Consider the following 56326-nt stretch of genomic DNA (forward strand, 5'->3'; position numbering starts at 1 on the left):
GCGATCCGGCAGCGGGTGAACCCGGAGGCGGTGCCGGTGGACTCGTTCGGCGCCGCCCCGTCCGACCCCGGCTACGTCGCCAGCGCGCCGGACGGCGCCCCGGCGCGGCCGGACCCGGCCACGGCGGCCGCGGCCTTCACCGAAGCCGGTTACGTGCGCGGCGACGACGGTCGCTGGGCGCTCGGCGGACGCCCGCTGAACGTCGTCGTCGGGGCCGGGGCGGAACGCACCGAGGACGTCGAGATCGCCCAGGTCGTGGCCGAGCAGCTGCGCGCCGGCGGGATCGGCGCCACCGTGATCGCGCCGGCCGCGCCGGACCTGCTGACCAGCCCGAGCGTCGCCCCCACGGCGCCGACCTCGAGCGCCACCCCGGAACCCGGTTCCGGACCGGCTCCGGCCGACGGCGGCGACCCACCGGAGGCCCCGGCGACGACCCCGCCACCGGCCACGCCCACCCCCACCCCGGCTCCGGGGTCGTCGCCCACCTCGTCGGCCACGCCGTCGACGTCGCCGTCCAGCACGCCCGGCGGTGACGGGCCGGTCGCGGTGGACGTGCTCGTCACGTCCCGCCCGGTGGTCGGCGCGATCGGCCCGAGGCTGGTCTCGGACTACGGCTGCCCGCCGTCCGACCTGCCCGACGACCTGCCCGGCAGCTCCTGCTTCCGGGCGCTGCAGCCGGTGCTCGAGCAGCTGCTCACCGGACCTGCCGACCCGGGCACGATCGCGGAGGCGGAGCGGGTGCTGTGGACCCAGCTGCCGGCGCTGCCGCTCTACCAGGCACAGGGCCTGGTGATCAGCGACCCGCGGACCGACGCCGCCACCCGGGTCACACCCGGCCCGCTGGGCACCGGCCCGATGACCGGGGCCGAGACCTGGTCCGAGCCGGCCGGGTCGGGGGAGTCGACCGAGACGTCCGCGCCCGGCAGCTGACCGCGGCGTCGGGCCCGGCCCCGGGCCACGAGTGGTACGTGTGTACCAAACTGGTCTCGATCCGTTCGACGCACTGGGAGCGCACCGCGCCCGTTGCTAGCGTCCGCGTCGCCCGCGACCGCGTGACGTCGATCGTCGGTCACCCTTTGGTCACGATCGCCGACGGGTGTCGCGGGCGGGGGAACGCGATTCCTAGCGTCCCTCCGGGCGGGTTACCCGGCAGTACATCCGGGTGGGTCGCCGGTCCCTGGGAAACGGTGGGTGCGCCCGCGGGCTGGGCGTTGAGCCACCACGAGGTGGAGGAGGGCGTGCACATGCGCGTCAAACGGACCGTCGCGGCGATCGCCGCAGGTCTGAGCGTTGCGCTCGTCGCTGCGGGATGCGGTGGTTCCGGAGGATCCGGGGACCAGGCCGGCGGCGAGCAGGCGATCAGTGTGTACGGCGGGGAGCCGGAGAACCCGTTGATCCCGGCGGACACCAATGAGAACAACGGCGGCAAGGTAATCGACGCGCTGTTCTCGCAGCTCGTCCAGTACAACACCGACACCGGTGCCCCGGAACTGGACGTGGCCCAGTCCATCCAGCCGAACGCGGACTCCACCGAGTTCACCGTCACGATCAAGGACGGCCTGACGTTCCACGACGGCTCGCCGGTCACCGCGGAGAGCTTCGTGAAGGCCTGGAACTGGGGAGCGAACGCCTCGAACGCGGCGCTGAACGCGTCCTGGTTCGACTTCATCGAGGGCTACGAGCAGGTGCACCCGACCGATCCGGATGGATCCAGTGGGCCACAGGAAGCGCCTGCGCCCACCGCCCAGACGATGAGCGGGCTGTCCGTGCAGAACCCGACGACGTTCACGGTCCGGACCAACAGGCCGTACGCCCAGTTCAAGACGGTGGTCGGCTACACCACGTTCGCCCCGCTGCCCGAGTCGTTCTTCGCGGACCCGGAGGCGTTCGGCCAGCGGCCGGTCGGCAACGGCCCGTTCCGGTTCGAGGACTGGCAGCACAACCAGAGCATCGAGCTCGCCCGCTTCGACCAGTACCAGGGTGCGGCGAAACCGTCGATCCAGGGGGTCACGTTCCAGCTCTACCAGGAGGAAGGCGCGGCCTATCGGGACGTGCAGGCCGGGAACCTCGACTTCCTGTACCAGGTCCCGCAGAGCGCGCTGGTGAACCGGAAGTACACGACCGACTTCCCGGAGCACAACGCGAACACGGTCACCATGGCCAACGAGACCGTGACCTTCCCGTTCTACCTCGACGCCTACAAGGACGTGAACACCCGGCGGGCGATCTCGATGGCGATCGACCGGGAGACGATCGTGGACAAGGTGTTCTTCGGGGCCCGTGAACCCGCCAGCAAGTTCGTGCCGGGCAAGGTGCCGGGCTCGGACAAGGTCGCTGACTGCGAGTTCTGCGTGTTCGCACCGGAGAAGGCCAAGCAGGCATGGGCGATGGGCAGCAAGCCCGCGACGGTCGCGCTCTACTACAACTCGGACGCCTCGCACAAGCAGTGGACCGAGGCCGTCTGCGGGAGCGTGACCAACACGCTCGGTGTGGCCTGCAACGCGGTCCCGGTGCCGACATTCGCCCAGCTGCGGCAGGCGATCAACGCGAACGACATGCAGGGCATGTACCGCTCGGGCTGGCTCGCCGACTACCCGTCCCTGGACAACTTCCTCGGACCGAACTACTCCTCCAACGGGTCCTCGAACGAGGGTGGCTACGCCAATCCGATGGTGGACGCCAAGCTGGCCGAGGGCAGCGCGAAGACTGACGAGGCGGCCGCGGCGCAGGCGTGGGCCGAGGGCTTCAACATCGTGGCTCAGGACATGCCGGGCATCCCGCTGTGGAACACCAGCCGGCAGGCGGTGTGGACCGACAAGGTCTCCAACATCAAGGTGAACGTCCGCAGCGGTCTGCTCGACCTGAGCCAGGTCCAGGTCGCCCCGGAGGCCTGACCGACCGGGTGCACCGCGGACACGACCCCCGCCGGAACCTCCGGCGGGGGTCGTGTCCGGGCGGAGCTCGAACCTCGAAAGTAGATATCCATGGGTCGCTACATCCTGCGACGACTGTTGCAACTGATCCCGGTCTTCGTCGGCACCACGTTCATCATCTACGTGCTGGTCTGGGCGGTGCCGGGCAACCCCTTCGCCGGCAAGTGCGGGGACCGGCCGTGCCCGGACTCCTACATCCAGCAGATGACCGAGAAGTACAACCTCGATGATCCGGTGATCTACCAGTACTTCCAGTACATGGGGAACCTGGTGACCGGGGACTTCGGGGAGAACTACCAGCAGATCCCGATCGCCGAGCTGATCTCCGACGCCTACCCGGTGACGATCAAGCTGGCCCTCATGGCGCTGATCGTGGAGGCCGTGATCGGCCTCGGGGCCGGGATCCTCACCGGGCTGCGTGGACGAGGCTTCCTGGACAACCTGGTGCTGGTGTCCACCCTCCTGGTGATCTCGCTGCCGGTGTTCGTCACCGGGTTCCTGCTGCAGATCTGGCTGGGTGTGGACCTGGGGCTGGTCTCGCCCACGGTCGGCTCGAACGCGCCGCTGGTCGACTTCATCGTGCCGGCCGTCACGCTGGGCTCGCTCTCCATGGCGTACGTGTCCCGCTTGATGCGCACCAGCCTGCGGGAGAACCGGCGGGCCGACTACATGCGGACGGCGAAAGCCAAGGGCCTGACCGACAACCGCGCGGTCGGCGTGCACCTGCTGCGGAACTCCCTGATCCCGGTGGTCACGTTCCTCGGCACCGACCTGGGCAGCCTGATGGGTGGCGCGATCGTCACGGAGGGCATCTTCAACATCAACGGCATCGGCGGGCTGGTGTTCCGTTCGATCACCACCAAGGACACCGGCACGGTGGTGGCCGTCGTCACCCTGTTGGTGCTGGTCTACCTGCTGATGAACCTGCTGGTGGACGTCCTGTACGCGGTTCTCGACCCGAGGATTCGTTATGACTAGTTCGGCCGAACGATCACTGGGCGTCTCGTCCGACCCGGGCTCGGAGGCGGCACAGGCCCCCGAGCCGACCGAGCCGACCGAGCCGGCCGACCGTGAGCCGGGTAGCCCGCAGAAGCCACGGGGCATCTGGGGTGAGGCATGGCGTGAGCTGCGCCGCAGCCCACTGTTCGTCGTCTCCGTGGTGCTGATCTTCTTCGTGGTGAGCATGGCCGCGTTCCCGTGGCTGTACACCTCGGCCGACCCGAACGCCCAAGACCTGTCCCGCTCGCTCACCCCACCGGACTTCTCCGGATGGGGCTCCGCGTGGTTCGGCTACGATCTCTACGGGCGAGACGTCTACGCCCGAACGATCTATGGCGCGCGTGCCTCCCTGGTGGTGGGCCTGTTCGCGACGCTGGGCACGATGTTGCTCGGCGGTGCGGTGGGCCTGCTGGCCGGCTACACCGGCGGGCGGACCGACACCCTGCTGGCCCGCATCGCGGACGTGTTCTTCGGGCTGCCGTTCATCCTCGGCGCGATCGTCATCCTGACCACGTTCGTCGGGCTGAACCCGGAGCAGAACGTCGTGAAGATCATGGGCATCGTGATCGTGACGATCATCGTGCTCTCCTGGCCGGTGGCGATGCGGATCATCCGGTCGTCCGCGATCGCGACCAAGCAGCAGGATTTCGTGCGCGCGGCGCGAGGCCTGGGTGCGTCGCCGGGCCGGATCATCCGGCAGCACGTGCTGCCGAACTCGCTGGCCCCGGGGCTGGTCTACGGCACGATCGCGTTCGGCAGCTTCGTCGGCGCGGAGGCCACGCTGTCGTTCCTCGGGGTCGGACTGCGTCCGCCGGTGATCTCCTGGGGAGTGATGATCTCGGAGTCGCGGGACTACATCACCACCTACCCGTACCTGTTGTTCTTCCCGGCGGCTGCGCTGGTGATCACCGTGCTCGCTTTCGTGATGCTCGGCGACGCCGTCCGCGACGCGCTGGACCCGAAACTCCGGTAAGGAACGGTGCAACGAAGATGAGCATGTCACCCACGACTGATCCGGCCAGCCGGTCGGACGGTGACGAGGCCGCGCCCGCCCTGCTGGAGGTCGACGACCTGCACCTGGAGTTTCGTGGGCGGTCGGAGACCGCGCATGTGCTCAACGGGGTGAGCTACTCGGTCGCGGCCGGCGAGACGCTGGCGGTGCTGGGCGAGTCCGGCTCCGGCAAGAGCGTGACGGCGCAGGCCGTGATGGGCATCGTGGACATGCCGCCGGGCGTGATCACCTCCGGGGAGATCCGGTTGCGCGGGGAGAACCTGCTGGACGCACCGGAGCAGCGGCGGCGCGACCTGCGCGGCGAGACCGTGGCGATGATCTTCCAGGATGCGCTCTCCGCACTGAACCCCGTCTACACGGTGGGGTTCCAGATCGGGGAGCAGTTCCGGTTGCGCCGCGGGATGTCCTGGAAGGACTCGCGCCGCCGTGCCGTCGAGATGCTGGATCTCGTGAAGATCCCGAACGCCGCGCAGCGGGTGAAGTCCTACCCCCACCAGTTCTCCGGCGGGATGCGGCAGCGGGCGATGATCGCGATGTCGTTGGCACTCGAACCGGACGTGGTGATCGCCGACGAGCCGACGACCGCGCTCGACGTCACGGTGCAGGCCCAGATCATGGACCTGCTCACCGAGCTGCAGCGCGAACGGAACATGGGCATGGTCCTGATCACGCACGACCTCGGCGTGGTTGCCGATGTGGCCGACCGGATCGCCGTGATGTACGCCGGACGGATCGTCGAGCACGCCGACGTCCACTCGCTGTTCCGGCAACCGTGTCACCCGTACACGATCTCGTTGATGGAGTCCATGCCCCGGCTGGACCTCCGTGGGCAGGACCTGAAGACGATCAAGGGCTTGCCGCCGAACCTGGCGCGGATCCCACCGGGCTGTCCGTTCCATCCCCGGTGCTTCCGGGCCGAGTCGGTGTGCAGCGAGGTCGATCCGGAGCTGGTGACGCTGCCCGGCGGACGGTCGTCGGCATGCCACTTCGCGGAGGAGATGATGACCCGATGAGCGCCGGGAAACGGATCGGTGAGCCGATCCTTCAGGTCGAGAACCTGGTCAAGCACTTCCCGGTCCGCCAGGGAGTCGTGTTCCAGCGGACCGTCGGGCACGTCCGGGCCGTCGACGGCGTCTCGTTCGACCTGCGAGAGGGCGAGACGCTCGGGATCGTCGGTGAGTCCGGGTGCGGGAAGTCCACGTTGGCCCAGGTGTTGATGCAGCTGGAGCCGCCGACCAGCGGGTCGGTCCGGTACAAGGGCGAGGACGTGTTCGCCTACCGGGGGGAGAAGCTACGTCGCCTGCGCCGCAACATGCAGATCGTGCTGCAGGACCCCTACACCTCGCTGAACCCGCGGATGACGGTGGGCGACATCGTCGGCGAGCCGTTCGAGATCCACGGTGACGTCGTCGCGAAGCACGAGCGGCGGCGCAAGGTGCAGGAGATGTTGGAGGTGGTCGGGCTCAGCCCGGAGCACATCGGGCGCTACCCGCACCAGTTCTCGGGAGGTCAGCGTCAGCGGATCGGGATCGCCCGGGCGCTTGCCCTGCGACCGGAGGTGATCATCTGCGACGAACCGGTGTCCGCATTGGACGTCTCCGTGCAGGCCCAGGTGATGAACCTGCTCGGCGAGCTGCAGCGCGAGTTCGGGCTGTCCTACATCTTCATCGCGCACGACCTTTCGGTGGTGCGCCACCTGTCGGACCGGGTCGGGGTGATGTACCTGGGCAAGATCGTCGAGTTGGGTGCCGCTGAGCAGATCTACGAGCACCCCACCCACCCCTACACCCAGGCGCTGCTCTCGGCGGTCCCGGTGCCGGACCCGACCCACCGTGACCGGCCCGGGCGGATCCGGTTGGAGGGTGATGTGCCCAGCCCGGTCGATCCGCCGAGCGGCTGCCGGTTCCGGACCCGCTGCTGGAAGGCTACGGACGTGTGTGCCGAGCAGGAACCGGAGCTCCGAGTCCGGGTCGCCGAGCACCCGAGCGCCTGCCACCATGCGGCCGAGCGCGAGGTTGTGGGCAGCTGAGAACATGGCGCCACCCGGTTGACCGGAAGGCACGGCTGGGCTGTTCCCCGACGAAAGTGCGCCAGTGACCGACCGGACCGACCAGCAGAACGGGACCCTCGAGGTCTCCGGGCTGACCGTGACGTTCCCGAGCCCGGACGGCCCGGTGCGGGCCGTCCGGGGGGTGGACTACCAGCTGCGCCGCGGCGAGGTGCTCGGCATCGTCGGCGAGTCCGGCTCCGGCAAGTCGGTGACCTCGCTGGCGGTGATGGGCCTGCTGCCCGGCACCGCGCAGATCACCGGTTCGATCGGCTTCGACGGCCGGGACCTGCTCGCCCTCGGCGAGAACGAGCTCAACACGATCCGCGGCGAGCGGATCGCGATGATCTTCCAGGACCCGATGACGTCGCTGAACCCGGTCTACTCGGTCGGGTACCAGATCGCCGAGGCGGTGCTCGCGCACCGCGACGTGACCAAGGAGCAGGCCAGGGAGCGGGCGGTCGAGCTGCTCCGCACGGTCCGGATCCCGAACCCGGAGCAGCGCGTCGACTCCTACCCGCACGAGCTCTCCGGGGGGATGCGGCAGCGCGTCGTGATCGCGATCGCGATGGCCAACGACCCGGACGTGATCATCGCCGACGAGCCGACGACCGCGCTCGACGTGACCGTGCAGGCCCAGGTGCTGGAGGCGCTGCAGGAGGCGAAACGCGCCACCGGTGCCGCGATGGTGCTGATCACCCACGACCTCGGGGTGATCGCCGGGCAGGCCGACCGCGTGATGGTCATGTACGCCGGCCGCGCGGTCGAGGTGGGCGGTGTCGAGGACATCTTCTACGCGCCCCGGATGCCCTACACGCTGGGCCTGCTCGGCAGCCTGCCCCGGCTCGACCGCCCGTCCGAGCGGCTGACGCCGATCCCGGGCTCGCCGCCGTCGGTGGTGAACATGCCGCCGGGCTGCCCGTTCACCCCGCGCTGCCCGCTGGCGACCGGGGAGTGCCACGAGATCGAGCCCGAGCTGGTCGCGGCCGGCGGGGACGCGGCCGGACACGAGGGGGAGCACCGGGCCGCCTGCCACCACTCGTCGCAGCTGGCGGGGGCTGCGGCCGGTGAGGTGTTCGGGGCGACGACCGCACTGTCCGGGGAGGGACGCTGATGAGCACGGCGACGACCGGAGCGCCGACCCTGCTGTCGGTCCGCAACCTGGTGAAGAACTTCCCGATCCGCTCCGGCGGGCTGTTCCGCCGCCGTTCCGGCGCGGTGCAGGCGGTCAGCGACGTGTCGTTCGACATCGCGGAGGGGGAGACGCTCGGCCTGGTCGGCGAGTCCGGGTGCGGCAAGTCCACACTGGCCCGGGCGGCGCTGAACCTGATCCCGGCGACGTCCGGCGAGGTCCGGTTCGGCGACGAGGTGATCTCCACGCTGACGGCGGGGCGGATGCGGACGCTGCGCCGGCAGATGCAGCTGGTCTTCCAGGACCCGTACGCCTCGCTGGACCCGCGGATGCCGGTCAGCGAGCTGATCGCCGAGCCGCTGCGGATCCACGGCCGCTACGGCGACGACGGCCGCCAGCAGGTCCGGGACCTGATGGCCACCGTCGGGCTCGAGCCCGAGCACGGGAACCGCTACCCGCACGAGTTCTCCGGTGGCCAGCGGCAGCGGATCGGCGTCGCCCGGGCGCTGGCGTTGCGCCCGAAGCTGGTCGTGCTGGACGAGCCGGTGTCCGCATTGGACGTGTCCATCCAGGCCGGCGTGCTGAACCTGCTGCAGGAGCTGCAGGCCGACCGGGGGTTGTCCTACCTGTTCGTCTCGCACGACCTGTCGGTGGTGCGCCACATCGCCGACCGGATCGCCGTGATGTACCTCGGCAAGATCGTCGAGACCGGGCCGGCGGAGTCGCTGTTCGCCGCGCCGGCGCACCCGTACACGCACGCGCTGATCTCGGCGATCCCGCTGCCCGACCCGCGCCGCGAGCGGGCCCGGGAACGGATCACCGTGATCGGGGACCTGCCCAGCCCGGCGGACCCGCCGTCGGGCTGCCGGTTCCGCACCCGGTGCCCGAAGTTCGCGTTCGAGCTCACCGAGGACCAGCAGCAGCGGTGCATCGACGCCGAGCCGGCGCTCGCCGACCCGGGCACCGGGCACCCGGTCGCCTGCCACTTCGCCGAGGCCCGTTCGCTGCTGTAGCGGGCCTGCGCCGGTGGACGCGCCGGCCGGTGGGACACTGGTCGGCGTGTCGCTGGTGCTGGGGATCGAGACGTCGTGTGACGAGACCGGGGCCGGGCTCGTCCGGGACGGGGTGCTGCTCGGCGAGGGCCTGGCGTCGTCGGCGGACGAGCACGCGCGCTTCGGCGGCGTGGTGCCGGAGGTCGCGGCGCGGGCGCACGTGAGCGCGGTGGTGCCGATGGTGCGCGCCGCGGTGGCGTCGGCCGGGGTGTCGCTGTCCGACGTCGACGCGGTCGCCGTCACCGCCGGGCCGGGCCTGTCCCCGGCGCTGCACGTCGGGGTGGCCGCGGCGAAGGCGTACGCGACGGCGCTGGACGTCCCGCTGTACGGGGTGCACCACCTGGCCGGGCACGCCGCCGTCGACGTGCTGGAGCACGGTCCGCTGCCGGAGCGCTGCGTCTGCCTGATCGTCTCCGGCGGGCACACCTCGCTGCTGTCACTGGGCGACCTGGCCCGCGACCCGGTCGAGCACCTCGGCGACACCGTGGACGACGCGGCAGGCGAGGCGTTCGACAAGGTCGCCCGGCTGCTCGGCCTGCCGTACCCGGGCGGGCCGTCGGTGTCGCGGGCGGCGCTGGACGGGGATCCGGCCGCGATCGCCTTCCCGCGCCCGATGACCGGCCCGCGGGACGCCGTGTTCGGCTTCTCGTTCTCCGGGCTCAAGACCGCGGTCGCCCGGCACGTCGAGGCCGCGCAGGACGACGGCCGTGCCCTCGATGTCGCCGACGTCGCGGCGTCGTTCCAGGCGGCCGTGGTGGACGTGCTGGTCCGCAAGGCGCTACGCGCCTGTCGCGAGCGTGGCGCGGACACCCTGCTGATGGTCGGTGGCGTCGCGGCGAACCGGGTGCTGCGGGCCGGGATGGAGCGGGCCTGCACGGACGCGGGGATCACGTTGCGGGTACCCGCGCCGCGGCTGTGCACCGACAACGGCGCGATGATCGCTGCCCTGGGCGACCTGCTGGTCCGGGACGGCGTCGAGCCGGCCGGGCTGGCGACGACCGCGGTGCCGACCGTCCCGCTCACCGGCGCCACCGTGCCCGTCCCGCCCGCCGTCGACGAGGCCGCCTCGTTCCCGCTGCCCACCGCGCCCGCAGCACGCCCGCCCCGCGCCTCGTAAGCTCGGTGGGTGTCACCCGCCCGCCCGCTTCCCGCTCGCCGTCTGCTGCTCGTCCACGCCCATCCGGACGACGAGACCCTGACCACCGGCGGCACCATCGCCCGCTACACCGCCGATCCGGACTGCGAGGTCACCGTCGTGACCTGCACCCTCGGCGAGGAGGGTGAGGTGATCCCGCCGGAGCTGGCCGGGCTCGCCCCGGACCGGGGTGACCAGCTCGGTGGCTACCGCGTACACGAGTTGGACGCCGCGCTCGCCGCCCTGGGCGGGCCCCGGCAGCGGTACCTGGGTGGCGCGGGCCACTGGCGGGACTCCGGGATGGTGCTCGCCGGGCACGGGACCCGGGCCGCGCTCCCGCCGCGGCTGCACCCGCGGGCGTTCGCCGCGGCCGAGCCGTTCGGGGCCCAGCTCGCCCAGCTGCTCGAGATCGTCGACGAGGTCCGCCCGCAGGTGCTGGTCTCCTACGCCGCGGACGGCAGCTACGGCCACCCCGACCACGTCCGCGCGCACGAGCTGACCGCGGCCGCCGCGGCGGCCCGGCCCGACGTCGTCGCCAAGCTGTACTACGCGGTCCGCTCGACCGCCCTGCTAGACAAGGGCCTCGCGGAGCTGCTCGCGGCCTGCGACGGCGATGCACGGCGCACCGGGCTGCGCTGGCCGGAACCCGAGGAGCATCCCGGGCACGACGTCGCCGAGGTCACCACCCGGGTCGACGTCGACGCCTTCCGCGCCGCGCGGGTCGCGGCGATGCGCGCGCACGCGACCCAGATCGACGTCCGGACCGGGAACGGCTGGACCGCGTTCGCGATGAGCAACGGGATCGTCCAGCCGCTGCTCGGGGTCGAGGAGTTCGTGCTGGACGGGAACGCGCCCGGCGGCGAGACGGACCTGTTCGAGGGGGTGGAGCCGTGAGGTGGGACCTGGACCGGATCGGGCTGGCCGTGCTGCTGCTGGTGGTCTCGGTGCTGCTCGTGGGCTTCGAGCTGATGTTCCAGATGCTCTACATCGGGCCGGTGCCGGTGCCGATCGGCACGGTGCTGGTGGTGGTCTCGCTGCCCTGGCTGGTGCGGGTGAGCGCGACCGAGGTGTGGCCGTCCGTGGCCGGGGCCGCCGCGCCGATCCTGATCTGGTTCCTCGGGGTGCTGCTGCTGGGCTTGTTCGGCCCCGGCAGCGACGTGCTGCTGCCCGCGACCTGGCAGTCGTTGCTGCTGTTGTTCGCCGGGGCGATCGCCGGTGTCGTCGCGTTCCGTCGTCAGGCCGAGCGGATCGCCGGACTGCGGACGTGAACGCGGGCGGGCACGGGCCCATCCCGGACGACGCGCTGGTCGCGGCGCTGCGCCCGTTCGTGCGGGCGACCCGGCCGGTGCTCGACGGGTTGCGCGAGGCGGACCCGTTCGGGCTGCGGTCGCGGGTGTCCCCGGGCGCGACCGGCGGCGACGCGACCGGCGGCGACGCGACCGGCGGCGACGCGGCCCCGGAGGAGCGGTCGCTGGCGAGCACGATCCTGGACACGCTGGCCGCGGTGCAGGTGCCCGGCACGGCGGCGTGGGCCCGGATGGACGTCGAGGGCCGGGCGCACTGGTGGGTCCACCGGGTCGGGCGGTTCACCACGCTGATCGCCGCGATCCCCGGCCTCGGTGGCGCGCTGGCCCGCACCCTGCCGGTGTCCGACGCCGTCGGCGCGGCCGGCGAGGGCCTGCTGCTGGTGGCGATCGCGGGCGAGCACGGGGTGCGTGAGGAGGACCGGCTGGTCGAGCTGCTGGCCTCGGTGCTGTTCCGGCGTGAGCTGGCGCTCGGCACCGCGGCGATGACCGCGGCCGAGGACGCCGCCGCCGACGCGCGCGCCTCGGAGCTCACCGGTGACCTCGCCGGCGCCGGGAAGCGGGCCACCCTGAAACGGGTCGGGTCGGCGGTCTGGCGGCTCGGCCGGGCGCTGTTCGCACTCGAGGACGAACTGGACAAGCGCCCGCACGGGCGCTTCTACCACCAGTGGCTCGGGCTGCTCCCGGTCGTCGGTGTGGTCGGGAAGTACCTGGGGGAGTGGTCGGGCCTCAAGCGCGCGGCGAAGCAGGGCCGGGCCTGGCTGGGCCGGCGGGGGCTCGCCGCGTCCTGAGCACCCGGCCGGTCAGGGCGCCAGGTAGTGGTACCGGTGGTGCTCGGTCCAGGCCTCCCGGGTGTAGAGCGCCTGGGCGGCCGTGTTGTCCCCGGCGACGTCGAGCAGCGCGTGCCGGGCACCGCGGACGGCGCCCCAGGCCTGTGCCGCGCGGGTGAGCCGCACGGCGAGCCCCTGACGCCGGTGGGCGGGCATGACGTGCAGCCGGGCGACGTAGACGTGCTCGCCGACGACGGCGGCGCGGACTGCCGCGGCAGGCACCCCGTCGACAGAGTTGATCATGCCGAATCCGACCGCTGAGGGTGTGTCCGGCGTCGCTTTGCTCTGCGTACCAGGGGTGAGCAGGCCGCCCTCCGGGGCCGCTTTGCTCTGCGCACCTCCGGTGAGCACCGCCCAGGCGGGGCTGCCGAGGGCGGGGGCCGGACCCTCCTGGGCGTCCCACCAGGCGTCCGGCGGAGTCGCCGGCCAGTCGGGGGCGCCCTCGCCGGATCCCGCCGGTGCGACCAGCACCCGGCACTCGCCGCCCCACTCCGGCACGACGTGCCACCCGGCGTCGAGGATCCGGTTCGACCACGGCGACCCGATCGGGGTCTGCACCGCCGGGGCGATGCCGTGGTCCCGGGCGAACGCCCGCACACGGGCCAGCGCGTCGCCGAGCGGGATCCCGGGGTCACCGGTGACCAGCGTGGAGTTGGCGCGCCGGGTGTATCCGCCTGCGGCCCGCAGCTGCCAGTGCCCCAGCTCCTCCCGGACCGGGGCCGGCCAGGCGTCCGAGCGGATCCGTTCCAGACGTTCCACCGCTGCCCGGGACGCCCGCCGCGGCGGGGCGGGCGGCACCTCGCGGACGGCGACGACGGCGTCGCGGGAGACCCGCACGGCGCCGGACCGGGTGTGCACCAGCACCGCGTCCGCGCCGTGCGGGGTGAGTTCGCCCACGGCGTCGGAGAACCGCGGACCCGGTGCCCCGTCCGGTGCGATGCGATGCCGCAGCGTGACGCGGCGTCCGGCCAGTTCGTCCAGCATGGCGCTGACCACCTCACTCCTGCCCCCGCTGGAGTCGGGGGTTAACCTGCGGGAGTCCCAGTTTGACCGGGCACCCTGCCACCACACGATCTGCGGGTGCCCGCGGCCCGAGTGGAGGACCACCGAAGTGACCTACGTGATCGCCGAGCCCTGCGTCGACCTGCTCGACAAGGGGTGCATCGAGGAGTGCCCGGTGGACTGCATCTACGAGGGCGGCCGGATGCTCTACATCCACCCCGACGAGTGCGTCGACTGCGGTGCCTGCGAGCCGGTCTGCCCTGTCGAGGCGATCTACTACGAGGACGACGTCCCCGAGCAGTGGGCGGCCTACACCAAGGCGAACGTCGACTTCTTCGACGAGCTCGGCTCGCCGGGCGGCGCGTCGAAGGTCGGCAAGGTCGACATGGACGTGGAGCCGGCCAAGAGCCTGCCTCCGCAGGAACACGACGAGTGAGCGGGCGCACCCTCCCCGACTTTCCCTGGGATTCGCTGGTCCCGGCCCGCGAGCGGGCCGAGACGCACCCGGACGGCATCGTCGACCTCTCGGTCGGCACTCCGGTGGACCCGGTCCCCGGACCGATCCGGGACGCGTTGTCCGGCCCGGCCGCGGCCGAACCCGGCTACCCGACGACGCACGGCCCGGCGCCGCTGCGCGAGGCGATCGCCGCCTCGCTGCAGCGGCGCTTCGGCGTGTCCGGCGTCGACCCGGCCGCGGTGCTGCCGACCATCGGCTCGAAAGAGCTGGTGGCCTGGCTGCCGACGCTGCTCGGCCTCGGTGCCGGCGACACCGTCGTCCTCCCGGATCTGGCCTACCCGACCTACGAGGTCGGCGCCCGGCTCGCCGGGGCCGACCACGTCCGCTCGGACGGGCTCACCGCCGCCGGCCCGGCGCGGGTGAAGCTGGTCTGGCTCAACTCGCCGTCCAACCCGACCGGGCGGGTGCTGCCGGTCGAGCACCTGCGCAAGGTCGTGACCTGGGCGCGGGAGCGGGGCGCGGTCGTCGCGTCCGACGAGTGCTACCTCGGTCTCCCGGGGGCGGCCGATCCGTCGCCGCGCTCGGTGCTGCACCCCGACGTCTGCGATGGCGACCCGACCGGCCTGCTCGCGGTGCACTCGCTGTCGAAGGTCTCGAACCTGGCCGGGTACCGCGCCGGGTTCGTCACCGGTGACCCGGCGCTCCTCGCGAGCCTGCTCGAGGTCCGCAAGCACGCCGGCATGATCGTCCCGCGACCGGTGCAGGCTGCGCTGGAGGCCGCCGTGACCGACGACACGCACGTTGCCGAGCAGGCCGCCCGCTACGACGCCCGCCGGGACCGGCTGCGCGCCGGACTGGAGAAGGCCGGCCTGGAGATCGAGCACTCGCAGGCCGGGCTGTACCTGTGGGCGACCGCGGGGGAGCCGTGCCGGGAGACCGTCGACCGGCTCGCCGGCCTCGGCATCCTGGTCGCCCCGGGCGAGTTTTACGGCCCGGCCGGTGCGCGGCACGTCCGGGTCGCGCTGACCGCGCCGGACGAGCGGATCGACGCCGCCGTGGAGCGTCTCGTCGTCGCCTGACCTCGCACTCCGCGAGTCCTGGCCGGGCCCTGCGGACCGCACACCGTTCCGTCGTGCACAGGAGTCGATCGCGATGAGCAGCACGCCCCCGGCCCGGGACCCGGTGATCGGGGACCCGGCGGCCCGGAGCCCGGCGGTCCGGATCCGGCCCGGCCTGGTGCTGCTCGGCGTTCTGGCGCTCGCGATCAACCTGCGAGCGGCACTGGCCGGGTATCCGCCGCTGCTGGAGACGGCCCGGGCCGACCTCGGTGTCGGCGCGGGGGCGGCCGGTCTGGTGCAGGCCGGGGCGGTGCTGATGATGTCGGCGGGGTCGTTCGCCGCGGCGGCCGTCGCGGCGCGGGTCGGCCGGGAGCGCCTGCTCGGCGTCGCCGTAGCCGTGATCGCCGCGGGCAGCCTGCTCCGTTCGGTCACCGCGCTGCCCGCGCTCGTCGCCGGCAGCGTCCTGGTCGGGCTGGGCATCGGCGTCGCAGGGGTGCTGATCACCGGCGTAGTAAAGGAGCACCTGGCGGAGCGGGCCGGTGCGGTCACCGGCGGCTACGTGGTCTCGATGATGGTCGGCGCGACGGTCGCGTCCGCGGCCGCGGTGCCGCTCTCGGTCGCGCTCGGTGGCTGGTCCTGGTCGCTGGCGGTCTGGGCGGTGCCGGCCGTGCTGGCCGTGGTCGTGTGGGTGCCGGTCGCGCGGCGGATCGGGCGGGCGGGGACCGGGGCCGTCCCGGTGCCGGGTGAGCCCGGCGTCTGGCGGGATCCGTTCGCCCGGCGGGTCGCCTGCTACCTGGCGGGCTCGTCGATGATCTTCTACGGCTGGCTGACCTGGCTCTCGCCGCTCTACGAGTCGCAGGGCTGGAGCCCCGCCGCGGCCGGTCTGTTGCTGTCGGTGTGGAGCATCGCGCAGATCCCCGCGGCCCTGTCGATGCCGGCGGCCGCGGAGCGCCGGCGTCGCTGGCGGTTCTGGGCATCGCTGACCGTCCTGAGCAGCCTGGCCGGCACCCTCGGAGCGCTGCTGCTGCCCGCGGCGGGGACGCTGCTGCCGTGGCTGTGGGCGATCCTGATCGGCATCGGGGTCGGGGCGGGCTTCCCGCTCGGCCTCACCGTGATCGCCTGGCGGACCCCGACGCCGGCCCGCAGCGCCGCGGTGAGCGGGTTCGCGCTGGGCGTCGGCTACCTGGCGGCCGGGCTCGGCCCGCTGGTGATGGGCCTGCTGATCGACGTCGGCGGGTTCCCACCCGCGATCGGGTTGCTGCTCGCCGCGGCGGTGCTGCAGGCGGTGGCGATCCAGCGCATCGGGGACCGCCCGGCCTGAGCGACGCGGCGTGCGACGCTCGGCTCAGAGCTTCCCGGCGCGCTCGGCCAGCTGCTCCCAGGCGTCCCACCACTGCGCCCGCAGCAGCTCGGCCCGGGCCCGCTCGCGCTCCACTAGCCGGCCGCCGACGAACACCTCGTGCGCGTCCGGGGCGTCGCCCAGCTCGTCGAGCAGTCGGCGGATGCGGTGCTCGGCGACGCAGGCGTCCTGGTGATCGCCGAGCACCTCCTGGAGTCGTTCGGCGGCCTTGAGCATGGCGCGGACGCGCTTGGAGTCCTTGGTCTTGCGACCCCGGCCGTCGCGCATCGCCGGTTCCACCAGCTCGCCGGCGTAGCGCAACCGCTTGGCCCGGATCCGCAGGTCGTGCAGCGTCATGTCCGGCGGATCCTCCCCGCCCCGGCGCACCGCCTTGGCGAGCTTGCGGTGTTCGGCGCGGACCAGGTCGACCAGCTCCGGGCGGGCGACGTCGTCCGTGGGCTCGGGCAGCGGATGCGTGACGGTCTCGCCCAGCCGGTGGCGCAGCGCGGCGTGCCGGTCCGAGTCGAGCTCGTCGAGCATCTGCGCGCGCGCCGCGATCCGGTCGCCGGTCAGTACGGCGACCAACCGCTCGCCGGCGGCCTGTTCGGCGGGCGGCAGCGTCGCGACCTGGTCGCGCAACCGCTCGATCATGACGTCAAGGTCCCGGACGGGGCCGAGGGCCCGGCCCAGCCGGCCCAGCTCGGTCCGGAGATCCTCGGACCAGGTCTGGTCGAGCAGCGGGCGGGCGGCCTTGAGCGCGGCCCGCATCCGCCGGACCGCGACCCGCATCTGGTGCAGGTCCTCGATGTCGGAGCCGTCCCGGGCGCCGGGCTCGTGGTGCAGCAGCGCGCGTAGCCGCTTGTCGAGCAGCGCCCGCACGTGGTGCACGGCGGGGTCGCCGGGCCCGGCTGTGAGCGGCGCGGGCAGGTCGGCGACGCCGAACAGGTTCGCGGGTGGTTGTGGGGCCCCGTTCATGGTCACGTCCTAGTTGGCGTGCAGCGCGGCGTTGAGGGCGATGCCTTCGCCGGGCCGGGGGAGCGCCTCGACCGCTCCGGTGACCGAGTTGCGCCGCAGCAGTACGCCGTCCTGCCCGGAGAGCGTGCGCGCCGCGGTCGTCGTGCCGTCCGGCAGCGTGACCTTCGTGCCCGCGGTGACGTAGAGGCCGGCCTCGACGACGCAGTCGTCCCCGAGCGAGATGCCCAGCCCGGCGTTGGCGCCGAGCAGGCAGCGCCGCCCGAGCGAGATGACCTCCTTGCCGCCGCCGGACAGGGTGCCCATCACCGAGGCCGAGCCGCCGAGGTCAGACCCGTCCCCGACGACGACGCCGGCCGAGATCCGACCCTCGATCATCGACGCGCCCAGCGTGCCGGCGTTGAAGTTGACGAAGCCCTCGTGCATGACGGTCGTGCCCTCGGCGAGGTGGGCGCCGAGCCGGACCCGGTCGGCGTCGCCGATCCGGACACCGCTCGGGACGACGTAGTCGACCATCCGCGGAAACTTGTCCACGTGGGTGACGGTCACCGCACCGCGGTCCCGCAGCTTGGCCCGGGTCAGCTCGAAGCCCGGCACCGCGCAGGGGCCGTGGTTGGTCCACACGACGTTGCTGAGCAGGCCGAACTGGCCCTCCAGGCTGACCTCGTGCGGGCGGACCAGGCGGTGGCTGAGCAGGTGCAGGCGCAGGTAGACGTCGGCGACGTCGGCCGGTGCGTCGGCCAGCGACCCGATCTCGGTGCGGACGACCTCGGCGCGGGTCCCGCGCAGCTCGTCGGAGCCGACGAGGGCGCCCAGGTCGCCGGCCGGGTCGGCGACGTCCTGACCGGCGAGCGCGGGCGCCGGGTACCAGACGTCGAGGACGGTGCCGTCGGTCGTGACCGTGGCCAGGCCGGTGCCGGAAGCGCCTTCGCGGCGGTACTCGGTACTCACGGGCGCCGAACCTACCCGCCCGGTGCAGTACTCGGCGCGGGGCCGGGCGTGCGAGCGGCCCCGTGTCCCGTGCCCCGCCCGGCGGCGATCTCCGCCGCGCGTGTCGCCGCGGCCAGCACGATCTCCGGCCAGCGCGGGTGGACCGGCGACGGCAGCGGCGGTGGCAGCCACCCGCACCTCCGGCAGGCGGCCTGCATCTGGATCCAGAACTCGATCGTGGGTGGCGGCGGCACCCACCGGTTCGGCTCCACCCGCACCTCCCAGACGCTGCGCTTGCGCATGACGTCCCGCATCGTCCGGTCCCGCTTGAACGTCTCGGGCGGCCGCGCCATGCCGTACCGGTCGGCCCACCACTCGCCGGGCAGCGGGTCCAGGATCACGTCCAGATGCGAGGGGTACCGGCGCCCGGCGCCGTCCCGCAGATCGGTCGTCGGCGGATCCACCATCGATGTGACGACGCGGTTGTCGGCGTCGACGGCCACGAGCCGGATCCCGGCGACCTCGAGGATCGCCCCGAGCGTGGCCAGGCTCGGGGCGAGCGAGCGCGTCTCGATCCGGGCGACCGTGGCGTGGGACAGCCCGGCTCGCCGTGCCAGCTGACGCTGCGACAGGTCGGCCCGCCGGCGCACCGCCCGGACGAGCCCCGAGGTGTCGGGCACCGTCGTCACCGGGGGTGCGGGGAACGGGTCCGTGCCGACCGCGCTGTCGCTGCTCATGTGACGAGCTTGCGGTCGCTGCGGTCGTCCGCGCCGGCGATGTCACAGCCTGTGGACAACTTCCTGATTTGTGGACAGATCGGTGCCGTTGCCCGCCGCGGGTCTGCCCGACGACTCCGGAAGATCATTTCTGGCACGGCGGAATCCGAGCTCACGGGCTGGTCCGTGCACCGCTTTGCTCTGCGCACCTCGGTGCAGCGCCAGTGGTCACAGCCACCATGACGAGGCACGTGGACGCGACAGGGAACCGGCGCGGCCCCGGCACACCCGGGCCGCGGCGAGGCATCGCTGGCGATCTTCGCCTTCCACGATGCAGGTGTCCCGAGGGGCACCCTCGTCTCGCCCCGGGCCCCGAGGGTGCCCCTCGTACGCCCGGTGGTCTCCCGGCGGCGGGCTGAGGGGCCGGAGCAGCGGGCCGTGGCGGCCGGGCGCTTCCTCCTGGTGCGCAGAGCAAAGCGCAGGGGACGGCACGGAGCGCGCGAGCAGAGAACGGACATTCCCGGCGGCTGGTCCGCGCTGGTGCGGGAATCCCGGCGCGGGGGCGGGCGGCGTGCGGCCGGTAGGTAGCGTCGTCGGGGTGACGAGGACCGTGCCCGCGCTGGATCTGACCGCCGACCCGGTGGCGCTGACCGCCGCTATGGTCGACGTCGCGAGCGTGTCCGGGGACGAGCGGGCGCTGGCCGACGCGCTGGAACAGGCGCTGCGCGAGCAGGCGCCGCATCTCGAGGTGCTGCGGTCGGGCGAGACGGTGCTGGCCCGGACCCGGCTGGGACGGCCGCATCGGGTGCTGCTGGCCGGGCACCTGGACACCGTCCCGATCGCGGACAACGTGCCGTCCCGCCGGGCGGACGGCGTCGTGCACGGCTGCGGGACGTCGGACATGAAGTCCGGGGACGCCGTCTTCGCCCACCTCGCGGTGGCGCTGGCCGAGCCGCGGCACGACCTGACGTTCGTGTTCTACGACTGCGAGGAGGTCGAGGCCGAGCGCAACGGCCTGGGCCGGATCGAGCGCGAGCACCGCGACTGGCTCGACGCCGACCTCGCGATCCTCGGTGAGCCGACCGACGGCACGCTGGAGGCTGGCTGCCAGGGAACCCTGCGGGTCGAGATCCGCACGGCCGGCCGGCGGGCGCACTCGGCGCGGTCCTGGCTCGGGGACAACGCGATCCACCGGGCCGGGGAGATCCTCGCCCGGCTCGCCGCCTACGACGCCCGGGACGTCGACATCGACGGGTGCCGCTACCGGGAGGGACTGCAGGCCGTCCGGATCGGCGGCGGGGTCGCCGGGAACGTCGTGCCGGACGAGTGCGTCGTCACCGTCAACTTCCGGTTCGCGCCGGACCGCAGCGCCGAGCAGGCCGTCGCGCACGTCCGGGAACTGTTCGACGGGTACGAGCTCACCGTCACGGACCTGTCGCCGGGCGCGCTGCCCGGGCTGTCGGCGCCGGCCGCCGCCGAGTTCGTCGCGGCCAGCGGGGCGCCCCCCCGGGCCAAGTACGGCTGGACCGACGTGTCCCGGTTCGCCGCGCTCGGCATCCCCGCGGTCAACTACGGCCCCGGCGACCCGAACCTGGCGCACACCCGCGAGGAGCACGTCGCCGAGGCCGCGATCACGGCCTGCGCGGACGTCCTGCGCCGCTACCTCGCCCCCTGACCACTGGCTCTCCGGATCACGAGGACGCACATGCCCGATCAGACAGCCGGCCGGCGACAGCCGCCGGAGAAGCAGCGCGGCCCCGTGGTGCTGCGCGGCAGCCGTAGCGTCGAGCCGACCACCACCGACCAGCGGCTGCTCGACTCGCGGGGCCCGGCGGACTGGGTGCACACCGACCCGTGGCGGGTGCTGCGGATCCAGGCCGAGTTCGTCGAGGGGTTCGGCATGCTCGCCGAGCTGCCCCGGGCGGCGACGGTGTTCGGGTCGGCGCGCACGCAGCCGGACTCCGCGGAGTACGAGCGGGGCCGCGAGCTCGGTGCCCGGCTCGCCGGTGCCGGGTTCGCGGTGATCACCGGCGGCGGACCGGGCGTGATGGAGGCCGCCAACCGGGGCGCCTCGGAGGCCGGCGGGCTCTCGGTCGGCCTGGGCATCGAGCTGCCGTTCGAGCAGGGCCTGAACCCGTGGGTCGACCTGGGGATCAACTTCCGGTACTTCTTCGCCCGCAAGACGATGTTCGTGAAGTACTCGCAGGCGTTCGTCTGCCTGCCCGGCGGCTTCGGGACCCTCGACGAGCTGTTCGAGGCCCTCGTCCTGGTCCAGACCAAGAAGGTCACCAAGTTCCCCGTGGTGCTGCTCGGCACCGAGTACTGGGGCGGGCTCTACGACTGGATCTCCAAGACCGTCCTGCACGACGGCAAGGTCAGCGAGAAGGACCTGGACCTGCTGCACCTCACCGACGACATCGACGACGTCGTCGACGTCGTGCAGGAGGCCTATCACGCCTGGGAGGAGGCGCATTGAGCGCAGGCCCGCTCCCCGCCTCGCCGCGCCCCTCCTCGACGCCGGCGGACCGGCCCGCACCCGGGTTCGCCGTGTGTGTCTACTGCGCCTCCTCGGACGGCGTCGCCGCCCACCACATCGCGCTCGCCGAGGCGGTCGGCCGCGGCATCGCCGATCGCGGGTGGACGCTGGTCTCCGGCGGCGGCCGGCGCTCGATGATGGGCGCGGTCGGTACCGGGGCCCGCGCCGCGGGCGGGCGCACCGTCGGGATCATCCCGCGCTCGATGGTGGAGCGGGAGTGGGCCGACCACGACAGCGACGAGTTGCTGATCACCGAGAGCATGCGGGAGCGCAAGCAGCTGATGGAGGACCGGGCGGACGCGTTCCTCGCGCTCCCCGGCGGCATCGGCACGTGCGAGGAGCTGTTCGAGGTCTGGACGGCGGGGTCCCTGGGCCTGCACGGCAAGCCCGTCGTGCTGCTCGACCCGACCGGGCACTGGACCGGGCTCGTCGACTGGGTCGCCGGGCTGGTGGAGAGCGGGTTCGCCTCGCGGGCACCGATCGACCGGCTGCGCGTCGTCGGTGCCGGTGCCGGTGACGCTGCCGATCCGGTCGCGGCCGCGCTCGACGCGTGTGCCCGCCCGGTCACGTGAGGCCGCGCCGGCTCGCTGCCGTGGTTCCGGGACGGGTCCGCGCGGGCGGCTCCGCCGAGCCGGTGGAACCGGTCGCGGGCGCACGTGGGGTGGGCCTCGCCGTCGGCCGTCCGTGATGTGATGGTCGGCATGGGGACCGCGCTCGTGTACGTGCTCGTCCTCGCGGTCGTGGCGGGGCTGGTGTTCGTGCTGGCCGCTGCCGTGTTCGGTCGCGGGGAGGAACTGGCCCCGCTGGCCCCGGACGCTACGCCGACCCGGCTGCCCTCACGGGAGGTCTCCGGGGCCGACGTCCGCGACCTGCGTTTCCAGCAGGTGCTGCGCGGATACCGGATGGCGGAGGTCGACTGGGCACTGGACCGCCTGGCCGGCGAGGTGGACCGGCTGCGGGCCGACCGGCTCGAGATGGCCGACCGGGTCGCCCGGCTGGAGACGACGATCGCGCGGATGCGCAGCGGGGAGGTCCCGGTTGACGAGCAGTGGGGCAGCGAGCAGTGGGGCAGCGAACAGCGGGGCGACGAGCGGTCCTGACCCCGGCCGGGCCGAGCTGGCGGTCCCGGTCGACGTCAACGTCCCGGCCCCGGTGCTGTGGGACGTCGTCACCGACTGGGCGGGCCAGTCGGAGTGGATGCTCGGCACCCGGGTCGAGGTGACCGCCGGGGACGGCCGTTCGGTCGGCACCGAACTGCGCGCCGTCACCGGGATCGGCCCGCTCGGCGTGGCCGACACCATGCGGATCACCGAGTGGACCGAGCCGGCGCCGGGCGGATCCGGGCCGCGGCGGGTCGTCGTCACACACACCGGGACGGTGGTCCGCGGCGACGGCGTGTTCGCGGTCGAGGAGCTCGGGCCCGCCCGCAGCCGGTTCGTCTGGAGCGAGCGCCTCGACCTGCCGCTCGGCGCGCTCGGCCGGCTGGGCTGGCCCCTGGTGCGCCCGGGGTTCCGGACCGGCGTCGCGTACTCGCTGCGGTCGATGGCCGAGCGGACCGAGGACCGCTGGCGGGCCGGCCGGTGAGCACCCCGCAGGACCTGGACCCCTGCGAGTGGGGTCGGTGCGAGTGGGCACTGTCCGCCCCCGACTACGTCGCCTACCACGACGACGAGTGGGGTTACCCGGTACACGGGACCGCCGCCTGGTTCGAGCGGATCACCCTCGAGGGCTTCCAGGCCGGCCTGTCCTGGATCGTCGTGCTGCGCAAGCGACCGGCGTTCCGGGAGGTCTTCGCGGACTTCGACCCGGCGACCGTGGCCCGCTTCGGCGACGACGACGTGGCCCGCCTGCTCGCCGACGCCCGGATCGTCCGCAACCGGCAGAAGATCGAGGCCGCGATCACCAACGCCCGCGCCGTGCTCGACCTCGCCGACGCCGGTGACGATCTCGGCGGGCTCCTGCGCTCGTTCGCGCCGGACCCGGCCGACCATCCGCGGCCGGCCCGGATCGAGGACGTCCCCGCCGTCACGCCCGAGTCGACGGCGATGTCGGCGGCGCTGAAACGGCGCGGCTTCCGGTTCGTCGGCCCGACCACCTGTTACGCGCTCATGCAGGCTACCGGCCTGGTCGACGACCACGTCGCGCACTGCTGGCGAGCCGCAAGGACGACGCGCGCGGGCTGAGTACCGGCCTGCGGCGGGACGTCGGGGCGCTGCCGGAGCGCCGCGACGGCGTTGCGCTGCGTGAACGCCGGGCGACCGGATCCGACTCGTGATCGCCTCGGTTGCGCCCCGCCACCGGGGATGGGGGACAATGGACTCCCGTGACCGGCGCGTACCCCGAACGCGGCGGGCGGAGACGACGACAGTGCGCATCTTGACGGAGGACGGACGAATGGCCGCGATGAAGCCCCGTACCGGCGACGGGCCCATGGAAGTCACCAAGGAGGGCCGGGGCATCGTGATGCGCGTCCCGCTCGAGGGTGGCGGCCGGCTGGTGGTCGAGATGACGCCGGACGAGGCGGTCAACCTGAGCGAGGCGCTGAAGGGGACCGTGGGCTGACGCCCGACCGGCGGCGCCGGACGACTCCGTGCGCCGCCCGGGCCGTCACGCCACGGCCCGGTAGACCTCCACCGTCCGCCGGGCCATCTCCGCCCAGGCGAACTGGGCGACCGCGCGCTCCCGCCCCCGCTCACCCATCCGGGCCGCCCGCTCCGGGTCGCCGACCAGCGCGTTCACCCGTTCGGCCAGGGCGGTCTCGAACGCCGCGATGTCGCCGGCGTCGTAGTGCGCGAGCAGCCCGGTCTCGCCGTCCGCGACGACCTCCGGGATGCCGCCGACGTCGGAGGCCACGACCGCGGTGCCGCAGGCCATCGCCTCCAGGTTCACGATGCCCAGCGGCTCGTACACCGACGGGCACACGAACACCGTCGCCGCCGACAGCAGCTGCCGGACCTCGGTGGTCTTGAGCATGCGCTGGATCCAGACCACGCCGGAGCGTGCCTCGGACAGCTCCGCGACCGCCCGCTCGGTCTCGGCGGCGATGTCCGGCGTGTCCGGCGCGCCGGCGCACAGCACGATCTGGGCGGCCGGGTCGATCGCGTGCGCGGCCGCGACGAGGTGCCGGAGCCCCTTCTGCCGGGTGATCCGCCCGACGAACACTACGAGCGGCCGGTCCGGGTCCACCCCGTTGCCGGTCAGGGCCTCGCGCGCGTCGTCCGGCCGGTCGGACCCCGGCCGGTAGAACTCGGTGTCGATCCCGTTGTGCACCACGTGCACCCGCTCCGGGTCGATCGCCGGGTAGGCGGCCAGCACGTCGCGGCGCATCCCGTGCGAGACGGCGACGACGGCGTCGGCGGCCTCGTAGGCGGTCCGCTCCACCCAGGACGACAGCCGGTACCCGCCGCCGAGCTGCTCGGCCTTCCACGGCCGCAGCGGCTCCAGCGAGTGCGCGGTCACCACGTGCGGGCGCCCGTGCAGCAGCCCGCCGATGTGGCCGGCCATGTTGGCGTACCAGGTGTGCGAGTGCAGGACGTCGCACCGCTCGAGCTCGGCGGCCATCGACAGGTCCACCCCGAGCGTGGTCAGCGCCGCGTTCGCGCCGTCCGGCAACGGTGGCGCCGAGTGCGCCCGGGCGCCGGCCGGGGCGGGGATCCCCGGCTCGGCGAAGCAGTGCACGTCGACGTCGACGAGCTCCCGCAACGCGGGGACGAGGTGTCCGACGTGGACACCGGCGCCGCCGTAGACGGCGGGCGGGAATTCACGGGTGAGCAGGCCGACGCGCACGGCGGGTGACCGTACTGCCTCGGCCTGTCCGCGCGCGAGGAGCGCCCGGTGCGGCCGCCGCCGGCGCCGGCCGGGCCCGCTCCGGCGGGTGGCCCCGGCCGGGGACGGGCATTAGGGTTCGGGCCATGCGCTCGACGTCGTCCGGACGGCTGCCAGGGAAGGTCTTGGGGATCGTGCTGGCCGGCGGCGAGGGCAAGCGGCTGTGGCCGCTGACCGCGGACCGGGCGAAGCCCGCGGTGCCCTTCGGCGGCAACTACCGGCTGATCGACTTCGTGCTGTCGAACCTGGTCAACGGCGGCATGGACCGGCTCTGCGTGCTGACCCAGTACAAGTCGCACTCGCTGGACCGGCACATCTCCACGACGTGGCGACTGTCCAGTGTGCTCGACCAGTACATCACCACGGTCCCGGCCCAGCAGCGGCTCGGCCGCCGCTGGTACACCGGCAGCGCGGACGCGATCTTCCAGAGCCTCAACCTGGTCTACGACGACGAGCCCGACTACATCGCCGTGTTCGGCGCGGACCACGTGTACCGGATGGACCCGGCGCAGATGATCGCCCAACACGCCGAGTCCGGGGCCGGCGTCACCGTCGCCGGGATCCGGGTGCCGCGGGCCGAGGCGAAGGCGTTCGGCTGCATCGCCTCCGACGAGTCCGGGCGGATCACCAAGTTCCTGGAGAAGCCCTCGGACCCGCCGCACGTGCCCGGCGATCCCGACGTCACGTTCGCCTCGATGGGCAACTACGTGTTCAGTACCGAGGCGCTGCTGGAGGCGCTGCGGGCCGATGCCGCGAACGCCGACTCCGACCACGACATGGGCGGCGACATCATCCCCGCCCTGGTCGAGCAGGGTGCGGCGCACGTCTACGACTTCGCCGACAACATCGTCCCCGGCGCGACCGAGCGGGACACCGGCTACTGGCGCGACGTCGGGACGATCGACGCCTACTACGACGCGCACACCGACCTGGTGTCCGTGCACCCGATCTTCAACCTCTACAACTCGCGCTGGCCGATCCGGACCGCGACGCCCGCGCTGCCGCCGGCGAAGTTCGTCGAAGGCGGCATCGCGCAGGACTCGGTCGTCGGCGCCGGGACGATCATCTCCGGGGCCATCGTGCGCCGGTCGGTGATCAGCCCGAACGTCATGGTGCAGGGCGGCGCCGAGGTCTCGGACTCGGTGGTGCTCCCCGGGACCCGGATCGGCCGGGGCGCGGTGGTGCGCCGGGCGATCCTGGACAAGAACGTCGTCGTCCCGGACGGCGCGCTGATCGGGGTGGACCCGAGCCTGGATCGGAGCCGCTACACCGTGTCCAACGGCGGGGTCGTGGTGCTCGGCAAGGGCGTCACCGCCCAGTAGCCTTCACCGCTCATCGGCGGTGTCGATGCGCCGTTCGCTCCGCTCACCGGCGGTGTCGATGCGCCGTTCGCTCCGCTCACCGGCGGACGGCGCAGAGCATCCCGTCGGAGACCGGGAGCAGCGCCGACAGCAACCGCTCGTCGTCGCGGACCAGGCCCGCGGTCTCGCGCAACGCCGCGGTGCCCGGCCCGTCCCCTGCGCCGTCCCCGGCGACCCGGCCGCCGTCCAGCACACCCTCCAGCACCAGCACCCCGCCGGGGCGCAGCAGCCGGATCGCCTCGGCCAGGTAGCCCGGGTACTCGCCCGGCACGGCGTCGGCGACGACCAGGTCGTACCCACCGTCGGTGAGCCGGGGCAGCACGTCCAGCGCCATCCCGTTGATCAGCCGCAGCCGGGACGGCCCGTACCCGGCGCCCAGGAACGACCGGCGGGCCACCCGCTGCAGCTCCGGGTCGACGTCGATCGTGGTCAGCACGCCGTCGGTGGCCATCCCGCGCAGCAGGTAGTGCCCGCTCACCCCGGCCCCGGTGCCGACCTCCACCACGGCCCTGGCGGCGATCGTCGCGGCCAGCACGGACAGCGTCGCGCCGCCGGCCGGGCTGATCGGCTGCGCGCCCGCGGCGTCCCCGTCGGCGCGGGCCTGCCCGACGGCCTCGTCCTCGACGAGGTAGCCCTCGGCGTACGCGGCCGCCCCCGCGGGTGTCGTCATGGACCAAGATTAACGCCGACGTCGCCCGGCCCCGACGTCGTCGGTCCCCGAATTTCACAGACTCCTCTCAGACGGGTTTCACATGCTCCTCATTTCGCGAGGGCATCCTGTATGGCAACGACGATCCGCGGCGGTGTCCCCGTCGCACGGCCGACTGGCCCGACCCGGAGGTGCCCGACCCCGATGCCCGCCCCCCGCGCAGACGACGACGCCCCGCCCCGGGAGGCCGTCGGCACCCACCGCCCCGGTGAGGGGGCCGACTGGACGCCGCCGAGCTGGGAAGAGGTCGTCCGGGAGCACGCCGATCGGGTCTACCGGCTCGCCTACCGGCTGTCCGGCAACCCGCACGACGCCGAGGACCTGACCCAGGAGACGTTCATCCGGGTGTTCCGCTCGCTGGCGTCCTACAAGCCGGGCACGTTCGAGGGCTGGCTGCACCGGATCACCACGAACCTGTTCCTGGACATGGTCCGCCGTCGTGCACGGCTGCGGATGGAGGGCCTGCCCGAGGACACCGACCGGCTGCCCGGCGGCGGGCCGGAGCCGGAGACCGTGTTCGCGATCAACCACCTGGACCCGCACCTGCAGGCGGCGCTGGACGAGCTGGCGCCGGACTTCCGGGTCGCGGTCGTGCTCTGCGACGTCGAGGGCCTGTCCTACGAGGAGATCGGTGCCACGCTCGGCGTGAAGCTGGGAACCGTGCGCAGCCGGATCCACCGCGGACGGACCGCACTGCGGGCGTCCCTGGAGCGGCACCGCGCCGCCGAGGCCGCCGAGGGCACCGACACGGTGGCCGGGACGCACGGACCGGTGGCAGAGTTGGTGCCGTGACGGATCGACGACGGTTCCAGGTCGTCCCCCCGGACTGGGGGGAGGCCCACCTCACCCTGGAGGCGGTCGTCGCGTACGTGGACGACGAGCTGGCCGCCGGCCCGCAGGACCGGGCGGTGCGGCATCTCGGCCGGTGCGCGGGCTGCGCCGCCGAGGTCGCCGAGCAGCGCCGCGCCCGCTCCGCCCTGCGCGGGGCCGACGCGCCGACGCTGCCGCCGTCCCTGATGACCGCGCTGCGCGCGATTCCGCAGGACACCGAGCTGCCCGCGCCCCCGGCCGGCCTCGCCCTGTCCGACGACGGCGAGCTGGTCTCGATCCTGCGTCCCGCCGCGATCCCCGGAGCGGCATGCTCCGACACTACGGCCCCCGCAGCGGTGGACCCCGTAGCGGCGGATCCCGGGTCCGGGCCGGCCGGACGCTCCCGCCGTTCCCGGCGGGTCCGGCTCGGCACCGGTGCCGCGGTCTCCGGGCTGGCGCTCGGAGCGCTCGCGTTCGGGCTGCCGGCCGTCACCGCGAACGCCCCGGCGCCCGGCCCGTCCGGGCCCGCCCCCGGCTCGCCCGTGGTGGCCCGGCTGGCGGTCAACCCCGCCCAGCCGGCCCGCCCGCGGTCCGGTATCGGCACCGCGTCGTCCGCCGCGCCTGCGGCCCCGACGGCATCGGCCCCCGGCGCGCCCGCGGTCCCCGGCCCCACCCCGATGCGCACCGCCGGTCTGCCCCCGTCGGGTTGATCCCGGACCGCCCCGGCGGCGCCGCAACAGGGACTTCACCGCCCGCGCGGCACGCTGGCCGGGTGCCGTGCCCGACCGCCTCCCGTCCCGTCTGCGCGCCGACGACGATCGTGGCGGGCCGATGAGCGACGGCCCCCGCGACGCCTCCCGCAACGGCGCCGGATCCCCGGACGGGCCTCCCGACGGCCGGCTGCACGCCGGTTCCGGCCGGGCAGACGACGCCCGCCCCGGGGACGGGACCGCGCCACCGCGACTGCGCCCGCGACCGCTGGAGCGCCCGGCCACCGACCCCGCCGAGCGGCGGGCCTTCGGCCGCCCGGACGGCGTCGGCTCCGGGTTCGCCCGGCCGACCGGCACCGGCCCGCGAGCCGCGTCCCCGACGTCCGCCGCGCCACCACCGACCGCCGCCGTCGCGCGTGCGTTCGGACGCCCGGACACCGGAACCGGGCTGCAACGGCCCCCCGACGGGCGCGCCCACGACCCGGCCGCGGGCGGCCCGGACGACTCGGACCCGTTCTGGCCGGGCGGGTCCGCGGAGGACCCGTGGCGCAACCCGGGCGCGCCGGTCGTCGCGGCACCGCCGGCCGGGCACACCGACGACGCTCCGGAACCGGAGCGTCCCGAGGGCCCGCGGCTCAGCATGCGCGAGGTGCTGTTCGGCAACCGGGTGCAGCCGCGGGCGCTGGCCCTGCTCGGGGTGCTGGCGATCGGCGTCGGCGCGCTCGGTGGTCTGGTCGGGCACTGGACGGCCGCCGGTGCCGACACGCTGACCAGCCCGGGCGCCGTGCTCGCCGGCGCCGAGGAGGCCAAGGAACGCCCGCCCGGCTCGGTGCCGGAGGTGGCGGGCCGGGTGCTGCCGTCGGTGGTGTCGCTGGAGGTCACTGTCGGGAACCAGGCCGGGAACGGTTCCGGGGTGGTGATCGACCCGGAGGGCTACGTGCTGACCAACGACCACGTCGTGGCTCCCGCCGTCGGACCCGGCCAGGGCACCATCGAGGCGGTCTTCTCGGACGGCTCCCGGGTCCCGGCCAGCGTCGTCGGGGCCGACCCGATGACCGACCTCGCGGTGGTGAAGGTGCCGGTCGCGAACCCCACGGTGGCCGCGATCGGGCGCTCCGCGGACCTGGCCGTCGGCGACGCGGTGATCGCGATCGGGTCGCCGTTCGGGCTGGCCGGCACGGTCACCACCGGCATCGTGTCGGCCGTGGAGCGGCCGCTGCGGCTCGACCCGGAGGGAAGCGCCGGGGATGCGGTGATCGACGCCGTGCAGACCGACGCCGCGATCAACCCCGGCAACTCCGGCGGCCCGCTGGTCGACGCGACCGGTGCCGTCGTCGGGATCAACACCGCGATCCGCAGCGCGAGCGCGGAGGGCGGCGGCGGGCAGGGCGGCTCGATCGGGCTCGGGTTCGCCATCCCGGTCGACGACGCCCGCGCGATCGCCGAGGAGCTCATCCGCACCGGTCGGATCGCGCACGCCGATCTCGGGGTGAACGCCCGCTCGGTCACCGACGGCGCCACCGACGGCGCGCAGGTGCAGAACGTCGTCGCGGGCGGGCCGGCGGCCGCCGCCGGGATCGTGGAGGGCGATGTCGTCGTCCGGCTGGCCGGGCGGGCCATCTCCGGCGCCGACGAGCTGGTCGTGGCCGTGCGGGAGCACCGGCCGGGTGAGCAGGTGCCCGTCGAGCTGGTACGCCAGGGGCGTCCGCTGACGGTCGCGGCGACCCTCGGGCAGCGCTGAGCGGGAGCGCCGACCCGGCTCAGAACCGGGCTGCGTATCCTGGGGGTGTGTTCGAGAACATCGGCATGGCGGAGATCCTCATCCTCGTCGTCGCCGGGCTGTTCATCCTGGGGCCCGAGCGGCTCCCGGACGCGGCTCGCTGGCTGGGCAACGCCGTCCGGCAGGTGAAGGAGTACGCCACCGGTGCCCAGAACCACCTGAAGAAGGAACTGGGCCCGGAGTTCGACGAGCTGCGGCAGCCGTTGAACGAGCTGCGCGGCCTGCGCTCGTTCAACCCGCGAACCGCGATCACCCGCAGCCTGTTCGCCGAGGACGAGCCGGTGAAGCCGAACGGTCACGCCCCCGGCGTCACCGGATCCGCCGCGAACGGGGCCACCGCCGCGAACGGGGCCACCGCCGCGGGCGGCGCCGCCGCAGGCGCCGCAGCCGGCAACCCCACCCCGCCGGCGCCGGCGCCCCGGCCGGAGCCGAAGCCGCTCACCCCCGGCGAGCAGCCCCCGGTCGACCTCGACGCCACCTGACACCCGTGCCGGGCAGCCTCACCGTCAGCGCAGGAGCGCCGGGCGGCGGCGGTGGTGCTCGGTGGCCTCCTGGTAGGCGTGTGCGGCGGCCAGCACGGTGGCGTCCGCGTGCCGCGGGCCGACGACCTGCAGCCCGACCGGCAGCCCGGCCGCGGTGAACCCGCACGGCACCGACAGCGCCGGCTGCTGGGTCATGTTGAACGGGTAGGTGAACGGCGTCCAGGACGTCCAGCGCGGGTTCGGCCAGCCCTGCGGCACCTCCCGGCCGCCGTCGAAGGCGGTGATCGGAACCGTCGGGGTGAGCAGCAGGTCGTACTCGTCGTGGAAGGCGCCCATCAGGGTGCCGAGCTCGTTGCGCACGGCCATCGCGCCCAGGTAGTCCAGCGCGCTGGTCCGCGCCCCCCGCTCGGCGATCTCCACCAGGGACGGGTCCATCGACCGGCGGGCCTCGGCGCCGATCGGCTCCAGGGACTTCGCCGCCGCCGCGAACCACAACGTCTCGAACGGCTCGATCGGGTCGGCGAACCCGGGGTCGGCGGTCTCCACCGTCGCACCCAGCGACCGGGAGAACACCTCCACCGCGGCGGCGACCAGCGCGGCCACCTCCGGGTCGACCTCGGCGTACCCGAGGGTGGGGGAGAACCCGATCCGCAGGCCCTGCGCGCCGCCTGCCAGCCGTTGCACCGCCGACTCGCGGGGGACATCCAGCGCCCACGGGTCCCGGTGGTCGGGCTGGGCGACGACGTCGTGCAGCAGCGCGGCATCGGCGACGGTGCGGGTCATCGGGCCGGGGTGCGCGAGGGTCCCGAACGCCGAGCCGGGCCAGTGCGCGATCCGGCCGTAGGTCGGCTTGTGCGCCACGGTCCCGGTGAACGCGGCCGGGATCCGGACCGAGCCGCCCGCGTCGGTGCCCAGCGACAGCGGGCCCATGCCGAGCCCGACCGCGGACGCGCTGCCGCCGGACGACCCGCCCGCGGTCAGCGACGGGTCCCACGGGTTGGTGGTGACCCCGGTCAGCGGCGAGTCGGTGACGCCCTTCCAGGCAAGCTCCGGCGTGGTGTTCTTGCCGAGCAGCACCGCGCCGGCGGCACGCACCCGGGCCACCGGCGGGCCGTCCACCTCGAACGGACCGTCCGGCGAGATCGTCCTCGACCCCTTGCGGGTCGGCCAGCCGACCGTCAGGAACATGTCCTTGATCGAGGTCGGTACCCCGTCCAGCGGGCCGATCGGCTCACCGGACTGCCAGCGGGCCTCGGCGTCCTTGGCCGACGACAGTGCCGAGTCCGCGTCGACGAGGCAGTACGCGTTCACCGTGCCGTCGTGCGCCTCGATCCGGTCCAGGGCGTCCCGGGTGGCCTGCACCGGGGAGATCTCGCCGGTGCGGTACCCCGCCAGCAGCTCGGTGGCGCTGAGATCGGCTGTCGTCACGACTGTCCTCCGGTGTCGTCTGCGTGGCTCACGAGTTCGCCCCGGCGCTCACGTATCCACGTTCCTTGTCCACCACGTTGCGCAGCTCCCGGCCGCCGGTGAACCGCGCCAGGTTGTCGACGAACAGCTCGACGAGCATGTCCTTCCACCCGACGACGTCGCCGGACATGTGCGGCGAGATCAGCACGTTCTCCATCGCCCAGAGCGGCGAGTCGGCAGGCAGCGGCTCGACCTCGAACACGTCCAGTGCCGCACCGGCGAGCCGGCCCGACGCCAGCGCGTCGGCCAGCTCGTCCTGCACCACCAGCGGGCCGCGGCCGACGTTGACCACCCGGGCCCGCCGGGGGAGCAGGCCGATCGTGCCGCTGTGCAGCATCCCGCGGGTCGCCTCGGTCAGAGGCGCGGCCAGCACCAGGACGTCGGTGTCGGGCAGCAACCCGGGCAGCTCGTCGAACGCGTGTACGCCCTCGGCGGCGCGCCGGCCGACCAGCCGCACCCGCATCCCCACCGCGCCCAGCAGCCGCGCGATCGCGTGCCCGATCGGCCCGCTCCCGACGACGGTGGCGACCTTCCCGGCGACCGTCTCGGTCTCCCGGTGCCGCCAGGTCCGGTCCCGCTGGAGGGCCAGCGACCGTGGGGTGTCCTTGGCGAAGGCGAGGACCGCGCCGAGCACGAACTCGGCCATCGGCTCGTCGAACACGCCGCGGGAGTTCGTCAGCGTCACCGGCGAGGCCAGCAGGGCCGGGAACGCGACGCGGTCGACGCCGGCACTGGCGGTGTGCACCCAGCGCAGCGTGCCCGGCCCGGTCCCGGCGATGGCGTCCGACCAGACCTCGCGCACGGCGTCGGAGGTGAAGTCCCAGGTGAGCAGCACGTCACTGCCGGGCAGGGCGTCGGCGAGCTCGGCCGGCCCGGCCGCGAACCGGAGACATGCATCACCTACCAGATCGTCGAGGCCGGGCGGGTGCTCGCCGCCGTCCAGCACGGCGACGGTGGGAGGGTGCTGACCAGCGGAAACCGGCAACGAACGATCCTGTCGGTGGGGAGGTCGGGCGACGTTGACACGCTATGAAGCGACCCTATGATTGTCAACAATCTGCTGCGTTCGGTGGCGGTGCCGGGCGACCTCCGGCGCGCGGGACTCACGAGCGGCGGAGATCACCCACATCACGCCGTACCCCAGGGAGATCTCCCGTGTCCAAACTGGTCAGGATCGAGCTCGCGAAGCGCGGCGTCTCCTGTGTCGCCGAACTGCTGGAGAAGCAGGCGCCGCGGACCACCGCGGCGGTCTGGGAGGCGCTCGCCGAGGGCCCGCTCGGCGGCGAGGCGCAGCACGCCAAGTACGCCCGCAACGAGGTGTACACGATCGTCCGCCGGTTCGGCCCGCGGATCGGGCAGGAGAACCCGACCATCACGCCGATCCCGGGCGATGTCTGCTATTTCGACTTCCACGGCGGCATGCTCGACGCGGCCTTCAAGGACGACCAGGGGATCGACGCCGAGTCCGGCGGGATCGACCTGGCGATCTTCTACGGCCGGAACAACCTGCTGCTCAACGGCGACGTCGGCTGGGTCCCCGGCAACGTGTTCGCCACGATCGTCGAGGGGCTGGACGTGATGGCGACCGCCTGCCACGACGTGTGGCGTTCGGGCAGCGTCGGGGAGCGGCTCGTCTACTCCCGCGTGGAGGAGTAGCGGTGCCCGCCGAACTGTCCGTCGGCTTCGAGTCGGCGGCCGGACACCGGTCCCCGCACGGCGGACCCGAGGACGCACCCGGCATCGGGATGATCGCGCCCTTCGACTTCGCGCTGGACCGCGAGCTCTGGCGCTGGGCGCCGGACGACACGTCGCTCTACCTGACCCGGATGCCGTTCCTCACCACGCCGATGACGGTGGACATGGCCGAGGCCATCGCCGACCGGCGCCCGGTCCGGCGGGCCACCCGGGACGTGCTCACCCCCCGGCCGGGGGTGGTCAGCTACGGCTGCACGTCGGGCAGCTTCGTCGGTGGGGCGGCGGCCGAGTACGTGCTCCACCGCACGATCCTCGACGCCGGTGCCCCGCGGGCGTCGACCACCAGCGGGGCGCTGGTGGAGGCACTCGCCGTGCTGGGGGTGAGCCGGCTGGCGATCGCCACGCCCTACATCGCCGCGGTGACCGAGCGGCTGGTCGGGTTCCTGCACGACCACCGGGTCGAGACCGTCGCCAGCGAGGGGCTCGGCCTGATCGGCAACATCTGGCGCACCACCTACGAGCAGGTCGTCGAGATCGTCCGCGCGGTGGACCGGCCGGAGGCGCAGGCGTTGTTCATCTCCTGCACCAACCTGCCCACCTACGACGTGATCGAGCCGCTGGAACGGGCGCTGGGCAAGCCGGTGCTCACCGCGAACCAGGTCACCATGTGGGACGCCTGTCGCAAGATCGACCGCGCGGCGGTCGGCGGTGGTCGGTTGCTGGAATCCTGGAAACCGGGCGATCCTGCCACTTGCCTCCCGGAACAAACTGTAGGATTGTCGACAATATGAGCACGGTCGGAATCCTGTACCCCGGCTACTCGGCCGAGGACGACTACCCACGTGCGGAGAAGCTGCTGTCCGCCGACGGGACGGACACCCGCCTCCCGCTGGTGCACACCGAGATGAAGGTGGACGCCCACCGCGAGGACGCGCTGCTCGACATCGGCGGCGACGACGTCCTGGCCGAGGGCGCCCGCCGGGTCGCCGCCGAGGCGGGGCCGCTGGACTCGATCATCTGGGCGTGCACATCGGGGAGCTTCATCTTCGGCCCGGAGGGTGCCACCCGGCAGGCGGCGACGCTGGAACGGGCGGCCGGGGTGCCGGCGTCGAGCACGTCGTTCGCGTTCGTCGACGCCTGCCACCGGCTCGGGATCACCTCGGTGGCGCTCGGGGCGACCTACCCGCCGGACGTCGCGGGCGCGTTCGTGCAGTTCCTGACCCACCACGGGATCTCGGTGCTGACCGTCTCCGCGCGGGACATCATCACCGCCGCCGAGGTGGGCACGCTGCCGAACGAGACCGTGCTGCAGTTCGCCGAGGCGGTGTCGTCGGACGCGCCGTCCGCGGACGCCGTGCTGCTGCCGGACACCGCGCTGCACACCGTGGATATCCTCGACGCGCTGGACTTCCGGCTCGGGAAGCCGGTGCTGACCGCCAACCAGGTCAGCATCTGGCAGGGCCTGCGGCTGGCCGGGGCGGACCTCGGCAGGTCCGGTCTCGGCACCCTGTTCCGGTAACGGTGACGCCGTGAGCACAGCGGGTCTCGACGTCTCGGAGCTCGAACCGGTCAGCCGGCGTTCCACCGCGGAGATCGTGGCGGACCGGATCCGCACCGCGATCATGCGCGGGACGTTCCGGCCGGGCACCCAGCTCGGCGAGGTCGAGCTGGCCGGCCGGCTCGGAGTGAGCCGGGGCCCGCTGCGCGAGGCGATGCAGCGGCTGGTCGCGGAGGGTCTGCTGCGCAGCGAGCGGCACCGGGGCCTGTTCGTGCGTGAGCTCGGCCCGGACGACGTCCGGGACGTCTACCTGGCCCGGACCGCCGTCGAACGGGCGGCGGTCCTGCAGGTGCTGGCCGGTGACCGGGCGGTCGCGGTGCAGGCGCTGGCCGGGCCGCTGGCCGCGATGGCCGACGCGGCGCTGGCCGGGGACCCGGTCGCGCTGGGCGATGCGGACCACGAGTTCCACGCCGCGCTGGTCGCCGCGTCCGGGAGCCCGCGGCTGTGCCGGATGACCGACGGCCTGCTCGTCGAGACCCGGATGTGCCTGGCCGCGCTGCAGCAGACCGCCCCGCCCGCCCCGGACCTGGTACGCGAGCACGAGCGGCTGCGCGACGCGCTCGTCGACGGGGACGCCGAGCTGCTGCTCGACCGGCTGGAGGCGCACATGGACGACGCGGTGGCCCGGATCCTGGCCGCGATGCCCGGAGCCGCCTGAACGGCTGCGTAGGGTGCGGGCACGTGACGGGCGTGCTCGAGGGGTTCCTGGTCATCGGCGTGGTCGTCGCCGTGGGGTACCTGCTGGCCCGCGGGAACGCGCTCGGCGACCAGGGTGCCCGGGTGCTGTCCCGCACCGCGTTCTTCGTCGCGACGCCCGCGCTGCTGTTCAGCACGCTGGCCGCCTCGGACGTCCGCGAGGTGCTCTCCTTCCCGTTGCTGATCACCGCGGTCACCAGCTCGCTGGCCTGCCTGCTGTTCGTGCCGCTCGCGCTGGCCCGGCACCGGCCGGCGGGTGAGGTCGTCGTCGGATCGATGGCCGCCGGCTACGTCAACGCGGGCAACCTCGGCATCCCGATCGTCACCTACGTGCTGGGGAACCCGGCGGCCGTCGCGCCGGTGCTGCTGTTCCAGCTCGCCGTGCTCACCCCGGTGTTCACCACGCTGATGGACGTGCTGCCCGGGGACGGTCGCGGTGAACGCCCGTCCTGGGTCCGGATCGTGCTCGCCCCGCTGCGGAACCCGATCGCGGTCGCCACCGCGGCCGGGCTGGTCGTGTCGGCGACCGGCGTGGCGCTGCCGGAGCCGGTCTCCGCGCCGATCGAGCTGATCGCCGACCTGGCGGTGCCCGCGATGCTGCTCGCCTTCGGCATCTCCCTGCGCGGCGCCCGGCTCCCCGGGGCCGGAGCGACCGGCCCGTCGCTGTGGATCGCGGTGGCGGTCAAGAATGTCGTGCACCCGCTGCTCGCCTGGGGGCTGGCCGGCGGGATCCTCGGGCTGACCGGCCCGCCGCTGGTCGCCGCCGTCGTCTGCGCCGCGCTGCCGACCGCGCAGAACGTCTTCGGCTACGCCATGCGCTACGACCGCGCCGTCGTCCTCGCCCGGGACGCCGCCCTCGCCTCGACGATCGCCGCGGTACCGGTGTTGCTGGTCATCGCCGCGATCCTGACCTGAGGAAGATCGTTTTCGCCCGGCTCGGCGGGGAGCGATCGGTGGGGCGTTGCGTGGAGGTGCGCAGAGCAAAGAGACGGTGGACCCTCTTGCTCCGGACGACTTGCCCGTGCTTCCCTAGGATTGTCGACAACTCGACAACCCGCCGTCTCGACACCCCGGCCGTCACGACCGCCCGTGCACCCGGGCGCCGGACATCCCGACGCATCAGGAGCTGCGAACCCATGGCACAGCTGTCCCCACTGCTGAAGCAGGCCACCCCGGTCCAGGCCGCCCGCGGTGAGGGCGTCTACCTCTTCGACACCGAGGGTCGCCGGCACCTGGACTTCACCGCCGGCATCGGCGTCACCTCCACCGGGCACTGCCACCCGGCTGTCGTCGCGGCCGCGCAGGAGCAGGTCGGCACGCTGATCCACGGTCAGTACACCACCGTGATGCACCAGCCGCTGCTCAAGCTGACCGAGAAGCTCGGTGAGGTGCTCCCCGCAGGCATCGACTCGGTGTTCTTCACCAACTCCGGCTCCGAGGCGGTCGAGGCGTCGGTGCGACTGGCCCGTCAGGCCACCGGCCGTTCCACGATCGTCGCGTTCGACGGCGGCTTCCACGGCCGCACGATGGGTGCCGCCGCGCTCACCACCTCCGGCGCCAAGATCCGCGCCGGGATCGGCCCGCTGATGGGCGGCGTCGCGTTCGCGCCGTTCCCCTACGCCTACCGCTACGGCTGGTCGGAGGAGGAGACCGTCGCGTTCGCGCTGCGCGAGCTCGACCGCCAGCTGGCCAGCACCGCGCCGGCCTCGGACGTCGCGGCCTTCATCGTCGAGCCGGTGCTCGGCGAGGGCGGCTACGTGCCCACCCCGGCCGCGTTCCTGCAGGGCCTGCGCGAGCGCGCCGACTCCCACGGCATCCTGCTGATCGCCGACGAGGTGCAGACCGGGTACGGGCGCACCGGGAAGTTCTGGGGCCACCAGCACGCCGAGGGCGTCACCCCGGACATCATCGTCACCGCCAAGGGTCTCGCGTCCGGCTTCCCGCTGTCCGCGATCGCCGCGCCGAAGGCGATCATGGAGAAGGCATGGCCGGGCTCGCAGGGCGGCACCTACGGCGGCAACGCGGTGGCCTGCGCCGCGGCACTGGCCACCCTGGAGGTCGTGCAGGGTGAGAACCTGGTCGAGAACGCCCGGGTGCAGGGCGAGCGGCTGGTGGCCGGGGTCCGGGACGGCGCGCAGGGGATCGCCGCGATCGGCGACGTGCGCGGCCTCGGCCTGATGGTCGGCATCGAGTTCGTCGACGCCGCCGGGAAGCCGGACGGCGCGACCGCGGCGAAGGTGCACGCGGCCGCCGCCGAGCAGGGTCTGCTGCTGCTGACCTGCGGCGTCTACGGCAACATCGTCCGGATGATCCCGCCGTTGGTGGTCGACGCCGAGCAGATCGACGAGGGCCTGGCGCTCTGGACCAAGGCACTGAACAACGCGCTGTCCTGACCAGGCGCGGCCCCGGGGACGCCAACGCCCCCGCACCGTCGACGGTGCGGGGGCGTTCGCGTGCGCGGACCCTCGTCAGCTGCGGGTGGGCGAGATGTTCAGGCTCATCCCGGCCAGCCCGCGGGCTCGCACGGCGAGCTTGTCGGCGATCCCGTCCAGCACCTGGGCGGCCGCCGACTCCGGCTCGCTCAGCACGATCGGGGTCCCGGAGTCGCCTCCGGAGCGGACCGCGGTCTCCAGCGGCACCTGGCCGAGCAGCGGCACCGGCGCCCCGACGGTGCGGGTCAGCGAGTCCGCGACGGTCTGCCCGCCGCCGGAACCGAAGATGTCCGCGCGGGTGCCGTCGGGCATCTCCATCCAGGACATGTTCTCCACCACGCCGGCCAGGCGCTGGCGGGTCTGCAGCGAGATCGCGCCGGCCCGCTCGGCCACCTCTGCCGCGGCCTGCTGCGGGGTGGTCACCACCAGCAGCTCGGCGTTCGGGATGAGCTGTGCGGTGGAGATCGCGATGTCGCCGGTACCCGGGGGCAGGTCCAGCAGCAACACGTCCAGGTCGCCCCAGAACACGTCGGACAGGAACTGCTGCAGCGCGCGGTGCAGCATCGGCCCGCGCCAGACGACCGGGGTGTTGCCGTCGGTGAACATGCCGATCGAGATGACCTTCACGCCGTGCGCCTGCGGCGGCATGATCATGTTCTCGACCTTGGTCGGACGGTCGGCGGCGCCGAGCATCCGGGGCACCGAGTGGCCGTAGATGTCGGCGTCGACCACGCCGACCTTCAGCCCGCGCCGGGCCAGCGACGCGGCCACGTTGACGGTGACCGAGGACTTGCCCACCCCGCCCTTGCCGGAGGCGACGCAGTAGACGCGGGTCAGCGAACCGGGCTGGGCGAACGGGATCTCGGGCTCGTCGGCGTCGCCGCGCAGGCTGCGCCGCAGCTCGGTGCGCTGCTCGTCGCTCATCACGTCGAGCTCGACCTCGACCCGCTCGACGTCCGGGACCTTCGTGACCGCCTCGGTGACCCGGGAGGTGATGGTCTCCTTCATCGGGCAGCCGGCGACGGTCAGGTACACCCCGATCTCGGCGAGCCCGTCCGCGGACACGGCGACGCTCTTGACCATGCCCAGCTCGGTGATCGGTTTGTGGATCTCCGGGTCCTCGACGGTGCCGAGCGCGGCGCGCACGGCCTCGGTGACGGTGCTGGTGCTGCCGGTGACGGACATGCGCTGGACGACCTCTTTCCTCTCGGGACGCCTCCATGCTACGTGCTTGCTCGCGACCCTCCGGCGTCTCCTAGCATCACCCGGGTGGAGGAGACGGTCGGCGCCCGGGGGCGCGAGACGTCGGACCGCCGCCGGGTCGTCCCGACGCGCGAGCAACTGACGTCCTGGCGCAGCTTCCTGCGCGCGCACGCCGGGATCACGAAGCAGCTCGAGACCGAGCTGGAGATCGAGCAGCAGCTGTCGCTGGCCGCCTACGACGTCCTGGTCCAGCTCTCCGAGGCACCCGGCCACCGGTTGCGGATGACCGAGCTGGCCGATGCGGTGCTGCTGTCCCGCTCCGGGGTGACCCGGCTGGTGGACCGCCTGGAGCGGGTCGGGCTGGTGATCCGGGCGCGGGTCGTCGCGGACGGTCGCGGGGTCACCGCCCAGCTCACCGACGCCGGCTACGAGCGGCTGCGCACCGCGGCCACCACCCACCTTCGCGGGATCTGCCGGCACTTCGCCGACCGGCTGGACCCGGACGACCTCGCGGCTCTGGAGCGGATCAGCCGGAAGCTGGTCCCCTGACCCCGTCACCGCGCGCCGGGTCGGTCCGGCCGCCGTCGCGGGACGACCGGGTCCGGGCGTCGCGCCTGCGGCCGCGGCGCCGCTCGGGGTCCGGGCCGTCCTCGGGGCGGGCCGCGGGTTCCCCGCCTGCCCGTGCGACGGCGTCGTCGAGCCGGTCCGCGAGCTGCTCGGAGAACCGGTCCAGCTCGGTGCGCAGGTAGTCCCGGGACGCGGTCTCACCGACCGCCAGCCGCAGTGCGGCCAGCTCGCGGGCCAGGAACTCGGTGTCGGCCTTGGTCCGCTCCGCGCGCCGGCGGTCCTCGTCCAGCGAGATCCGGTCCCGGTCGTCCTGCCGGTTCTGGGCCAGCAGGATCAGCGGTGCCGCGTACGCGGCCTGGGTCGAGAACGCCAGGTTGAGCAGGATGAACGGGTACGGATCCCACCGGACCTGCCAGGCGATCAGGTTCAGCGCGATCCACACCACCACGACGACGGTCTGGATCGCCAGGAACCGCCCGGTGCCCAGGAACCGGGCGATCCGTTCGGAGATCCGGGCGAAGCCGTCCGGGTCCACCTCGAACCGGCGCCGGCCGATCCGCGGCTGGTCGAGCCGGCGCCCGCCGGCGGCCTCAGGCACGGCGCACCGCCCTCGCGTCCGGTACCGCCGGGGTCACCGCGTCGCCCCGGTCCCGCCAACCGGCCGGCAGCAGGTGGTCCAGCACGTCGTCCACGGTGACGGCACCGAGCAGGTGGTCCTCCGGGTCCACCACCGGGCCGGCCACCAGGTTGTAGGCGGCGAAGTACCGGGTCACCTCGCCCAGCCCGGCGTCCGGGCCCAGCCGGGCCAGCTCGGCGTCGATCATGCCGGCGACCAGCTCGAACGGTGCCGATCGCAGCAGCTGCTGGGCGTGCACGCACCCCAGGTAGCGACCGGTCGGCGTCGCCGTCGGCGGCCGGACGACGAAGACCATGCTGGCCAGCGCGGGCGGGACCTCGGGGTTGCGGATCCGGGCCAGCGCCTCGGCCACCGTGGTGTCCGGGCCGAGGGTGATCGGTTCCGGGGTCATCAGCCCGCCCGCGGTGTCCCAGTCGTAGCGCAGCAGCCGTCGCACCGGCTCGGACTCGTCGGGTTCCATCAGCTCCAGCAGCCGGCCGGCCTCGTCGTCGGGCAGCTCGCCGAGCAGGTCCGCCGCGTCGTCCGGTGCCATCGCCTCCAGCACGTCGGCGGCGCGGTCCTCGTCGAGGTAGGCCAGCAGCTCGCGCTGGTCGGACTCGGAGAGCTCCTCGAACACGTCGGCGAGGCGCTCGTCGTCGAGCGCGTCGACGACCTGGCGCTGGCGCTCGTTGGGCAGCTCGGACAGCGCCGCCGCGACGTCGGCCGGGCGCATCGTGTCGAACACCGTGAGCAGCCGCTCCGCGCCCTGCGCGCCCGCCACGTCCAGCCCGGACACCGCGCCCCACCCGAACACCTCGACCCGGGCGCGGCGGGCCAGCCGGGCCCGCCGGAACCGGACCGCGACCCGCGTGATCGCCCAGTCCCGGGTGCGGGTGGGTTCGACCGCGGCGTCGACCAGGGTGCCGGTGGCGCCGGACTCGCGGACGGTGACCGACCGGTCCAGCAGCTCGCCGAGCACCAGGGTCTCGTTCGGCCGCTGGTCGAACCCGCGCAGGTTCACCGAGCCGCTGGCCAGCGTCACCGCGGCCGGCACCACGTCGGCGACCCGCAGCATCGGCACGAAGATCCGCCGCCGGGACGACAGGTCCACCACCAGGCCCAGTACCCGCGGCGGCCCGGCGTCCAGGCGCAGTGACACCACGACGTCGCGGACCTTCCCGATCCGCTCGCCGTCCGGGCCGAAGACGGCCAGACCGGCCATCCGCGCGACGAACACCCGTGCCGAGGCCATGCGGGCGAGCCTAGAACCCACGGCGGCCCGTGGCCGGGCGCGACCGTCCGGCGTCCCCGGACGGGGCACTAGGCTCGCCGGACGTGAGCGAGAGCCGCGATCTCCGGTACGACGTCGTCGACGTGTTCACCGACCGCCCGTACGCCGGTAACCCGCTGGCCGTGGTGCACGGCGCCGAGGCGCTGTCCACCGCCCGGATGCAGGCGATCGCGGCCGAGTTCAACCTCTCCGAGACCACCTTCCCGCTCTCGCCGACCGGCGGGGGTGAGCAGAGCGCCGACTACCGGGTCCGGATCTTCACGCCCCGAGCGGAGCTGCCCTTCGCCGGGCACCCGAGCGTCGGCACCGCGTGGGTGCTGGCCCGGGACGGCGCGATCGGGTACGGCGACCGGGTGCAGGAGTGCGGTGCCGGGCTGCTCCCGATCCGGGTCGACGCCACCGGCGCGCGGGTCGAGGGCGGCACGCCGTTCCTGGGGGAGGAGCTGAACGCGGTCCGGCTGGCGGCGGCCGTCGGGCTCGGCCCGGACGACGTCGACGGTGCGGCGGTCCCGGGCGTCGCCGGCGCCGGCGTCGAGTACGCGATCCTGCTCGTGGCGCCCGGCGCGGTGGCCCGGTCCCGCCCGGACCCCGCCGCGCTCGCCGCGGTGACCGGCGGGGCGACCGGACTGCTGGTGGCGTCGGTCGACGGCACCGCCGAGCGGGTGCACGCGCGGATGTTCGGCAACGGCATCGGCGTCACCGAGGACCCGGCGACCGGGTCGGCCGCCGTCGCGCTGGGCGTGTTCCTCGCGGACCGCGGGCTGGTCGGCGACGACGGCGAGCACCCCTTCGTCGTCACCCAGGGGGTGGAGATGGGGCGGCCGTCGACGTTGCACGCCGGCGTCCGCACCGCGGGTGGCCGGGCCGCCGGGACCTGGGTCGGCGGCTCTGTGGTGCCGGTGGCCGCCGGCACCCTGACCCGACCACCGGGGGACCGGTGACCCGCCGGTAACCCGTCCTGACCACGGATGGCTGAGAAACCAATCACCTGGACGGGGCGCGGGACGGGCGGTCGTGCCAGCATCACCCCGCCAGCCCGGTGTCCGCGCGCGTCGCGCACCAGTGCCATCGTGCGCGTCGCGGACGTGCGGACCAACTCGACGAGGAGCCCGTCTGTGAGCACCACCCTCCGCCCCCGCCGGTCCTGCCTGGCCGTGCCCGGATCGAGCCAGAAGTTCATCGACAAGGCGCGCGGCCTGAACTCCGACCAGGTCTTCCTGGACCTCGAGGACGCCTGCGCACCGCTGGCCAAGCCGGAGGCGCGCAAGACGATCGTCGCGGCGCTGAACGAGGGCGGCTGGGGCGAGAAGCTGCGGGTGGTCCGGGTCAACGACTGGACCACCGAGTGGACCTACCGCGACGTCACCGAGGTCGTCGAGGGCGCCGGGGTGAACCTGGACGCGATCATGCTCCCGAAGGTGCAGACGCCGGAGCAGGTCGTCGCACTGGACCTGCTGATGACCCAGATCGAGAAGACCCTGGGCTACGAGGTCGGGAAGATCGGCATCGAGGCGCAGATCGAGAACGCGCTCGGCCTGACCAACGTGAACGCGATCGCCACCGCGTCCCCGCGGGTGGAGACGATCATCTTCGGCCCGGCCGACTTCATGGCCTCGATCAACATGAAGTCCCTGGTCGTGGGGGAGCAGCCGCCCGGCTACGACGTCGGCGACGCCTACCACCACATCCTCATGTCGATCCTGATGGCCGCCCGCGCGCACGACAAGCAGGCCATCGACGGCCCGTTCCTGCAGATCAAGGACGTGGACGGGTTCACGCGGATCGCCGGGCGCGCGGCCGCGCTGGGCTTCGACGGCAAGTGGGTGCTGCACCCCGGTCAGATCGACGCGGCCAACGAGACCTTCAGCCCGTCGCAGGAGGACTACGACCACGCCGAGAACATCCTCGACGCCTACGAGCACTTCACGTCCGAGGCGGGCGGGAAGAAGGGCGCCGCGATGATCGGCGACGAGATGATCGACGAGGCCAGCCGCAAGATGGCGCTGGTGATCTCCGGCAAGGGCCGTGCCGCCGGCCTGCAGCGCACCGACAAGTGGACCCCGCCGGAGGCGTGAGGCCTGCTCGTCAGGGCCGAACCATCGGCCGGGTGCCGGTTGCCCGGACACCGCTGACCGTTTCAAGCTCAGGAGGAACCATGGCCCGGCTCGCACAGACCGTCGGTCTCACCGACATCCAGCAGGAGATCCTCGACACCGTCCGCTCGTTCGTGGACAAGGAGATCATCCCGCACGCAACGGAGCTGGAGCACTCCGACACCTACCCGCAGGACATCGTCGACGGGATGAAGGAGATGGGGCTGTTCGGCCTCACCATCCCGGAGGAGTACGGCGGCCTGGGCGAGTCGCTGCTGACCTACGCCCTGGTCGTGGAGCAGATCGCGCGCGGCTGGATGAGCGTCTCCGGCGTGATCAACACGCACTTCATCGTCGCGTACATGCTGATGCAGCACGGCACGCAGGCGCAGAAGGAGCATTACCTGCCGAAGATGGCCGCGGGCGAGACCCGTGGCTCGTTCTCGATGTCGGAGCCGGACCTCGGTTCGGACGTCGCGGCGATCAAGACCAAGGCCGTCGAGTCGGGCGACGGCAGCGGTGACTACGTCGTCGACGGCGCCAAGATGTGGCTGACCAACGGCGGTACGTCGAACCTGACCGCGGTGCTGGTCAAGACCGACGAGGGCAAGGACAAGCCGTACCAGAACCTGACCACGTTCCTGGTCGAGAAGCCGGAAGGCTACGGCGAGGTCGCGCCCGGTCTGGTCATCCCGGGCAAGATCGACAAGATGGGCTACAAGGGCGTGGACACCACCGAGATGGTGTTCTCCGGCCACCGGATCGCCGGCGAGCAGATCCTGGGCGGGGAGCGCGGCCGGGGCTTCTCACAGATGATGGACGGCGTCGAGGTCGGCCGGGTGAACGTGGCCGCCCGCGCCTGCGGCATCGCGATCCGGGCCTTCGAGCTCGGCGCCGACTACGCCCAGCAGCGCTCCACCTTCGGCAAGCCCATCGCCCAGCACCAGGCGATCGCGTTCAAGCTCGCCGAGATGGGCACCAAGGTCGAGGCCGCGCACCTGATGATGGTCAACGCCGCGCGTCTCAAGGACCGCGGCGAGCGCAACGACGTCGAGGCCGGGATGGCCAAGATGCTGGCCTCGGAGTACTGCAAGGAGGTCACCGAGGAGTCGTTCCGCATCCACGGCGGCTACGGCTACTCCAAGGAGTACGAGATCGAGCGCCTGATGCGCGAGGCGCCGTTCCTGCTGATCGGCGAGGGCACCTCGGAGATCCAGAAGACGATCATCTCGCGCGGCCTGCTGCGCGACTACAAGCTGCGGTAGCCCCCGGCAGGTGTGACGGCCCCGTCCCCGGGCAACCCGGGGCGGGGCCGTCACACGTTTCGACCCGGGCACGGTCGGGGCATGCGCCGGACGTGACGCGCGAGACGCGGATAGTCTCCCGGGGCACGCCGGGCGGCCGTCGACCGTTGCACCGGTAGAACCGGACAACTCACGCGAGGAGAACATCATGACCAGCCCCTTCGGCGGCCAGGCACGCCCGGCACCGGGCCTGCCGCAGCTGCCCACTCCGCCGACCGGGTGGCCGGTGGGGTCCTACGCCACCTACGAGGAGGCGCAGCGCGCGGTCGACCACCTCGCCGACTCGGACTTCCCGGTGCGCGACGTGACGATCGTCGGCGTCGACCTGATGCTGGTCGAGCGGGTGATCGGCCGGCTCACCTGGGGCCGGGTGCTCGCCTCGGGCGCGGCGTCGGGTGCCTGGCTGGGTCTGTTCGTCGGCCTGCTGCTCAGCCTGTTCTCGCCGGAGGGCAGCTTCTGGCCGATCCTGGTCGGCCTGGGCTCCGGTGCGGTGTTCGGGATGGTCTTCGCCGCCGTCAGCTACGGGGCCAGCCGGGGTCGCCGGGACTTCCAGTCGGCCAGCCAGATGGTGGCCGGGCGGTACGACGTGCTGTGCGAGCCGCGCAACGCCGAGCAGGCCCGCGAGATGCTGGCCCGGCTGGCGATGGGGAACCCGAACAGCGGTATGTGACCCGCCGGTGGCCCCCGCGACCCACGGCCGGGCGCGTCGGGTTCCGGCGAGGGGGCGCCGGAGGGCAGGATCGCGGACGTGAGCGCAGACGGACGGCCGAGCGACGAGATCCGCCCCGCCACCGTGCACCGGGCCTACGGGCGCGCCGCCGGCGGGTTCGACGGCTACGTCCGCGCGATCCCCGGTTACCACGCGAACCTGCGGGTGTCGGCGTCCCGGATGGGGCTCTCCGGCGCCGGCCTGCGGCTGCTCGACGTCGGGTGCGGCACCGGGGCCTCCACCGAGGCGCTGCTGACCGCGGCACCGGGCTCCGAGGTCGTCGCCGTCGACGCGTCGGCGGAGATGCTCGCGATCGCCCGCAGGAAGAACTGGCCGCCGCGGGTGACGTTCGTGCACTCCCGGCTGGAGACCCTCGCCGAGGCCGGCGTCGAGGGCCCGTTCGACGGGATCCTCGCCTCGTACCTGGTCTCCAACCTGCCGGACGCCGAGATCGGGCTGCGCCGGCTGCTGGGCCTGCTGGCGGACGGCGCTCCGCTGGCGGTGCACGACTACGCCGTCGCCGGCCCCCGCGGGCGCAGCCGCTGGACCTCGGTGTCCTGGGGCTGGCTGCTGCCCATGGCCTCGATGCGCTGGGGTGCCTCCGAGCTGGCCCGCTTCCGCTACCGGCGGGTCCGCGGCGCCGGCGGGCCGGAGTCGATGGTGCACCGGATGGAGCGGGCCGGGTTCGCCGACGTCCGGGTGCAGACCGTCGGCGGGCTTCAGCAGTACCTGGTGCACACGTTCCTGGGCCGCCGCCCGGACGAGCCGGACGTCGTGGGGGAGCGGGCCCGCGCCCGGGCCGAGGCCGCCCAGGAACCGCCGCGCGAGCCGGACGCGACCGGGATCGAGCCGGTCGAGGAGGGCGGCCCGGACGACCCGGGCTACGCCGACGAGCTCCCGGAGGACCAGGACCCGGGCGATGACGAGACGACCCCGCCGGAGGGCACGCCGCGGGTCTGACCCCGGCGCTACAGCCAGCCGTTGCGCCGGAAGTTGCGGTAGAGCAGGCCGCAGATGGTGGCGATGGCCAGCAGCACCATCGGGTAGCCGAAGTCCCAGTGCAGCTCGGGCATGTAGTCGAAGTTCATCCCGTAGACGCCGGCGATCATCGTCGGGACCGAGATCAGGCCGGCGTAGGCGGTGATCTTCCGCATGTCGTTGTTCTGCCGCATGCTGATCTTCGCGAGCACCGCGTCGACCAGCGTGGTCAGCAGCTCGTTGAACCCGGCCACCTGCTCCGCGACGCCGCCGAGGTGGTCGTCGACGTCGCGGAAGTAGGACCGCACCTGGTGCGGGACCAGCGCGCTGTAGCCCTCGGAGAGCTTGCGCATCGGCCCGACCAGCGGCATCACGCTGCGGCGCAGGTCCAGGATCTCGCGCTTCATGACGTAGATCTGCTCGGGGTTCATCGTCGAGCGCGGCGAGAACACCTCGGCCTCGACGGCGTCGATGTCGTCCTCGATCTGCCCGCAGACCCCGATGTAGGAGTCGACGACGTAGTCGGCGATCGCGTGCAGCACCGCTGCCGGGCCGAGTGCCAGCTGCTCCGGGTCGTCCTCCAGCCGCCGGCGCACCTCGCGCAGCCCGGTGTGCCTGCCGTGCCGGACGGTGACCACGAAGTCCCGGCCGACGAACGCCATCACCTCACCGGTCTCGACGATCTCGTTCGCGGTCGTCGGGTCCTGGTGACCGACGTAGCGGACCGTCTTGAGCACCATGAACAGCGTCTCGTCGTAGCGCTCCAGCTTGGGCCGATTGTGCGCGTGCACCGCGTCCTCGACGGCCAGCTCGTGCAGGCCGTAGGTCTCGGCGACACCGGAGATCTGCTCGGCGTCCGGCTCGTGCAGGCCGATCCAGACGAAGCCCTCGCCGCGCTCGCGGACCTCGGCGATCGCCTCGTCGTGCATCCAGCGGCCGGGCAGCCGCTCGCCGTCGACGTAGACCGCGCAGTCGACGACGTAGGCCGAGAGCGGCACCCGCAGCTTGCCGTCGGCTCCGGCGGTCGCGGCGCGCGCGGCGGCGCGCTCGGCGCGGCGGCTGCGCCCGGCGGACCGGATCGCGGGGCGGAGCTGGGAGAGCGAGGGCATCACGAAGACCTCCGGGGAGGGCGCTCGCCGGAACGAGCGTCGGCGCGGGGCGTGCGCCAGCGGTGCGGGCGCCGGGTTCGCGTCTCGCCTCCCGCCGGGGTCAGCCCGGGAGCGCCACCCGGGGCGGGCGCGGCGGGAGGCGGCACGTACTGCTCGCGGGTGTTCGGGAACTGGACGACACCGCGCTCACCTCCTCCTCGATCCGGCCCGTGTCCCGCACGGATGTGAGATCTCCGACCGCCCTCGTGTGAGCGGGACCGTCCTGCTCCGTGCGGGCCGCCCGATAGATTACCCCTGCAATCGATCCACGGCGTGATGGGAGCGTGAACGGTGCAGTTCGGGCGCTACTACGAGGAGTTCGAGGTCGGTGCGACCTACAAGCACTGGCCCGGCAAGACGGTCACCGAGTACGACGACCACCTGTTCTGTCTCCTGACGATGAACCACCATCCGCTGCACATGGATGCGCACTACGCGGGGGAGACCACCGACTTCGGGAAGAACGTCGTGGTCGGCAACTACATCTACTCGCTGCTGCTGGGCATGTCGGTGCCGGACGTGTCCGGCAAGGCGATCGCGAACCTCGAGGTCGAGTCGCTCAAGCACACGAAGCCGACCTTCCACGGCGACACGATCTACGGCGAGACCGAGGTCCTGGACAAGACCCCGTCGAAGTCCAAGGACGACCGCGGGGTGGTGTACGTCGAGACCCGCGGCTACAACCAGGACGGCACCGCGGTGTGCACCTTCCGGCGCAAGGTGATGGTGCCGAAACAGTCCTACGGCGACGCCCGCGGCGGCGAGCAGCCGGGCCGGCCGACCCCGCAGCTCTGAGTCGCGGGGCCGGCGGCGGACCGCCCACCGGGGCCCCGTGTGCCCGGCCCGGGTCAGCGCCGGGGCAGGCAGTCCCAGTCGCGCAGGGCCTCGGTGAGGCCGTCGACCACCGGCAGCTCGGCGTACCCGGCGAGGTCGACGAAACGGACGTCGTCGGCGTCGTCGCCGGGAACGGGAGTGGGTGACGCCCGGTCGGCCGGGTCGAGGACGCAGCGGTACTCGGCGATCCGGTACGGTCCGCGACGCACGACGCCGACGAGCTCCCCGGGGCGGACGTCCAGGCCGGTCTCCTCCCGCAGCTCACGGACGACCGCGGTCTGCTCGTCCTCACCGGGTTCGACCCGGCCACCGGGGATCGACCACGATCCCCGGCCCGGCTCGTTCGCCCTGCGGACCAGCAACAATCGTCCGTCCGGGTTGTACACGATTCCCCCCACACAGGGGACGTGTCGGCTACTGTCGGTCATCCGAAATGACGGTACGCTGCTCTGGTGCCGGTACCGGTGTCCTGCGGGCATCGGGTACCAATGACGAGGTTGTTCCAACGGGCCGAACAGGTGGTCGGGTAACGTGCGCAGACTTCTGATCCTGGTCGCGGTGGCACTGGGTATCTTCCTGGTCGTGACCGCCCCGCAAGCGGCGGCGGGCTCGGTGACGAACGTGGGCAACATCCTCTACGACGCCGCGCAGTCGGTCTCCACGTTCTTCACCTCGCTGGTCTGACCGTCCCGTGCTCGCACCTCGGGAGATCGACGAGTACCTGCTCCCCACGGAGCGGCGCGTCATCCGTGTGCGTCAGCACTGGGCCGTCATGGCCAGGCACATGCTGCAGACGGCCCTGTTCCTGCTGGTCGTGATGGGCTCCGAGCAGCTGCTGGACGGTGCCGCGAACCCGTCGGTCGACGTGCTGGTCGACAACCTCGCGTTCTACCTGGTGCTGGTGGCCACGCTGCGGTTCACCGCGCTGACGATCCTGTGGTGGATCGAACGGATCGTGATCACGGACAAGCGGGTGATGATCGCCCAGGGGATCGTCACGCACAACGTCGGCATGATGCCGCTGGGCAAGGTCACCGACCTGACGTTCCGGCGGACGCTGACCGGGCGGTTGCTCGGCTACGGGACGATGGTCGTCGAGTCCGCCGGCCAGATCCAGGCGCTGAACGAGATCGACTTCATGCCGCGGCCGGAGGAGATCTACGAGGCGCTCTCCGAGCTGGTGTTCGGGGAGAAGGGCAAGACCCGGGCCACCGGCATGCTGGCGAAGCCGCGCTGGCGCCGGTAGCGGCGACCGGACGGCGTTAGGGTCACGGACGTGTCCGTGATCGATCTGCACGCCCACTCCACCGCCTCGGACGGCACCGACGGCCCCGCCGAGCTGGTCCGGGCGGCCGATGCCGCCGGCCTCGACGTCGTCGCCATCACCGATCACGACACCACCAACGGGTGGGACGAGGCGGCCGCGGCCTGCCCGCCCGGGCTGCGGCTGGTCCGCGGCGCCGAGTTCTCCTGCCTGAGCCCGACCGGCCGGGACGGCGAGCCGCGCTGCTCGGTGCACCTGCTCGGCTACCTGTTCGACCCGGAGCACCCCGCGGTCGTCGCGGAGCAGGAGCGGCTGCGCGCCGAGCGGGTGCAGCGGCTGCACACCATGATCGGCCGGATGGCGGCCGACGGGTACCCGGTGGACGTCGGGACGGTGTTCGCGCACCTGCCCGAGGGCGGCAGCGCCGGGCGGCCGCACCTGGCCCGGGCACTGGTCGCGGCCGGCGTCGTCGGGTCGGTGGACGGGGCGTTCGCCGAGCTGCTGCACAACGACAGCCCGTACTACGTGCCCCGCGCCGACACCGCCGTCGAGACCGCCGTCGAGATGATCCACGCCGCCGGCGGGGTCGCGGTGTTCGCGCACCCGCTGGCCCGCACCCGCGGCACGGTGGTCGAGCCGTCGGTGCTGGTCGACCTGGCCGGGCGCGGCTTGGCCGGGGTCGAGGTCGACCACCCGGACCACGCCGGCGTGGACCGGGCGCTGCTGCGCGGGCTCACCGCCGAGCACGGGCTGCTCGCCACCGGGTCGAGCGACTACCACGGCACCAACAAGACCACCCGGCTCGCCGCGGAGACCACCGCCCCGGACGTGCTGGAGGCACTGCTCGACCGGGCTCGCGGGGTGGAGGTCGTCACCGGTTGAGCACCGGCCGCGCTGTACCGTGACGGCATGGCCCGGACCACGCCCGCCACCGCAGGGTGCCCGGACGGCCAGCTCGGCCTGGACCTGCTGGATCCGGAGTTCGGCGCGACCGCGCTGCACCGGGTGACCCCGGCCCGACTCGACACCTGGGACACCTGCCCGCGCCGCTACCGGATGCTGCACGTCGACCGGCCCGCGCCGCCCCGGGGCGGCGCCTTCGCGCACACCACGCTCGGCGCCGTCGTGCACCTGGCGCTGCGGTCGCTGGCCGCGCTGCCGGCACACCGCCGCACCCCGGCCGCGGCCGCCGATCTGGTCGACCGGCACTGGTCGGACGAGGGTTTCGCGAACGCCGAGCAGGCCGCGACCTACCGCACCCGGGCGCGGGACTGGCTGGCCGCCGCGGCCGAGGGCCCGGCCGGCCGGCTCGAACCGGTCGCCGTCGAGCGGTGGGTCAGCGCGCCGGTCGGGGGGCTGCTCGTGGAGGGCCGGATCGACCGGCTCGACGAGCCGGACGGCGCGCTCACCGTCGTCGACTTCAAGACCGGCCGGCGGGTCCCCGACGACGCCGACGCCCGCGACTCCCGTCAGCTCGCCCTCTACGCCGTCGCCGCCGCGCACGTGTTCCGGCGGCCGTGCCGGCAGGTCCGGTTGCAGCACGTCCCGACCGGGACCGTCGCCGCCTGGGAGCACGACGACGCCTCCCTGGCCGGGCACGTCGACGCGGCCGAGACGACCGCGTCGGCCGCCGCGGAGGCGACCGCCGCGCTCGCCGCGGGCGGGGACGCCGAGGCGCTGTTCCCGGCCCGTACCGGGGGACACTGCGGCACCTGCCCGGTGCGCCGGAACTGCCCCGAGGGACGGGCCGCGACGCCCGAGCCCCGCCCGTGGGACCTGCTCGCCCCGTGACCGCGGACCGCTTTCCCCGATCCGCGCCGGGCGACCGCGGCGACCGCTCCGCCCGGCCCGGCGGGTCCCCGCCACCGGCGGCGCCCCGGCGCGGGCCCGCGCCCGACGGGGCTCCCGGCCCGCAGCGCCCGCCGTTCCCGGCTCCCGAGCCGCCGACCCGGCCCACCGGGTTCGAGCCGGGGCGCCCGCCGCCCGGGCGCCGGGCCGCGTCCGGCGGCGCCGCCGCCGGTCCGTCCCGGGACCGGCCCGGCCCGCCCGCCGGGGACCCGCACCGCCCACCCGCGACCTCCCGCCGTCCCGCCGCGGACCCGCCGTCGTCGCGGCGGGGCGGCGGCGAGCGCGGGTCCTCGCGGCGCGGGCTCGGTGGCGACCAGCCGGGGGCGCAGACCCGGCGCGGCTCCGGGGCGTCCGGGAACCGGGACCGGGCCACCCGGCCGGCCGGGACCCGCCCCTCCGCCGGCGGCCGGATCCTGCGCGGGCTGGCCGGTGTGCTGGCCGGTGGCCTGGTCGTGCTGGCCCTGGGCCTGGTCGTCACGGAGTGGCTGGCCGGGCGCAACGGCGTCCCGGGGCCCGGTGCCGGCACGCTCGTCGCGCACGTTGCCGGGGCCCTCGCCGCCGTCGTCGGCCAGGTCGTCGCGGACCGGCGGGCCGACCGCACCGGGACGCTCGCCGCCCTGGTGGTGATCGGCGTCGCGGCGCTGGTCCTCGGGTTCGGCTGGTTCCTGTAGCCGGACCTCAGACGAGCTCGGAGTCGCGGACCCGCTGCATGCCCCGGGCCATCCGCCGGCGCAACGCAGGCACCCGGTTGACCAGCCGCATCCCGGTCCGCCGGGCGGTGACCCCGAGCGCCGTCGCGACCGGGGTGCGGTGCGCGGCGTCGTCGATCAGGGTGACCGGGCCGGGTTCCCGCTCCGGCAGCGGGTCCGAGGTGCGGATGTCGACCGCGATCGACGAGGTCGGGTCGGACCGGCGGATCAGCTCGTGCCATCGCGGGTCCCAGCCCACGGTGACCCGTCGCGCCTCGGCGAGCAGCGCCGCGGCGTGCGCCGGGTCGACCTGAGGTGCACCGAACTCTACCGCGAGCTGATCTCGCTGCGGTTCGACGAGATGCCCGGTCAGGCCGGGCCGAGCACGACGACGTCGGTCCCGTGCAGCTCGACCAGCATGTTGCCCTGCGCGGCGACCTGCACCGGGCCCTCCCGGCCCGCCCGGTCCACCGGCACCGTCCGGGCGACCTCGCCGGTGGCCGGGTCGACGTCCGCCAGGCCGCCGGGCACCGGTACGAGCAGCCGGTCGCCGTAGCGGGTGCCCGGGCCCAGCGAGCCCGGCACCGTCCAGAGCGGCTGCAGGGTGCGCAGGTCCAGCGCGACCGTCGCGCCGCCGGTCCACCAGTAGCGGTGGTCGCGGTCGGTGCTGGTGCGGGCGACCCCGTCGGCCGGCACGTGGATCGGGCCACCGGCACCGACCGGGAATTCGCCGACCCGGTCACCGGAGCGGTCCAGGAGCAGCAGCCGCGGCACGCCCGGCAGCAGCACCGCCGCCCGTTCCGGGGAGACCGCGATCAGCTGCGCGCCGTCCGTCCCGAGCACCTCGGACGAGTCGAACGCCGGCTGGTCGCCCTCGGTGCCGCTGGGCCGCAGCATCGACAGCCGCTCGCCGCGGTCACCGGGGCAGCGCTCCAGCACCCCGGCCCGGTCCTCGGCGGCGGCGAAGGAGCGGAAGCTGCAGCCGGTGCGCGGCTGGTCGCCGGGCTCCTCGAGGGCCCGGACGGTGCCGTACTCGGCGGTGCGCACCAGGTCCGAGCGGAACGTCTCGACGTAGTCCTGGCCGGTGGCCAGCACCGGATCGGTGCCGATCAGGCGGGTACCGGGGCGGGCGTCGAGGGTCCGGGCCGGGCCGCGGGTGCCGGTGTCCGGGTCCAGGGTGCTCAGCTCGGAGCAGTACTCGCCGTTGCGGTAGAGCGCCATGACCCGCCCGTACCCCTCGGCGACGGTGCACAGCGGCAGGTCCCGGCTGTAGCTCCAGCGTTCGGTCCCGGTACCGGCGTCCCGGCCGGAGACCCGGGAACCGTCCGCGACGACGACGCCGGCCCCGGCCACCGTGGGGACCGGCGTGGCCGGGCTCGGCGCCTGCCAGCGCTCGGTGAACCGGTCCGGGACCGGACCGGCCGGCGGCGGGGCCGTCGCGGGGGTGCCGGCCGGCTCCGAGGTGGTCCGCGCCGCCGGGCTCTGCAGCCCGTAGAGCAGCGCGGCACCGGCCAGCAACAGCACGATCACCGCGGCGACCAGGCGGTCGCCGCGGTGACGTCGTTCAGCGGGGACCCGGGCCCAGGCGGGCGTCGGGACCCGGGACCGCAGCACCCCGGAGAGGCCTCTCAGCTGGCAGCGGCGTCGGCGCCGTCGGCGGACCCACCGTCGGACCGGCGACCGGCACCGCCACGGCGGCGCCGACGCGGCCGGGACGCCCCCTCACCGGAGGCGGAGCCGGCGTTCCCGGCGTCGGAGGCCGGGCCGTTCCCCTCGCCGCCGTTTCCGTTGGCGTGGGCGTTGCCGTTGGCATTGCCGTTGCCGACGGTCTCGGTCGCGGCACCGGACTCGACCGACACGCCACCGCGGGTGCGGGAGCGGCGCCGCCGGTTGCGCGCGGGGCGCTTGGCGTCGCCGTCCCCGTTGTCGGAGCTACGGCCACCGTCGCGGCCCGACTCCTTGCCCCGGCTGCGAGCCGGCTTGCGCGCGCCCTGGTGGTCGCCGTCGCTGTCGATGTACTCGGCGTTCAGCCCGGCCCGGGTACGCGCGGACAGCGGCAGCCGCCCGGAGGCGTCGGCCGGGATCTCCAGGTCGGCGTACAGGTGGTCCGAGGTCGAGTAGGTCTCGACCGGCTCGTCGATCCCCAGGTTCAGGTCGTCGGAGATGATCTTCCAGCGCGGCATCTCGTCCCAGTCGACCAGCGTGACGGCGACGCCCTCGCGCCCGGCACGACCGGTGCGGCCGATCCGGTGCACGTAGGTCTTCGCGTCCTCCGGGCACTGGTAGTTGACCACGTGGGTCACGCCGGTGACGTCGATGCCACGGGCCGCGACATCGGTCGCGACCAGGACGTCGACCTTCTCCGAGCGGAACGCGCGCAGCGCCTGCTCGCGGGCGCCCTGGCCCAGGTCACCGTGCACCGCGGCGGCCGCGAAGCCGCGCTCGGCCAGGTCGTCGGCCACCCGCTGGACGGTCCGCTTGGTCCGGGCGAAGATCATCGTCAGGCCGCGGTCCTTGGCCTGCAGGACCCGGGTGACGAGCTCGACCTTGTCCATCGCGTGCGCCCGGTAGACCAGCTGGCGGGTCCGCTCGTGGACCGCGCCCTGGTCGGACTCCTCCGCGCGGATGTGCGTCGGGCGGTTCAGGAAGCGACGGGAGAGCTGCACGATCGGGCCCGGCATGGTGGCCGAGAACAGCATCGTGTGCCGCTCCTCGGGCAGCATCCGCAGGATCCGCTCGACGTCGGGCAGGAAGCCCAGGTCGAGCATCTCGTCGGCCTCGTCGAGGACGAGCGCCTTGACCC

61 protein-coding genes (2 of these 61 only partly in view) are annotated in these 56326 nt (G+C 73.6%); 45 read left to right on the forward strand and 16 right to left on the reverse strand.

Annotated features, from left to right (window positions below):
• The 12 genes from ACLFMI_RS02470 to ACLFMI_RS02525 form a co-directional block, all read left to right on the forward strand.
• Positions 1-930: the 3' portion of an ABC transporter substrate-binding protein gene (locus ACLFMI_RS02470; protein ID WP_410946049.1), read on the forward strand. The gene continues 975 nt to the left of window position 1, outside the view; only the last 930 of its 1905 coding nucleotides appear in the window; its start codon lies beyond the left edge, outside the window; it ends in the stop codon at positions 928-930.
• Positions 931-1187: 257 nt separating this feature from the next.
• Positions 1188-2894 carry a peptide ABC transporter substrate-binding protein gene (locus tag ACLFMI_RS02475; protein ID WP_410946050.1) on the forward strand — a complete coding sequence of 569 codons (1707 nt, stop codon included), beginning with the start codon at positions 1188-1190 and terminating at the stop codon, positions 2892-2894.
• Positions 2895-2984: 90 nt separating this feature from the next.
• Complete coding sequence (locus ACLFMI_RS02480; protein WP_410946051.1) at positions 2985-3911, forward strand: ABC transporter permease; 927 nt, start codon at positions 2985-2987, stop codon at positions 3909-3911.
• Positions 3904-4905 carry an ABC transporter permease gene (locus ACLFMI_RS02485; RefSeq protein WP_410946052.1) on the forward strand — a complete coding sequence of 334 codons (1002 nt, stop codon included), beginning with the start codon at positions 3904-3906 and terminating at the stop codon, positions 4903-4905. Before ACLFMI_RS02480 ends, ACLFMI_RS02485 begins: the two co-directional genes overlap by 8 nt.
• Before the next feature lie 23 nt (positions 4906-4928).
• Positions 4929-5957, forward strand: coding sequence for an ABC transporter ATP-binding protein (locus ACLFMI_RS02490; RefSeq protein ID WP_410946053.1), 1029 nt, complete (start codon positions 4929-4931; stop codon positions 5955-5957).
• A 14-nt stretch (positions 5958-5971) separates the two neighbouring features.
• Positions 5972-6973, forward strand: coding sequence for an ABC transporter ATP-binding protein (locus ACLFMI_RS02495; protein WP_410946294.1), 1002 nt, complete (start codon positions 5972-5974; stop codon positions 6971-6973).
• 64 nt (positions 6974-7037) lie between these two features.
• Positions 7038-8105 carry an ABC transporter ATP-binding protein gene (locus tag ACLFMI_RS02500; RefSeq protein ID WP_410946054.1) on the forward strand — a complete coding sequence of 356 codons (1068 nt, stop codon included), beginning with the start codon at positions 7038-7040 and terminating at the stop codon, positions 8103-8105.
• Positions 8105-9136, forward strand: a complete 1032-nt coding sequence (locus ACLFMI_RS02505) for an ABC transporter ATP-binding protein (protein ID WP_410946055.1) — start codon at positions 8105-8107, stop codon at positions 9134-9136. The genes ACLFMI_RS02500 and ACLFMI_RS02505 overlap by 1 nt, the downstream gene beginning before the upstream one ends.
• A gap of 46 nt (positions 9137-9182) precedes the next feature.
• The gene (tsaD, locus tag ACLFMI_RS02510; RefSeq protein ID WP_410946056.1) at positions 9183-10292 is read left to right on the forward strand and encodes a tRNA (adenosine(37)-N6)-threonylcarbamoyltransferase complex transferase subunit TsaD; all 1110 of its coding nucleotides are present in this window, start codon (positions 9183-9185) and stop codon (positions 10290-10292) included.
• 9 nt (positions 10293-10301) lie between these two features.
• Positions 10302-11204, forward strand: a complete 903-nt coding sequence (gene mshB / locus ACLFMI_RS02515; RefSeq protein ID WP_410946057.1) for an N-acetyl-1-D-myo-inositol-2-amino-2-deoxy-alpha-D-glucopyranoside deacetylase — start codon at positions 10302-10304, stop codon at positions 11202-11204.
• Positions 11201-11578 carry a hypothetical protein gene (locus ACLFMI_RS02520; RefSeq protein WP_410946058.1) on the forward strand — a complete coding sequence of 126 codons (378 nt, stop codon included), beginning with the start codon at positions 11201-11203 and terminating at the stop codon, positions 11576-11578. Before mshB ends, ACLFMI_RS02520 begins: the two co-directional genes overlap by 4 nt.
• Positions 11575-12405, forward strand: coding sequence for a hypothetical protein (locus ACLFMI_RS02525; RefSeq protein ID WP_410946059.1), 831 nt, complete (start codon positions 11575-11577; stop codon positions 12403-12405). Before ACLFMI_RS02520 ends, ACLFMI_RS02525 begins: the two co-directional genes overlap by 4 nt.
• Positions 12406-12417: 12 nt before the next feature.
• Here the strand turns inward: ACLFMI_RS02525 and ACLFMI_RS02530 are convergent, their stop codons facing one another.
• Positions 12418-13428, reverse strand: coding sequence for a GNAT family N-acetyltransferase (locus ACLFMI_RS02530; RefSeq protein WP_410946060.1), 1011 nt, complete (start codon positions 13426-13428; stop codon positions 12418-12420).
• A gap of 127 nt (positions 13429-13555) precedes the next feature.
• On the opposite strand from ACLFMI_RS02530, the gene fdxA reads away from it, so the two are divergent.
• The 3 genes from fdxA (at position 13556) to ACLFMI_RS02545 (ending at position 16282) form a co-directional block, all read left to right on the forward strand.
• A complete protein-coding gene (gene fdxA, locus ACLFMI_RS02535) occupies positions 13556-13882 on the forward strand; it encodes a ferredoxin (protein WP_410946061.1) in 327 nt (108 codons plus the stop codon).
• Entirely contained in the window at positions 13879-14982 is a 1104-nt protein-coding gene (dapC, locus tag ACLFMI_RS02540) for a succinyldiaminopimelate transaminase (protein ID WP_410946062.1), read from the forward strand. The genes fdxA and dapC overlap by 4 nt, the downstream gene beginning before the upstream one ends.
• Before the next feature lie 73 nt (positions 14983-15055).
• Entirely contained in the window at positions 15056-16282 is a 1227-nt protein-coding gene (locus ACLFMI_RS02545; RefSeq protein WP_410946063.1) for an MFS transporter, read from the forward strand.
• Positions 16283-16306: 24 nt separating this feature from the next.
• Here ACLFMI_RS02545 and ACLFMI_RS02550 read toward each other — a convergent pair whose 3' ends face one another.
• From ACLFMI_RS02550 to ACLFMI_RS02560, 3 genes are read right to left on the reverse strand one after another with little or no spacing between them, the layout of a single operon-like run.
• Positions 16307-17275, reverse strand: coding sequence for a CHAD domain-containing protein (locus tag ACLFMI_RS02550; RefSeq protein WP_410946064.1), 969 nt, complete (start codon positions 17273-17275; stop codon positions 16307-16309).
• 9 nt (positions 17276-17284) lie between these two features.
• Entirely contained in the window at positions 17285-18223 is a 939-nt protein-coding gene (gene dapD / locus ACLFMI_RS02555; RefSeq protein ID WP_410946065.1) for a 2,3,4,5-tetrahydropyridine-2,6-dicarboxylate N-succinyltransferase, read from the reverse strand.
• Positions 18224-18234: 11 nt separating this feature from the next.
• Entirely contained in the window at positions 18235-18939 is a 705-nt protein-coding gene (locus tag ACLFMI_RS02560) for a helix-turn-helix domain-containing protein (RefSeq protein ID WP_410946066.1), read from the reverse strand.
• Between the two features lie 589 nt (positions 18940-19528).
• Between ACLFMI_RS02560 and dapE the strand changes: the two genes are divergently transcribed.
• The 7 genes from dapE to ACLFMI_RS02595 all read left to right on the forward strand — a co-directional run bounded on the left by dapE (position 19529) and on the right by ACLFMI_RS02595 (position 24016).
• The gene (dapE, locus tag ACLFMI_RS02565) at positions 19529-20593 is read left to right on the forward strand and encodes a succinyl-diaminopimelate desuccinylase (RefSeq protein WP_410946295.1); all 1065 of its coding nucleotides are present in this window, start codon (positions 19529-19531) and stop codon (positions 20591-20593) included.
• Between the two features lie 30 nt (positions 20594-20623).
• The gene (locus ACLFMI_RS02570; RefSeq protein ID WP_410946067.1) at positions 20624-21394 is read left to right on the forward strand and encodes an LOG family protein; all 771 of its coding nucleotides are present in this window, start codon (positions 20624-20626) and stop codon (positions 21392-21394) included.
• Positions 21391-22026 (forward strand): LOG family protein, encoded by a 636-nt coding sequence (locus ACLFMI_RS02575; protein WP_458788571.1) that lies wholly within the window; start codon positions 21391-21393, stop codon positions 22024-22026. Before ACLFMI_RS02570 ends, ACLFMI_RS02575 begins: the two co-directional genes overlap by 4 nt.
• A gap of 129 nt (positions 22027-22155) precedes the next feature.
• Complete coding sequence (locus ACLFMI_RS02580; protein ID WP_410946068.1) at positions 22156-22554, forward strand: DivIVA domain-containing protein; 399 nt, start codon at positions 22156-22158, stop codon at positions 22552-22554.
• Positions 22493-23038 (forward strand): SRPBCC family protein, encoded by a 546-nt coding sequence (locus tag ACLFMI_RS02585; protein ID WP_410946069.1) that lies wholly within the window; start codon positions 22493-22495, stop codon positions 23036-23038. Before ACLFMI_RS02580 ends, ACLFMI_RS02585 begins: the two co-directional genes overlap by 62 nt.
• Positions 23035-23637, forward strand: coding sequence for a DNA-3-methyladenine glycosylase I (locus ACLFMI_RS02590; protein WP_410946070.1), 603 nt, complete (start codon positions 23035-23037; stop codon positions 23635-23637). The genes ACLFMI_RS02585 and ACLFMI_RS02590 overlap by 4 nt, the downstream gene beginning before the upstream one ends.
• Before the next feature lie 211 nt (positions 23638-23848).
• Positions 23849-24016, forward strand: a complete 168-nt coding sequence (locus ACLFMI_RS02595; protein ID WP_410946071.1) for a DUF3117 domain-containing protein — start codon at positions 23849-23851, stop codon at positions 24014-24016.
• 45 nt (positions 24017-24061) lie between these two features.
• Here the strand turns inward: ACLFMI_RS02595 and glgA are convergent, their stop codons facing one another.
• Positions 24062-25240 carry a glycogen synthase gene (glgA, locus tag ACLFMI_RS02600; protein WP_410946072.1) on the reverse strand — a complete coding sequence of 393 codons (1179 nt, stop codon included), beginning with the start codon at positions 25238-25240 and terminating at the stop codon, positions 24062-24064.
• Between the two features lie 125 nt (positions 25241-25365).
• Here glgA and glgC point away from each other — a divergent pair, with 125 nt between their 5' ends.
• Positions 25366-26601 carry a glucose-1-phosphate adenylyltransferase gene (gene glgC / locus ACLFMI_RS02605; protein ID WP_410946073.1) on the forward strand — a complete coding sequence of 412 codons (1236 nt, stop codon included), beginning with the start codon at positions 25366-25368 and terminating at the stop codon, positions 26599-26601.
• 76 nt (positions 26602-26677) lie between these two features.
• On the opposite strand, the gene ACLFMI_RS02610 is transcribed toward glgC, so the two are convergent.
• Complete coding sequence (locus ACLFMI_RS02610; protein ID WP_410946074.1) at positions 26678-27310, reverse strand: O-methyltransferase; 633 nt, start codon at positions 27308-27310, stop codon at positions 26678-26680.
• A gap of 183 nt (positions 27311-27493) precedes the next feature.
• Here ACLFMI_RS02610 and sigE point away from each other — a divergent pair, with 183 nt between their 5' ends.
• The 4 genes from sigE to tatB all read left to right on the forward strand — a co-directional run bounded on the left by sigE (position 27494) and on the right by tatB (position 31131).
• Positions 27494-28141, forward strand: coding sequence for an RNA polymerase sigma factor SigE (sigE, locus tag ACLFMI_RS02615; protein WP_410946075.1), 648 nt, complete (start codon positions 27494-27496; stop codon positions 28139-28141).
• Positions 28138-28869, forward strand: coding sequence for an anti-sigma factor family protein (locus tag ACLFMI_RS02620; RefSeq protein WP_410946076.1), 732 nt, complete (start codon positions 28138-28140; stop codon positions 28867-28869). Before sigE ends, ACLFMI_RS02620 begins: the two co-directional genes overlap by 4 nt.
• Before the next feature lie 121 nt (positions 28870-28990).
• On the forward strand, positions 28991-30610 hold the full coding sequence (locus ACLFMI_RS02625; RefSeq protein ID WP_410946077.1) for a S1C family serine protease: 1620 nt from the start codon (positions 28991-28993) through the stop codon (positions 30608-30610).
• A gap of 47 nt (positions 30611-30657) precedes the next feature.
• Positions 30658-31131, forward strand: coding sequence for a Sec-independent protein translocase protein TatB (tatB, locus tag ACLFMI_RS02630; protein WP_410946078.1), 474 nt, complete (start codon positions 30658-30660; stop codon positions 31129-31131).
• Positions 31132-31155: 24 nt separating this feature from the next.
• Here the strand turns inward: tatB and ACLFMI_RS02635 are convergent, their stop codons facing one another.
• Complete coding sequence (locus ACLFMI_RS02635; RefSeq protein ID WP_410946079.1) at positions 31156-32559, reverse strand: amidase; 1404 nt, start codon at positions 32557-32559, stop codon at positions 31156-31158.
• Positions 32560-32587: 28 nt separating this feature from the next.
• A complete protein-coding gene (locus ACLFMI_RS02640) occupies positions 32588-33583 on the reverse strand; it encodes a D-2-hydroxyacid dehydrogenase (RefSeq protein ID WP_410946080.1) in 996 nt (331 codons plus the stop codon).
• A 170-nt stretch (positions 33584-33753) separates the two neighbouring features.
• Here ACLFMI_RS02640 and ACLFMI_RS02645 point away from each other — a divergent pair, with 170 nt between their 5' ends.
• From ACLFMI_RS02645 to ACLFMI_RS02670, 6 genes are all read left to right on the forward strand, one after another.
• A complete protein-coding gene (locus ACLFMI_RS02645) occupies positions 33754-34254 on the forward strand; it encodes a DUF3830 family protein (RefSeq protein WP_410946081.1) in 501 nt (166 codons plus the stop codon).
• A 2-nt stretch (positions 34255-34256) separates the two neighbouring features.
• Positions 34257-35084, forward strand: a complete 828-nt coding sequence (locus ACLFMI_RS02650) for a maleate cis-trans isomerase family protein (RefSeq protein WP_458788572.1) — start codon at positions 34257-34259, stop codon at positions 35082-35084.
• A complete protein-coding gene (locus ACLFMI_RS02655) occupies positions 35081-35812 on the forward strand; it encodes a maleate cis-trans isomerase family protein (protein WP_410946082.1) in 732 nt (243 codons plus the stop codon). The genes ACLFMI_RS02650 and ACLFMI_RS02655 overlap by 4 nt, the downstream gene beginning before the upstream one ends.
• 10 nt (positions 35813-35822) lie before the next feature.
• Positions 35823-36509: a GntR family transcriptional regulator gene (locus ACLFMI_RS02660; RefSeq protein WP_410946083.1), complete on the forward strand. Its 687-nt coding sequence runs from the start codon at positions 35823-35825 to the stop codon at positions 36507-36509.
• 23 nt (positions 36510-36532) lie between these two features.
• Complete coding sequence (locus tag ACLFMI_RS02665) at positions 36533-37462, forward strand: AEC family transporter (RefSeq protein WP_410946084.1); 930 nt, start codon at positions 36533-36535, stop codon at positions 37460-37462.
• A gap of 221 nt (positions 37463-37683) precedes the next feature.
• The gene (locus tag ACLFMI_RS02670; protein ID WP_410946085.1) at positions 37684-38940 is read left to right on the forward strand and encodes an aspartate aminotransferase family protein; all 1257 of its coding nucleotides are present in this window, start codon (positions 37684-37686) and stop codon (positions 38938-38940) included.
• A gap of 75 nt (positions 38941-39015) precedes the next feature.
• Here the strand turns inward: ACLFMI_RS02670 and ACLFMI_RS02675 are convergent, their stop codons facing one another.
• On the reverse strand, positions 39016-40164 hold the full coding sequence (locus ACLFMI_RS02675; RefSeq protein WP_410946086.1) for an Mrp/NBP35 family ATP-binding protein: 1149 nt from the start codon (positions 40162-40164) through the stop codon (positions 39016-39018).
• An 84-nt stretch (positions 40165-40248) separates the two neighbouring features.
• Between ACLFMI_RS02675 and ACLFMI_RS02680 the strand changes: the two genes are divergently transcribed.
• A complete protein-coding gene (locus ACLFMI_RS02680; RefSeq protein ID WP_410946087.1) occupies positions 40249-40731 on the forward strand; it encodes a MarR family winged helix-turn-helix transcriptional regulator in 483 nt (160 codons plus the stop codon).
• On the opposite strand, the gene ACLFMI_RS02685 is transcribed toward ACLFMI_RS02680, so the two are convergent.
• Positions 40709-41347: a DUF1003 domain-containing protein gene (locus ACLFMI_RS02685; RefSeq protein ID WP_410946088.1), complete on the reverse strand. Its 639-nt coding sequence runs from the start codon at positions 41345-41347 to the stop codon at positions 40709-40711. The genes ACLFMI_RS02680 and ACLFMI_RS02685 overlap by 23 nt on opposite strands.
• Positions 41340-42617, reverse strand: coding sequence for a magnesium transporter MgtE N-terminal domain-containing protein (locus tag ACLFMI_RS02690; protein ID WP_410946089.1), 1278 nt, complete (start codon positions 42615-42617; stop codon positions 41340-41342). Before ACLFMI_RS02690 ends, ACLFMI_RS02685 begins: the two co-directional genes overlap by 8 nt.
• Before the next feature lie 83 nt (positions 42618-42700).
• On the opposite strand from ACLFMI_RS02690, the gene ACLFMI_RS02695 reads away from it, so the two are divergent.
• The 5 genes from ACLFMI_RS02695 to ACLFMI_RS02715 all read left to right on the forward strand — a co-directional run bounded on the left by ACLFMI_RS02695 (position 42701) and on the right by ACLFMI_RS02715 (position 47722).
• Positions 42701-43597, forward strand: a complete 897-nt coding sequence (locus ACLFMI_RS02695; RefSeq protein WP_410946090.1) for a PhzF family phenazine biosynthesis protein — start codon at positions 42701-42703, stop codon at positions 43595-43597.
• 174 nt (positions 43598-43771) lie between these two features.
• A complete protein-coding gene (locus ACLFMI_RS02700; protein WP_410946091.1) occupies positions 43772-44731 on the forward strand; it encodes an HpcH/HpaI aldolase/citrate lyase family protein in 960 nt (319 codons plus the stop codon).
• Between the two features lie 80 nt (positions 44732-44811).
• Positions 44812-46014 (forward strand): acyl-CoA dehydrogenase family protein, encoded by a 1203-nt coding sequence (locus tag ACLFMI_RS02705; protein WP_410946092.1) that lies wholly within the window; start codon positions 44812-44814, stop codon positions 46012-46014.
• Between the two features lie 187 nt (positions 46015-46201).
• Positions 46202-46723 carry a general stress protein gene (locus ACLFMI_RS02710; protein WP_410946093.1) on the forward strand — a complete coding sequence of 174 codons (522 nt, stop codon included), beginning with the start codon at positions 46202-46204 and terminating at the stop codon, positions 46721-46723.
• Positions 46724-46801: 78 nt separating this feature from the next.
• Positions 46802-47722, forward strand: a complete 921-nt coding sequence (locus ACLFMI_RS02715) for a class I SAM-dependent methyltransferase (protein WP_410946094.1) — start codon at positions 46802-46804, stop codon at positions 47720-47722.
• Between the two features lie 8 nt (positions 47723-47730).
• Here the strand turns inward: ACLFMI_RS02715 and ACLFMI_RS02720 are convergent, their stop codons facing one another.
• The gene (locus ACLFMI_RS02720) at positions 47731-48849 is read right to left on the reverse strand and encodes a magnesium and cobalt transport protein CorA (RefSeq protein WP_410946095.1); all 1119 of its coding nucleotides are present in this window, start codon (positions 48847-48849) and stop codon (positions 47731-47733) included.
• Between the two features lie 330 nt (positions 48850-49179).
• On the opposite strand from ACLFMI_RS02720, the gene ACLFMI_RS02725 reads away from it, so the two are divergent.
• Positions 49180-49683, forward strand: coding sequence for a MaoC family dehydratase (locus ACLFMI_RS02725; protein ID WP_410946096.1), 504 nt, complete (start codon positions 49180-49182; stop codon positions 49681-49683).
• Positions 49684-49736: 53 nt separating this feature from the next.
• On the opposite strand, the gene ACLFMI_RS02730 is transcribed toward ACLFMI_RS02725, so the two are convergent.
• On the reverse strand, positions 49737-50150 hold the full coding sequence (locus ACLFMI_RS02730) for an NUDIX hydrolase (RefSeq protein WP_410946097.1): 414 nt from the start codon (positions 50148-50150) through the stop codon (positions 49737-49739).
• A 103-nt stretch (positions 50151-50253) separates the two neighbouring features.
• On the opposite strand from ACLFMI_RS02730, the gene ACLFMI_RS02735 reads away from it, so the two are divergent.
• From ACLFMI_RS02735 to ACLFMI_RS02755, 5 genes are all read left to right on the forward strand, one after another.
• Positions 50254-50406 carry a hypothetical protein gene (locus ACLFMI_RS02735; protein ID WP_410946098.1) on the forward strand — a complete coding sequence of 51 codons (153 nt, stop codon included), beginning with the start codon at positions 50254-50256 and terminating at the stop codon, positions 50404-50406.
• 67 nt (positions 50407-50473) lie between these two features.
• Positions 50474-50968: a PH domain-containing protein gene (locus tag ACLFMI_RS02740; RefSeq protein ID WP_410946298.1), complete on the forward strand. Its 495-nt coding sequence runs from the start codon at positions 50474-50476 to the stop codon at positions 50966-50968.
• A gap of 30 nt (positions 50969-50998) precedes the next feature.
• Positions 50999-51868, forward strand: a complete 870-nt coding sequence (locus ACLFMI_RS02745) for a PHP domain-containing protein (protein WP_410946099.1) — start codon at positions 50999-51001, stop codon at positions 51866-51868.
• A gap of 27 nt (positions 51869-51895) precedes the next feature.
• The gene (locus ACLFMI_RS02750) at positions 51896-52777 is read left to right on the forward strand and encodes a RecB family exonuclease (RefSeq protein WP_410946100.1); all 882 of its coding nucleotides are present in this window, start codon (positions 51896-51898) and stop codon (positions 52775-52777) included.
• Positions 52774-53505: a hypothetical protein gene (locus ACLFMI_RS02755; protein WP_410946101.1), complete on the forward strand. Its 732-nt coding sequence runs from the start codon at positions 52774-52776 to the stop codon at positions 53503-53505. Before ACLFMI_RS02750 ends, ACLFMI_RS02755 begins: the two co-directional genes overlap by 4 nt.
• A 7-nt stretch (positions 53506-53512) precedes the next feature.
• On the opposite strand, the gene ACLFMI_RS02760 is transcribed toward ACLFMI_RS02755, so the two are convergent.
• The 3 genes from ACLFMI_RS02760 to ACLFMI_RS02770 form a co-directional block, all read right to left on the reverse strand.
• Complete coding sequence (locus ACLFMI_RS02760) at positions 53513-53782, reverse strand: hypothetical protein (protein ID WP_410946102.1); 270 nt, start codon at positions 53780-53782, stop codon at positions 53513-53515.
• 110 nt (positions 53783-53892) lie between these two features.
• Positions 53893-55137, reverse strand: coding sequence for an Rv3212 family protein (locus tag ACLFMI_RS02765; protein WP_458788573.1), 1245 nt, complete (start codon positions 55135-55137; stop codon positions 53893-53895).
• Positions 55138-55151: 14 nt separating this feature from the next.
• A protein-coding gene (locus ACLFMI_RS02770; RefSeq protein WP_410946104.1) for a DEAD/DEAH box helicase crosses the window boundary here: on the reverse strand, positions 55152-56326 show its 3' portion. It continues 652 nt past the right edge of the window; only the last 1175 of its 1827 coding nucleotides appear in the window; its start codon lies beyond the right edge, outside the window; it ends in the stop codon at positions 55152-55154.

This window comes from Pseudonocardia nantongensis (assembly GCF_046546495.1).
In the GTDB taxonomy this organism is placed as follows: domain Bacteria; phylum Actinomycetota; class Actinomycetes; order Mycobacteriales; family Pseudonocardiaceae; genus Pseudonocardia; species Pseudonocardia nantongensis.

What these genes read in the sequence shown, in the direction of transcription:
- ACLFMI_RS02710 (WP_410946093.1), top strand. Translation starts at nt 46,202, where the DNA reads ATGACCAGCCCCTTCGGCGGCCAGGCACGCCCGGCACCGGGCCTGCCG.
- ACLFMI_RS02550 (WP_410946064.1), bottom strand. Translation starts at nt 17,275, where the DNA reads ATGAACGGGGCCCCACAACCACCCGCGAACCTGTTCGGCGTCGCCGAC.
- ACLFMI_RS02480 (WP_410946051.1), top strand. Translation starts at nt 2,985, where the DNA reads ATGGGTCGCTACATCCTGCGACGACTGTTGCAACTGATCCCGGTCTTC.
- ACLFMI_RS02505 (WP_410946055.1), top strand. Translation starts at nt 8,105, where the DNA reads ATGAGCACGGCGACGACCGGAGCGCCGACCCTGCTGTCGGTCCGCAAC.
- ACLFMI_RS02675 (WP_410946086.1), bottom strand. Translation starts at nt 40,164, where the DNA reads ATGTCCGTCACCGGCAGCACCAGCACCGTCACCGAGGCCGTGCGCGCC.
- ACLFMI_RS02545 (WP_410946063.1), top strand. Translation starts at nt 15,056, where the DNA reads ATGAGCAGCACGCCCCCGGCCCGGGACCCGGTGATCGGGGACCCGGCG.
- ACLFMI_RS02580 (WP_410946068.1), top strand. Translation starts at nt 22,156, where the DNA reads ATGGGGACCGCGCTCGTGTACGTGCTCGTCCTCGCGGTCGTGGCGGGG.
- ACLFMI_RS02625 (WP_410946077.1), top strand. Translation starts at nt 28,991, where the DNA reads ATGAGCGACGGCCCCCGCGACGCCTCCCGCAACGGCGCCGGATCCCCG.
- ACLFMI_RS02720 (WP_410946095.1), bottom strand. Translation starts at nt 48,849, where the DNA reads ATGCCCTCGCTCTCCCAGCTCCGCCCCGCGATCCGGTCCGCCGGGCGC.
- ACLFMI_RS02655 (WP_410946082.1), top strand. Translation starts at nt 35,081, where the DNA reads ATGAGCACGGTCGGAATCCTGTACCCCGGCTACTCGGCCGAGGACGAC.
- ACLFMI_RS02560 (WP_410946066.1), bottom strand. Translation starts at nt 18,939, where the DNA reads ATGAGCAGCGACAGCGCGGTCGGCACGGACCCGTTCCCCGCACCCCCG.
- ACLFMI_RS02610 (WP_410946074.1), bottom strand. Translation starts at nt 27,310, where the DNA reads ATGACGACACCCGCGGGGGCGGCCGCGTACGCCGAGGGCTACCTCGTC.
- ACLFMI_RS02730 (WP_410946097.1), bottom strand. Translation starts at nt 50,150, where the DNA reads ATGACCGACAGTAGCCGACACGTCCCCTGTGTGGGGGGAATCGTGTAC.
- ACLFMI_RS02530 (WP_410946060.1), bottom strand. Translation starts at nt 13,428, where the DNA reads ATGCTGGACGAACTGGCCGGACGCCGCGTCACGCTGCGGCATCGCATC.
- sigE (WP_410946075.1), top strand. Translation starts at nt 27,494, where the DNA reads ATGCCCGCCCCCCGCGCAGACGACGACGCCCCGCCCCGGGAGGCCGTC.
- ACLFMI_RS02690 (WP_410946089.1), bottom strand. Translation starts at nt 42,617, where the DNA reads ATGGCCTCGGCACGGGTGTTCGTCGCGCGGATGGCCGGTCTGGCCGTC.
- ACLFMI_RS02705 (WP_410946092.1), top strand. Translation starts at nt 44,812, where the DNA reads ATGGCCCGGCTCGCACAGACCGTCGGTCTCACCGACATCCAGCAGGAG.
- ACLFMI_RS02595 (WP_410946071.1), top strand. Translation starts at nt 23,849, where the DNA reads ATGGCCGCGATGAAGCCCCGTACCGGCGACGGGCCCATGGAAGTCACC.
- ACLFMI_RS02490 (WP_410946053.1), top strand. Translation starts at nt 4,929, where the DNA reads ATGTCACCCACGACTGATCCGGCCAGCCGGTCGGACGGTGACGAGGCC.
- glgC (WP_410946073.1), top strand. Translation starts at nt 25,366, where the DNA reads ATGCGCTCGACGTCGTCCGGACGGCTGCCAGGGAAGGTCTTGGGGATC.
- ACLFMI_RS02485 (WP_410946052.1), top strand. Translation starts at nt 3,904, where the DNA reads ATGACTAGTTCGGCCGAACGATCACTGGGCGTCTCGTCCGACCCGGGC.
- ACLFMI_RS02670 (WP_410946085.1), top strand. Translation starts at nt 37,684, where the DNA reads ATGGCACAGCTGTCCCCACTGCTGAAGCAGGCCACCCCGGTCCAGGCC.
- ACLFMI_RS02570 (WP_410946067.1), top strand. Translation starts at nt 20,624, where the DNA reads ATGCCCGATCAGACAGCCGGCCGGCGACAGCCGCCGGAGAAGCAGCGC.
- ACLFMI_RS02750 (WP_410946100.1), top strand. Translation starts at nt 51,896, where the DNA reads ATGGCCCGGACCACGCCCGCCACCGCAGGGTGCCCGGACGGCCAGCTC.